General features: G+C 67.5%; 51 protein-coding genes and 2 pseudogenes (2 of these 53 only partly in view). 36 read left to right on the forward strand and 17 right to left on the reverse strand.

Annotation, left to right across the window (positions count from 1 at the left end; genetic code table 11):
- A protein-coding gene (locus AR540_RS13425; protein WP_059229658.1) for a glycine betaine ABC transporter substrate-binding protein crosses the window boundary here: on the forward strand, positions 1 to 894 show its 3' portion. Its footprint begins 36 nt before the window's first position; 894 of the gene's 930 nt are visible here — the last part of the coding sequence; its start codon lies off the left edge, out of view; the stop codon is at positions 892 to 894.
- A 253-nt stretch (positions 895 to 1,147) separates the two neighbouring features.
- Here the strand turns inward: AR540_RS13425 and AR540_RS26585 are convergent, their stop codons facing one another.
- The 3 genes and pseudogenes from AR540_RS26585 to AR540_RS13435 all read right to left on the reverse strand — a co-directional run bounded on the left by AR540_RS26585 (position 1,148) and on the right by AR540_RS13435 (position 4,160).
- Positions 1,148 to 2,020 carry a methyl-accepting chemotaxis protein gene (locus AR540_RS26585; RefSeq protein WP_442963794.1) on the reverse strand — a complete coding sequence of 291 codons (873 nt, stop codon included), beginning with the start codon at positions 2,018 to 2,020 and terminating at the stop codon, positions 1,148 to 1,150.
- Positions 2,003 to 3,082: pseudogene (locus AR540_RS26590) on the reverse strand (methyl-accepting chemotaxis protein); the annotation flags it as partial. The gene AR540_RS26585 and the pseudogene AR540_RS26590, both read right to left, overlap by 18 nt.
- A 154-nt stretch (positions 3,083 to 3,236) precedes the next feature.
- Complete coding sequence (locus AR540_RS13435) at positions 3,237 to 4,160, reverse strand: LysR family transcriptional regulator (RefSeq protein WP_059229660.1); 924 nt, start codon at positions 4,158 to 4,160, stop codon at positions 3,237 to 3,239.
- 367 nt (positions 4,161 to 4,527) lie between these two features.
- Here AR540_RS13435 and AR540_RS13440 point away from each other — a divergent pair, with 367 nt between their 5' ends.
- The 18 genes from AR540_RS13440 to madM all read left to right on the forward strand — a co-directional run bounded on the left by AR540_RS13440 (position 4,528) and on the right by madM (position 23,451).
- Positions 4,528 to 5,691, forward strand: a complete 1,164-nt coding sequence (locus AR540_RS13440; RefSeq protein ID WP_059229661.1) for an isovaleryl-CoA dehydrogenase — start codon at positions 4,528 to 4,530, stop codon at positions 5,689 to 5,691.
- 10 nt (positions 5,692 to 5,701) lie between these two features.
- Positions 5,702 to 7,309 (forward strand): carboxyl transferase domain-containing protein, encoded by a 1,608-nt coding sequence (locus tag AR540_RS13445; protein ID WP_059229662.1) that lies wholly within the window; start codon positions 5,702 to 5,704, stop codon positions 7,307 to 7,309.
- A gap of 3 nt (positions 7,310 to 7,312) precedes the next feature.
- Positions 7,313 to 8,113 (forward strand): enoyl-CoA hydratase-related protein, encoded by an 801-nt coding sequence (locus AR540_RS13450; RefSeq protein ID WP_059229663.1) that lies wholly within the window; start codon positions 7,313 to 7,315, stop codon positions 8,111 to 8,113.
- Positions 8,110 to 10,044, forward strand: a complete 1,935-nt coding sequence (locus AR540_RS13455; protein ID WP_059229664.1) for an acetyl/propionyl/methylcrotonyl-CoA carboxylase subunit alpha — start codon at positions 8,110 to 8,112, stop codon at positions 10,042 to 10,044. The genes AR540_RS13450 and AR540_RS13455 overlap by 4 nt, the downstream gene beginning before the upstream one ends.
- On the forward strand, positions 10,041 to 11,006 hold the full coding sequence (locus AR540_RS13460) for a hydroxymethylglutaryl-CoA lyase (protein ID WP_236712060.1): 966 nt from the start codon (positions 10,041 to 10,043) through the stop codon (positions 11,004 to 11,006). The genes AR540_RS13455 and AR540_RS13460 overlap by 4 nt, the downstream gene beginning before the upstream one ends.
- A gap of 28 nt (positions 11,007 to 11,034) precedes the next feature.
- Complete coding sequence (locus AR540_RS13465; protein ID WP_059229665.1) at positions 11,035 to 12,069, forward strand: LacI family DNA-binding transcriptional regulator; 1,035 nt, start codon at positions 11,035 to 11,037, stop codon at positions 12,067 to 12,069.
- A 147-nt stretch (positions 12,070 to 12,216) separates the two neighbouring features.
- Complete coding sequence (locus tag AR540_RS13470; protein WP_059229666.1) at positions 12,217 to 13,572, forward strand: MFS transporter; 1,356 nt, start codon at positions 12,217 to 12,219, stop codon at positions 13,570 to 13,572.
- 18 nt (positions 13,573 to 13,590) lie between these two features.
- The gene (gene gudD / locus AR540_RS13475) at positions 13,591 to 14,949 is read left to right on the forward strand and encodes a glucarate dehydratase (RefSeq protein WP_059229667.1); all 1,359 of its coding nucleotides are present in this window, start codon (positions 13,591 to 13,593) and stop codon (positions 14,947 to 14,949) included.
- A 217-nt stretch (positions 14,950 to 15,166) separates the two neighbouring features.
- Positions 15,167 to 15,877, forward strand: a complete 711-nt coding sequence (locus AR540_RS13480) for a YfdX family protein (RefSeq protein WP_059229668.1) — start codon at positions 15,167 to 15,169, stop codon at positions 15,875 to 15,877.
- A 129-nt stretch (positions 15,878 to 16,006) separates the two neighbouring features.
- Entirely contained in the window at positions 16,007 to 17,683 is a 1,677-nt protein-coding gene (mdcA, locus tag AR540_RS13485; protein WP_059229669.1) for a malonate decarboxylase subunit alpha, read from the forward strand.
- Positions 17,683 to 18,540, forward strand: coding sequence for a triphosphoribosyl-dephospho-CoA synthase (locus AR540_RS13490; RefSeq protein WP_059229670.1), 858 nt, complete (start codon positions 17,683 to 17,685; stop codon positions 18,538 to 18,540). The genes mdcA and AR540_RS13490 overlap by 1 nt, the downstream gene beginning before the upstream one ends.
- Entirely contained in the window at positions 18,540 to 18,854 is a 315-nt protein-coding gene (locus AR540_RS13495) for a malonate decarboxylase subunit delta (protein ID WP_059229671.1), read from the forward strand. The genes AR540_RS13490 and AR540_RS13495 overlap by 1 nt, the downstream gene beginning before the upstream one ends.
- Positions 18,847 to 19,713 (forward strand): biotin-independent malonate decarboxylase subunit beta, encoded by an 867-nt coding sequence (locus tag AR540_RS13500; protein WP_059229672.1) that lies wholly within the window; start codon positions 18,847 to 18,849, stop codon positions 19,711 to 19,713. Before AR540_RS13495 ends, AR540_RS13500 begins: the two co-directional genes overlap by 8 nt.
- Positions 19,710 to 20,525, forward strand: a complete 816-nt coding sequence (gene mdcE, locus AR540_RS13505; RefSeq protein ID WP_059229673.1) for a biotin-independent malonate decarboxylase subunit gamma — start codon at positions 19,710 to 19,712, stop codon at positions 20,523 to 20,525. The genes AR540_RS13500 and mdcE overlap by 4 nt, the downstream gene beginning before the upstream one ends.
- A gap of 11 nt (positions 20,526 to 20,536) precedes the next feature.
- Positions 20,537 to 21,226 (forward strand): malonate decarboxylase holo-ACP synthase, encoded by a 690-nt coding sequence (locus AR540_RS13510; RefSeq protein ID WP_082707008.1) that lies wholly within the window; start codon positions 20,537 to 20,539, stop codon positions 21,224 to 21,226.
- Entirely contained in the window at positions 21,223 to 22,158 is a 936-nt protein-coding gene (gene mdcH / locus AR540_RS13515) for a malonate decarboxylase subunit epsilon (RefSeq protein WP_059229674.1), read from the forward strand. Before AR540_RS13510 ends, mdcH begins: the two co-directional genes overlap by 4 nt.
- A 112-nt stretch (positions 22,159 to 22,270) precedes the next feature.
- Positions 22,271 to 22,675: a malonate transporter subunit MadL gene (gene madL / locus AR540_RS13520; RefSeq protein ID WP_059229675.1), complete on the forward strand. Its 405-nt coding sequence runs from the start codon at positions 22,271 to 22,273 to the stop codon at positions 22,673 to 22,675.
- An 8-nt stretch (positions 22,676 to 22,683) separates the two neighbouring features.
- Positions 22,684 to 23,451 (forward strand): malonate transporter subunit MadM, encoded by a 768-nt coding sequence (gene madM, locus AR540_RS13525; protein WP_059229764.1) that lies wholly within the window; start codon positions 22,684 to 22,686, stop codon positions 23,449 to 23,451.
- 9 nt (positions 23,452 to 23,460) lie between these two features.
- On the opposite strand, the gene AR540_RS13530 is transcribed toward madM, so the two are convergent.
- Complete coding sequence (locus AR540_RS13530) at positions 23,461 to 24,369, reverse strand: LysR family transcriptional regulator (RefSeq protein ID WP_059229676.1); 909 nt, start codon at positions 24,367 to 24,369, stop codon at positions 23,461 to 23,463.
- 486 nt (positions 24,370 to 24,855) lie between these two features.
- Between AR540_RS13530 and AR540_RS13535 the strand changes: the two genes are divergently transcribed.
- From AR540_RS13535 to AR540_RS13550, 4 genes are read left to right on the forward strand one after another with little or no spacing between them, the layout of a single operon-like run.
- Positions 24,856 to 26,346, forward strand: coding sequence for a sugar ABC transporter ATP-binding protein (locus AR540_RS13535; RefSeq protein ID WP_059229677.1), 1,491 nt, complete (start codon positions 24,856 to 24,858; stop codon positions 26,344 to 26,346).
- Positions 26,343 to 27,344, forward strand: coding sequence for an ABC transporter permease (locus AR540_RS13540; protein ID WP_059229678.1), 1,002 nt, complete (start codon positions 26,343 to 26,345; stop codon positions 27,342 to 27,344). The genes AR540_RS13535 and AR540_RS13540 overlap by 4 nt, the downstream gene beginning before the upstream one ends.
- A 47-nt stretch (positions 27,345 to 27,391) precedes the next feature.
- Positions 27,392 to 28,351, forward strand: coding sequence for a substrate-binding domain-containing protein (locus AR540_RS13545; protein ID WP_236712061.1), 960 nt, complete (start codon positions 27,392 to 27,394; stop codon positions 28,349 to 28,351).
- Between the two features lie 48 nt (positions 28,352 to 28,399).
- Positions 28,400 to 29,293, forward strand: a complete 894-nt coding sequence (locus AR540_RS13550; protein WP_059229680.1) for an amidohydrolase family protein — start codon at positions 28,400 to 28,402, stop codon at positions 29,291 to 29,293.
- A gap of 1,237 nt (positions 29,294 to 30,530) precedes the next feature.
- On the opposite strand, the gene AR540_RS13555 is transcribed toward AR540_RS13550, so the two are convergent.
- The 4 genes from AR540_RS13555 to AR540_RS13570 form a co-directional block, all read right to left on the reverse strand.
- The gene (locus AR540_RS13555) at positions 30,531 to 31,529 is read right to left on the reverse strand and encodes a transketolase family protein (RefSeq protein ID WP_059229681.1); all 999 of its coding nucleotides are present in this window, start codon (positions 31,527 to 31,529) and stop codon (positions 30,531 to 30,533) included.
- Positions 31,529 to 32,377, reverse strand: a complete 849-nt coding sequence (locus tag AR540_RS13560) for a transketolase (protein ID WP_059229682.1) — start codon at positions 32,375 to 32,377, stop codon at positions 31,529 to 31,531. Before AR540_RS13560 ends, AR540_RS13555 begins: the two co-directional genes overlap by 1 nt.
- Before the next feature lie 14 nt (positions 32,378 to 32,391).
- Positions 32,392 to 33,690: an MFS transporter gene (locus AR540_RS13565; RefSeq protein ID WP_059229683.1), complete on the reverse strand. Its 1,299-nt coding sequence runs from the start codon at positions 33,688 to 33,690 to the stop codon at positions 32,392 to 32,394.
- 77 nt (positions 33,691 to 33,767) lie between these two features.
- Positions 33,768 to 34,517 (reverse strand): SDR family NAD(P)-dependent oxidoreductase, encoded by a 750-nt coding sequence (locus AR540_RS13570; protein ID WP_059229765.1) that lies wholly within the window; start codon positions 34,515 to 34,517, stop codon positions 33,768 to 33,770.
- 194 nt (positions 34,518 to 34,711) lie between these two features.
- Here AR540_RS13570 and AR540_RS13575 point away from each other — a divergent pair, with 194 nt between their 5' ends.
- Complete coding sequence (locus AR540_RS13575) at positions 34,712 to 35,623, forward strand: LysR substrate-binding domain-containing protein (protein WP_059229684.1); 912 nt, start codon at positions 34,712 to 34,714, stop codon at positions 35,621 to 35,623.
- Positions 35,624 to 35,711: 88 nt separating this feature from the next.
- On the opposite strand, the gene AR540_RS13580 is transcribed toward AR540_RS13575, so the two are convergent.
- The gene (locus AR540_RS13580) at positions 35,712 to 36,716 is read right to left on the reverse strand and encodes a GlxA family transcriptional regulator (RefSeq protein WP_059229685.1); all 1,005 of its coding nucleotides are present in this window, start codon (positions 36,714 to 36,716) and stop codon (positions 35,712 to 35,714) included.
- Positions 36,717 to 36,836: 120 nt separating this feature from the next.
- Here AR540_RS13580 and AR540_RS13585 point away from each other — a divergent pair, with 120 nt between their 5' ends.
- The 3 genes from AR540_RS13585 to AR540_RS13595 are packed head-to-tail and all read left to right on the forward strand — an operon-like array spanning position 36,837 to position 38,692.
- Positions 36,837 to 37,703 carry an alpha/beta fold hydrolase gene (locus AR540_RS13585; RefSeq protein WP_059229686.1) on the forward strand — a complete coding sequence of 289 codons (867 nt, stop codon included), beginning with the start codon at positions 36,837 to 36,839 and terminating at the stop codon, positions 37,701 to 37,703.
- Positions 37,704 to 37,713: 10 nt separating this feature from the next.
- A complete protein-coding gene (locus AR540_RS13590) occupies positions 37,714 to 38,340 on the forward strand; it encodes an FMN-dependent NADH-azoreductase (protein ID WP_059229687.1) in 627 nt (208 codons plus the stop codon).
- A 28-nt stretch (positions 38,341 to 38,368) separates the two neighbouring features.
- The gene (locus AR540_RS13595) at positions 38,369 to 38,692 is read left to right on the forward strand and encodes a YciI family protein (protein ID WP_059229688.1); all 324 of its coding nucleotides are present in this window, start codon (positions 38,369 to 38,371) and stop codon (positions 38,690 to 38,692) included.
- A gap of 120 nt (positions 38,693 to 38,812) precedes the next feature.
- Here AR540_RS13595 and AR540_RS13600 read toward each other — a convergent pair whose 3' ends face one another.
- Positions 38,813 to 39,694, reverse strand: coding sequence for a LysR family transcriptional regulator (locus AR540_RS13600; RefSeq protein WP_059229689.1), 882 nt, complete (start codon positions 39,692 to 39,694; stop codon positions 38,813 to 38,815).
- Positions 39,695 to 39,822: 128 nt separating this feature from the next.
- Between AR540_RS13600 and AR540_RS13605 the strand changes: the two genes are divergently transcribed.
- Genes AR540_RS13605 through AR540_RS13615 form a run of 3 tightly spaced genes read left to right on the forward strand, consistent with a single transcriptional unit; the run spans position 39,823 to position 42,797 of the window.
- The gene (locus AR540_RS13605) at positions 39,823 to 41,133 is read left to right on the forward strand and encodes a CitMHS family transporter (protein ID WP_059229690.1); all 1,311 of its coding nucleotides are present in this window, start codon (positions 39,823 to 39,825) and stop codon (positions 41,131 to 41,133) included.
- Entirely contained in the window at positions 41,134 to 42,486 is a 1,353-nt protein-coding gene (locus tag AR540_RS13610) for an acyclic terpene utilization AtuA family protein (protein WP_059229691.1), read from the forward strand.
- Positions 42,483 to 42,797, forward strand: a complete 315-nt coding sequence (locus AR540_RS13615; protein ID WP_059229692.1) for an AtuA-related protein — start codon at positions 42,483 to 42,485, stop codon at positions 42,795 to 42,797. Before AR540_RS13610 ends, AR540_RS13615 begins: the two co-directional genes overlap by 4 nt.
- A 4-nt stretch (positions 42,798 to 42,801) precedes the next feature.
- Here the strand turns inward: AR540_RS13615 and AR540_RS13620 are convergent, their stop codons facing one another.
- Positions 42,802 to 43,080, reverse strand: a complete 279-nt coding sequence (locus tag AR540_RS13620) for a hypothetical protein (RefSeq protein WP_059229693.1) — start codon at positions 43,078 to 43,080, stop codon at positions 42,802 to 42,804.
- A 210-nt stretch (positions 43,081 to 43,290) separates the two neighbouring features.
- On the opposite strand from AR540_RS13620, the gene AR540_RS13625 reads away from it, so the two are divergent.
- A complete protein-coding gene (locus AR540_RS13625; protein ID WP_059229694.1) occupies positions 43,291 to 43,758 on the forward strand; it encodes a substrate-binding domain-containing protein in 468 nt (155 codons plus the stop codon).
- A 215-nt stretch (positions 43,759 to 43,973) separates the two neighbouring features.
- On the opposite strand, the gene AR540_RS13630 is transcribed toward AR540_RS13625, so the two are convergent.
- Entirely contained in the window at positions 43,974 to 45,869 is a 1,896-nt protein-coding gene (locus tag AR540_RS13630; protein WP_059229695.1) for a sigma-54-dependent Fis family transcriptional regulator, read from the reverse strand.
- Between the two features lie 365 nt (positions 45,870 to 46,234).
- Here AR540_RS13630 and AR540_RS13635 point away from each other — a divergent pair, with 365 nt between their 5' ends.
- From AR540_RS13635 to AR540_RS26595, 5 genes and pseudogenes are all read left to right on the forward strand, one after another.
- Positions 46,235 to 47,284: an ATP-NAD kinase family protein gene (locus AR540_RS13635; RefSeq protein WP_059229696.1), complete on the forward strand. Its 1,050-nt coding sequence runs from the start codon at positions 46,235 to 46,237 to the stop codon at positions 47,282 to 47,284.
- 1 nt (position 47,285) lies between these two features.
- Entirely contained in the window at positions 47,286 to 48,263 is a 978-nt protein-coding gene (locus tag AR540_RS13640) for a thiamine pyrophosphate-dependent dehydrogenase E1 component subunit alpha (protein WP_059229697.1), read from the forward strand.
- 25 nt (positions 48,264 to 48,288) lie between these two features.
- Positions 48,289 to 49,308, forward strand: a complete 1,020-nt coding sequence (locus AR540_RS13645) for an alpha-ketoacid dehydrogenase subunit beta (protein ID WP_059229698.1) — start codon at positions 48,289 to 48,291, stop codon at positions 49,306 to 49,308.
- Positions 49,305 to 50,426, forward strand: coding sequence for an acetoin dehydrogenase dihydrolipoyllysine-residue acetyltransferase subunit (locus AR540_RS13650; RefSeq protein ID WP_059229699.1), 1,122 nt, complete (start codon positions 49,305 to 49,307; stop codon positions 50,424 to 50,426). The genes AR540_RS13645 and AR540_RS13650 overlap by 4 nt, the downstream gene beginning before the upstream one ends.
- 12 nt (positions 50,427 to 50,438) lie before the next feature.
- A pseudogene (locus AR540_RS26595) lies at positions 50,439 to 51,365 on the forward strand (zinc-binding dehydrogenase); the annotation flags it as partial.
- Positions 51,366 to 51,551: 186 nt separating this feature from the next.
- Here the strand turns inward: AR540_RS26595 and AR540_RS26600 are convergent.
- From AR540_RS26600 to AR540_RS13675, 5 genes are all read right to left on the reverse strand, one after another.
- Positions 51,552 to 52,130 (reverse strand): glutathione S-transferase N-terminal domain-containing protein, encoded by a 579-nt coding sequence (locus AR540_RS26600; protein WP_082707009.1) that lies wholly within the window; start codon positions 52,128 to 52,130, stop codon positions 51,552 to 51,554.
- A gap of 63 nt (positions 52,131 to 52,193) precedes the next feature.
- A complete protein-coding gene (locus tag AR540_RS13660; RefSeq protein ID WP_059229766.1) occupies positions 52,194 to 53,156 on the reverse strand; it encodes a methyltransferase in 963 nt (320 codons plus the stop codon).
- Positions 53,157 to 53,226: 70 nt separating this feature from the next.
- Complete coding sequence (locus AR540_RS13665) at positions 53,227 to 54,699, reverse strand: iron-containing redox enzyme family protein (protein ID WP_059229767.1); 1,473 nt, start codon at positions 54,697 to 54,699, stop codon at positions 53,227 to 53,229.
- Between the two features lie 194 nt (positions 54,700 to 54,893).
- Positions 54,894 to 55,202, reverse strand: coding sequence for a hypothetical protein (locus AR540_RS13670; RefSeq protein WP_059229700.1), 309 nt, complete (start codon positions 55,200 to 55,202; stop codon positions 54,894 to 54,896).
- A gap of 150 nt (positions 55,203 to 55,352) precedes the next feature.
- On the reverse strand, positions 55,353 to 56,579 hold the 3' portion of the coding sequence (locus AR540_RS13675; protein ID WP_059229701.1) for a methyl-accepting chemotaxis protein. 393 nt of this gene lie beyond the right edge of the window; 1,227 of the gene's 1,620 nt are visible here — the last part of the coding sequence; the start codon falls outside the window, past its right edge; it ends in the stop codon at positions 55,353 to 55,355.

Here is a 56,579-nt window from a genome sequence, read left to right on the forward strand (position 1 = left end):
CTGGCAGTGTCGGCCTACACGGCGGCAGCGGAGGACGCCAGCTGTCAGACCATCAGTTTCGCGGAGATCGGCTGGACGGATACCACGGTCATCACCAGCGTCGCGCGCTTCCTGCTGGAACGGCTCGATTACCAGAGCCGCGTCGATCGCCTGAGCGTACCCGATACCTTCAAGCAACTCGCCGACGGTGAACTGGACGTGCTCATGGGCAATTGGATGCCCAGCCAGAAGGCGGAGCTGGACCAGTACCGTCCTTCCGTCGACATCATCCGGGCCAACCTCGAAGGTGCCCGCTACACCCTGGCGGTACCTCGCTACACCTATGAGGCCGGGGTCAAGACCGTGCAGGACCTCGCCGCGCGGCAGGAGGAATTCGGCAACGTCATCCTCGGCGTGAAGAGCAGTTCGGGGTCGGCCAGGATCGCCCGGATGGTCGCCGACAACGCCTATGGACTGGGGCACTTCACCCTGGAGGAAAAGAGCGAGGCGGTGATGCTCGCCACGGTGAAGAACCAGATGCTGCTGAAGAAGCCGGTGGTCTTTCTCGCCTGGGAACCCCATCCGATGAACACGGCACTCGACTTCGAGTATCTCGGCGGCGCCGATCGCTACTTCGGTGCCAACTTCGGCAGTTCCAGGGTGTACACCGTGGCCAACGCCTCCTTGCGCCGGCGCTGCCCCAACGTCGGTCGGCTGCTGGAAAACCTCTCCTTCACCGTCGCCATGGAGAACGAGCTGATGGACCAGGTGCTTAACCAGAACGTCAATCCCCGGCGCGCCGCTCGTGACTGGCTCAAGGACCATCCCGAGGTGGTGGGAGGCTGGATGCAGGGGGTGACCACCCGCGCCGGCGCGCCTGGTCTGCCGGTGATCGAGAGCGACCTGAAGCGCTAGTGGGGTGTTTCAGAAGTTCGCGCAAGAATTGGCGAGTGATTTTTGGGCGGTTCGGCGTTCCGACTGGCTAGGCGCCGCGATGAGTCATGGCGGAGCCATGGCGAGGAGTGGCAACGCCGCCAGGACGGTCCGCCGCTGCGGCCGAAAAAGCGCCGCCGACATTGTGTAGATAACTTCTGAAACACCCCACTAGCGGCCCCGGTAGCATGGCTGGCGTCGGCGCCAGTCATCCGGCCACAGCCAAGGCGCCGCCCTAGAGCCGGAAGCGCCTGATCCGGGCGCTCAGCTCCCCGCCCAATTGCCCCAGCTCGGCGCTCGCCGCGGTCAGCTCCTGACTCGAATCGACGCTGGCCTGCGCCAATTCCTCGACGACATGGACGCTGCGCTCCACCTCGCCCGCGACCCGGCTCTGCTCTTCCGCCGCCGCGGCGATCTGCAGGTTCATCGCCTGCATGGTCGTGACCTGCTCGCCGATGAGCCGCAGTGCCCCGCCGGCATGCTGGATCAGGCTCACCGCCTGGCCGGTCTGCGCGCGGCTCGCGTCGACCCGGGCCGCCGCCTGGCCGGCCCGACCCAGCAGGTCGCCGACGATGCGCTCGATTTCGGTCACCGACTGCTGGGCGGTCCGGGCCAGGTTACGCACCTCATCGGCTACCACCGCGAAGCCGCGCCCGGCCTCGCCCGCGCGCGCCGCCTCGATGGCGGCGTTCAGCGCCAGCAGATTGGTCTGCTCGGCCACCGCCTTGATCACTCCGGTTACCGTGCCGATACGCTTGCTCTCGCTGAGCAGGGCGTCCATCGCCGTGCCGGCTTCCAGCATCTCCTCGGCGAGCCTGTCCACGGCCGCGATGGCCTGGCGCACCTGGGCGTCGCCTTCGCTGGCCGTCCGTTCCGCCTGTCGCGACGTCCGCGAGGCCGTCTCCGCGTGGGTGGCCACCTCCTGGGCGCTGGCCGTCAGCTCGACGATGGCGGTAGCCACCAGGCGGGTTTCCTGCCCCTGCCGCTCGACCCCCTCGCGGGTACGCTCGGCGCTACCGGTGAAGCCCTGGGCGGCATCCTGCAGTTGCGCGGTCCCCTCCTGGACCTGGCCGACCAGTTCGCGCAGACCGGCGGTCATCTCGCTCATGCTGGCTTGCAATTGGCCGAGTTCGTCCCGCCGCACCACGCTGACGGTGGCTGACAGGTCGCCGCCGGCGATGCGCCGTGCCTGCCACAGCGACGCCTGCAAGGGCTGGATCAGCTGGCGGGTGATGGTCCAGCCGGCGAGCAGACCGGCCAGCAGTGCCAAGAGGCTGATGCCGGCGAGTCGGCGATAGGCATTCTGGCTGTCGCCCTCGCGCTGGGCGATGGTCTGGGTCGCCAATTGGCGCCCGGTCTCGAGGAGGTGGTCTTCCAGCAGGCGCAGCGTCTCGGCGGCCTTTGCCGCCGCGCGGTGGGCCGCCTGGAAGTCGCCGATGGATTGCTGGTAATGCAGCAGCGCCTCTTCAGCCTGGCGCAGGCTGGGCGCGTCGCGCGAAGATGCCGTGGCCAGGCGACGCTGCAGCTCGGCGATGGTGGCGGCCATGTCGCCGGTCGCCTTGGCTTCCTGAGCGGCATCGCCACTGAGCAGGTAGCTCTGCAGGCTGTATCTCACCTCCCGAAGTTTGCGATCCAGCAGGCCGATGGCGCGGAACTGGCCCAGGCGCTGGCCAGGATAGAGTTCCGCCGCATCGCTGCTGGCGAGGTTGCGCTCGATCTCGCCCACCGCCTGCAAGACCTGGTCGGCGCGGGTGCCGAGCAGCGCCGCCGCCTGGGCCTGGCGTTCGTGGGCGGTCACCTGCTCGGCGAAGGTCTGCCCATAGCGGCCGGTCAATTCGCTTTGCTCGTCGAGCAGCTTCTCGCTGGCCGCATCGAGCCCCAGGCGCTGCAGGGCTGCCTGCTGCTCGCGCAGCGTCGCCACCCGCGCCTTGACCTGCCCGGCAGTCGCCTCGCTCGCTTGGCGCGCGTCATCCAGGCGGGCGATGCGCAGGTCCTTGGCAGCCGCGGTAAGTTCACCGATGGCCGCCAGGCGATCACCACTGCGCGCTAGCATGCCTATGGCACTCCACCCTGTCGCGGCGATGGCCAGGGTCAGCAGCAGGACACTGCCGAAGCCCAGGAGCAGCTTGTAGGTCGTCTTCAGATCCTTGAACCAGGTGCCCATATGCATCTCCGTATCGAAGCGAAGCAACTCGGGAAGCCCAGGAATCGCGGCCACTCAGCGGAAGATGGTATACCAGAAGACAACATTGACGCACCACTTCGTCCCCCGCTTCGCCACGTCTATCCGCTTTCGCCGTGAAGGCATGGCCCGCGGACCCTACCTAACGCTCGCGTGCCTCGCCGCTGGCGGAGCGGAGGAACTGCCGAAACGCCTGGGCCCCGGGGCTCAGGCGCTCTTCGGGACTCCAGATCAGGCCCAGCTCCATGGGCGGGATGGCGTCGGCCACCGGACGGGCTTCCAGCTTGCGGCCTTCCAGGGACCAGCCGCGATAGAGCATGTCGGAGAGGATGGTCACACCGAAGCCATGGGCGACCAGGCCGCGCAGGGATTCCATGGACGAGGTCTTGAACACCACGTTGGGTTCCAGGCCGGCCGTGCGCCAGTAGCGCAGGGTCGAGGTCTCGCCTTCGTCCACCGTGGCGAGGATGTAGGGATAGGGGGCGATGTCGGCCAGGGTGACGCGCTCCGGCGCCAGCAGCGGATGGGCGCTGGGCAGCCAGAGCTGGCGCGGCGAGCGCATCAGCAGGTGGCGCTCGAAGGGCTGGGTGGCGTCGACGTTGGAGATGACGGTGAGGCCCAGCTCCAGGGTGCCATCGGTGATGCCGGCTTCGATGCTGGGCCGGTCCATGTCGCGCAGGTCGATGTCGATCTGCGGATAGCTGCGCTTGAAGCGTGCCAGCAGGGTCGGCAGGTAGTAGCCGAGCACCGCATAGGAGGCGCCGACGCGCGCCTGGCCGACCAGGGCATGGCTCTGGAACAGCGGCTGGCTGACGGCGTCCTGCAGGGTGTCGAGGATGTGCCGGGCATGGTGATAGAACTGATGCCCCTCGGCCGTGAGCTTGACACCGTGGGGCAGGCGCTCGAACAGCCGCACGGCGAGCATCGCCTCCAGCTGGCTGACCGCCGTGGTGACGGCCGACTGGCTGACGTTGACCGCGTTGGCGGCCAGGGAAAACTGGCTGTTCTCGGCGGCGGCGACGAAATAGCGCAGCTGCCGCATGGAGATGTCCTGGTGCAGTGCCATCTGATTTTCCAATACCTGGATTCTATTTTTATCGTTTCACGATAGCGCATTTCCTCTCCTAGACTCAGAGGCACAGGCGCGCCGCCTTCCTCTTGCGGTCGCCATGACAAGAACAATGAACAGGAGGACGGACCATGCGCGCCCTGGCGCCCGCGTTCCGCACCCGCGCGCCGCGCGCACCTTCGCCTCGCCGTCGGCTGCCCTACCCGACGCCCATTCGGCTGCCGCTTACGAGCCGGGCCCGCTCCCGGGCAGCGGCGCTATTCCACCCTCTTCCTTTCCGCTCCGCGCCGAACCCGGCTGCCGCCCTGCGCCTGCCTGATCGGCTGACCGCTCTCACCCGACAATCCCGACAACAGGTGACCCCATGAGCTATCCGAGTCTCAACTTCGCCCTGGGCGAGACCCTCGATCTGCTGCGCGATCAGGTGCGCACCCTGGTCGCCCGCGAGGTAGCGCCTCGCGCGGGCGAGATCGATGCCAGCAACAGCTTTCCCATGGATTTGTGGCGCACCTTTGGTGATCTCGGGTTGCTCGGCATCACCGTGGGCGAGGAATACGGCGGCTCCGGACTCGGCTATCTGGCCCATGCGGTGGCCATGGAAGAGATCAGCCGTGGCTCCGCCTCGGTCGCCCTGTCCTATGGCGCCCACTCCAATCTCTGTGTCAACCAGATCCACCGCAACGGCAGCGCCGAGCAGAAGGCGCGCTACCTGCCCCGGCTGGTGAGCGGCGAGCACATTGGCGCCCTGGCCATGAGCGAACCCAATGCCGGCTCGGACGTGGTCTCCATGAAGCTGCGCGCCGACCGCCGCGGCGATCGCTTCGTGCTCAACGGCAGCAAGACCTGGATCACCAACGGGCCCGATGCCCATACCTATGTCATCTATGCCAAGACCGAGCCGGAAAAGGCTGCCCATGGCATCACCGCCTTCATCGTCGAGCGGGACTGGACCGGTTTCAGCCGCGGCAGCAAGTTCGACAAGCTGGGCATGCGCGGCTCCAACACTTGCGAGCTGTTCTTCGACGACGTGGAGGTGCCGGAGGAAAACGTGCTGGGCCAGGTCAACGGCGGGGTCAGGGTGCTGATGAGCGGCCTGGACTACGAGCGCGTGGTCCTCGCCGGCGGCCCGGTGGGCATCATGCAGGCCTGCCTGGACGTGGTCCTGCCCTACGTCCATGACCGCAAGCAATTCGGCCAGAGCATCGGCGAATTCCAGCTGATCCAGGGCAAGGTGGCCGACCTCTACACCGGCCTCGCCGCCAGCCGCGCCTATCTCTATGCGGTGGCCCAGGCCTGCGACCGCGGCGAGACCACCCGCAAGGACGCTGCCGGGGTGATCCTCTATACCGCCGAGAAGGCTACCCAGATGGCCCTGGAAGCCATCCAGATCTTGGGCGGCAACGGCTATATCAACGAATACCCCACCGGCCGCCTGCTGCGCGACGCCAAGCTCTACGAGATCGGCGCCGGCACCAGCGAGATTCGCCGCATGCTGATCGGCCGCGAGCTGTTCAACGAAACCCGGTGAGGACGCCTTAATGACCGTGCTGACCTCCACGCTGAACCGGCGCACCCCGGACTACCAGCGCAATGCCGCCGCCATGGCCGCGCAACTGGCCCGGCTCGAAGGGCTGCTGGCGCGCATCCGCGAAGGCGGCGGTGCCAAGGCCCAGGCGCGCCATACCGCGCGCGGCAAGCTGCTGCCCCGCCAGCGCATCGATCTCCTGCTGGATCCGGGCTCGCCCTTCCTGGAGATCGGCGCCCTGGCCGCCCTCGACGTCTACGAGGAAGAGGTACCGGCCGCCGGGGTGGTGGCCGGCATCGGCCGCATCGAGGGCGTCGAGTGCATGATCATCGCCAACGACGCCACTGTGAAAGGCGGCTCCTACTATCCGCTCACGGTGAAGAAGCACCTGCGCGCCCAGGCCATCGCCCTGCAGAATCGCCTGCCCTGCCTCTACCTGGTGGACTCCGGCGGCGCCAACCTGCCGCGCCAGGAAGACGTCTTCCCCGACCGCGAGCACTTCGGGCGGATCTTCTTCAACCAGGCGACCATGAGCGCCCAGGGCATCCCGCAGATCGCCGTGGTCATGGGTTCCTGCACCGCCGGCGGCGCCTATGTGCCGGCCATGAGCGACGAGACCATCATGGTGCGCCGGCAGGCCACCATATTTCTCGCCGGCCCGCCGCTGGTGAAGGCCGCCACCGGCGAGGTGGTCAGCGCCGAGGAACTGGGCGGCGCCGATGTCCACTGCCGTACCTCGGGCGTGGCCGACCACTACGCCGAGAACGACGCCCACGCCCTGGCCCTGGCCCGGCGCTGCATCGCCAACCTCAACTGGCGCAAGCTGGGCGAGCTGCAGCTGAAGACGCCCAGCGCACCGCTGTACCCGGCCGAGGAGCTGCACGGCCTGGTCCCGGCCGACCCCAAGCAGCCACTGGAGGTGCGCGAGGTGATCGCGCGGCTAGTGGACGGCAGCGTCTTCGATGAATTCAAGGCGCAGTTCGGCACCACCCTGGTCTGCGGCTTCGCCCAACTGCACGGCCATCCGCTGGCCATCCTCGGCAACAACGGCATCCTCTTCGCCGAATCGGCGCAGAAAGGCGCGCACTTCATCGAGCTGGCCTGCCAGAGACGCATCCCGCTGCTGTTCCTGCAGAACATCACCGGCTTCATGGTCGGCAAGAAGTACGAGGAAGGCGGCATCGCCAAGCACGGCGCCAAGCTGGTCACCGCGGTGGCCTGCGCCCGGGTGCCCAAGTTCACCGTGATCATCGGCGGCAGCTTTGGCGCCGGCAACTACGGCATGTGCGGTCGCGCCTACGACCCGCGCTTCCTGTGGATGTGGCCCAACGCGCGCATCGGCGTGATGGGCGCCGAACAGGCGGCCGGGGTGCTGGTGCAGGTCAAGCGCGAACAGGCCGAACGCGCCGGCGAAGCCTTCGACGATCAGGAGGCGGCACGCATCCAGTTGCCCATCGTCGAGCAATACGAGCGCCAGGCCCATGCCCATTACTCCAGCGCGCGGTTGTGGGACGACGGGGTGATCGACCCGGCCCAGACCCGCGAGGTTCTCGCCCTGGCCCTGTCGGCCAGCCTCAACGCCCCTCTCGAGCCGACGACCTTCGGCGTCTTCCGGATGTAGGCCATGACTGACTTCCACACCCTGGAACTGATCCGCGATCCGCGCGGCTTCGCCACCCTCTGGCTCGACCGCGCGGATCGCCACAATGCCCTGGATGCGCAGCTGATCGCCGAGTTGGGCACCGTCCTGGCCGAGATCGCCAGCGATCAGGAACTGCGCTTTCTGCTCCTGCGGGGGCGCGGTCGGCACTTCTGCGCCGGCGCCGACCTCGCCTGGATGCAGGCCTCCGCCCGCCTGGACGCCGCCGCCAACCGCGCCAACACCGAGCGTCTGGCCGAGGTGATGTATCGCCTGCAGGCCCTGCCGCTGCCGACGCTGGCAGTGGTCCAGGGCGCGGCCTTCGGCGGTGCAGTGGGGCTGGTCAGCTGCTGCGACCTGGCGCTGGCCGCCAGTGACGCCACCTTCTGTCTGTCGGAGGTGCGCATCGGCCTGGTGCCGGCGGTCATCGCGCCCTTCGTGATTCGCGCCCTGGGCGAGCGCGCGGCGCGGCGCTACATGCTCGGTGCCGAGCGTTTTTCCGGCGAACGCGCCGCGGAACTGGGCCTGGTGGCCGAGACCGCCGCGGCCGCCGACCTGGAGGCCCTGGTCGAGGTCTGGATCGCCCGGCTGCTGGACAACGGCCCCCAGGCGTTGCGCGCCTGCAAGCGGCTGCTGGACGGCGCTGGCGCGGGCACACCCAGCGCCGAGGTGCGCTCCTTCACCGAGGGCCTGATCGCCGCCGTCCGCGTCACCCCCGAAGCCCAGGAAGGCCTTGCCGCCTTCCTGGAAAAGCGCCGCCCCGCCTGGCAGGAGACCTCGCCATGAGCTTCGACCGTCTGCTCGTGGCCAACCGGGGCGAAATCGCCTGCCGGGTGATGCGCACCGCCAAGGCCCTCGGCCTGGGAACCGTCGCCGTGCACAGCGCCATCGATGCCGGCGCCCGCCACGTGCGTCAGGCCGATCAGGCAGTGGACCTGGGCGGGACCAAGCCGGCCGACAGCTATCTGCTGGGCGAGCGGATCATCGCCGCCGCCCTGGCCACCGGCGCCCAGGCGATCCATCCGGGCTACGGCTTCCTGTCCGAGAACGCTGCCTTCGCCGAGGCGGTGGCCGCGGCGGGACTGGTCTTCGTCGGCCCTCCGGCCGCGGCAATCCGCGCCATGGGCAGCAAGTCCGCGGCCAAGGCGCTGATGACCGACGCCGGGGTGCCCCTGGTGCCGGGGTATCACGGCGAGGACCAGTCCCTGGCCAGCTTTCGCGACGCCGCGGCGCGCATCGGCTATCCGGTCCTGCTCAAGGCCACCGCCGGTGGCGGCGGCAAGGGCATGAAGATCGTCGAGCGCGAAGCGGACCTCGCCGAAGGTCTCGCCTCGGCCCAGCGCGAAGCGCGCTCGGCCTTCGGCGATGCGCGGATGCTGGTGGAGAAATACGTGCTGCAACCGCGCCACGTGGAGATCCAGGTCTTCGCCGACGGCCACGGCCACTGCCTCTATCTCAACGAACGCGACTGCTCCATCCAGCGCCGCCACCAGAAGGTGATCGAGGAAGCCCCCGCGCCGGGTCTTACGCCCGCGTTGCGCCGGGCCATGGGCGAGGCGGCGGTGCAGGCGGCCCAGGCCATCGGCTACGTCGGCGCCGGCACCGTGGAATTTTTGCTCGATGCCCGCGGCGACTTCTTCTTCATGGAGATGAACACCCGGCTGCAGGTGGAGCACCCGGTCACCGAGGCCATCACCGGCCTGGACCTGGTGGCCTGGCAGCTGCGCGTGGCCGCTGGCGAACCCCTGCCCCTCACCCAGGCTCAGGTGCCGCTGCACGGCCATGCCATCGAGGTGCGGCTCTATGCCGAGGACACCGACCAGGGCTTCCTGCCGGCCTCGGGCACCCTGCAGCTCTATCGCGAGCCGGCGGCCGGTCCGGGGCGGCGGGTGGATAGCGGCGTGGAGGAAGGCGACGAGGTGTCGCCCTTCTACGATCCCATGCTGGCCAAGCTGATCGCCTGGGGCGACAACCGCGAACAGGCGCGCAAGCGCTTGCTGGCCATGTTCGACGACACCGCGGTGGGCGGCTTCGCCACCAACCTCGCCTTCCTGCAGCGCCTGCTCGCCCATCCGGCCTTTGCCGCGGCGGAGCTGGACACCGGTTTCATCGAGCGTCATCAGGCGGCCTTGCTGCCCGCACCTGGGGAGCTGCCGGAGGCCTTCTGGAGCCTGGCGGGCCAGGCCTGGCTGGCAACGCTGCCGGCTCCTGCCGATTCCACGTCACCCTGGGCGTCTCGCCAGGGCTGGCGCCTGGGCGGACCGCCGCGCATGGCGCTGCGACTGGCCTGTCGCGGCGAGGTGCGCAACCTGACCCTGGTCGACCCGGTGGCCGTCGAGTTGAGCGGTGATCGGCTCCACTGGCAGGCGGACGGCCTCCGCCAGAGCGCCCGCCTCCATCGCCGTGGGCAGACGCTGTTTATCGAATGGCAAGGTCGTCTCGAAGCCGTCACCTGGACCGATCCGCTGGCCGAGGTCAAGCGCCAGACCGATGCGGGCGGGCTCACCGCGCCGATGAACGCCAGCGTGGTCGCCGTACCGGTGGCCGTCGGCGATGCCGTGGAGGCCGGTACCCCGCTGGTGATACTGGAGGCGATGAAGATGGAGCACAGCATCCGCGCCCCCCGTGCCGGGATCGTCGCCGCGCTGTTCTGCAGCCCTGGCGAGCTGGTGGCCGAGGGCGCGCCGCTGGTGGAGCTGGAGGAGTCGCCGTCATGAGCGATACCTTGCCGACCCGGGTACGGCTGGTCGAGGTCGGACCTCGCGATGGCCTGCAGAACGAGCCCCAGGCGCTGGGTGTCGCCGAGCGCATCCAGCTGTGCAAGACGCTGATCGCCGGCGGCGTGCAGCATCTGGAGGTGGGCAGCTTCGTCTCGCCCCGCTGGGTGCCGCAGATGGCCGGGACCGCAGAGGTGCTGGCGGGACTCGGGCGGCCGCCGGGTGTGGTCCGTTCGGTACTGGTACCCAACCTGAAAGGTTTCGAAGCCGCCCTGGCGGCGGGGGTGGACGAAATCGCCGTGTTCGCCGCTGCCTCGGAGGGCTTCTCCCAGCGCAACATCAACTGCTCCATCGCCGAGAGCCTGGCGCGCTTCGTACCCGTGGTCGAAGGCGCGCAGGCGGCGGGCATCCGGGTGCGCGGCTATGTGTCCTGTGTGCTGGGCTGCCCCTACGACGGCGCGATCGCCCCGGACCAGGTGGCCAGCGTGACCCGCGAGCTGCTGGAGCTGGGCTGCGCCGAGGTCTCCCTCGGCGACACGATTGGCGTCGGCACCCCGGGCCGCACGCGGGCGCTCTGGCAGCGGCTGGGGCGGGAGGTGCCCCTCGGCCGACTGGCCGGGCATTTCCACGACACCTATGGCCAGGCCCTGGCCAACGTCTATGCCAGCCTGCTCGAAGGGGTGAGCGTGTTCGACAGCTCGGTCGCCGGCCTCGGCGGCTGTCCCTATGCCCGGGGCGCCAGCGGCAATGTCGCCAGCGAGGACTTGGTCTATCTGCTGGACGGCCTGGGCATAGCGACCGGCCTCGACCTGGCCAGGCTAGTCGAGGTGGGCCAGCAGGTCTCCGCGCAGCTGGGGCGTCCCAACCAGTCGCGGGTCGGTCGCGCGCCAGGGCCAATCCGACGGCCGATTAGCGCAGGCTCTTCAGGCGCCCATGGCAACCGCCCGAGCTTGCTCCCATAATGGTGCCTTTCTCCTCCAAGGACCTGTCTTGGCCAGGAAGTCCCGACGCGAACTCGCCCAGCAGGGTGGCACCACCGAGCTGCCCCTCACCGTGCGCGAAGTCGCCCTCGCCGCCGGGGTGTCGCCCATCACCGTGTCCCGCGCCCTGCACCGCCCGGCGCTGGTGAGCGACGCCACCCGCGAGCATGTCCTGGCCGTGGTCAAGGAACTGGGCTACGTGCCCAACCTGCTGGCGGGCAGCCTCGCCTCCAGCAAGAGCCGGCTGGTGGCCATCCTGCTGCCTACCATCGCCAACTCCATCTATGCCACCGTGGTGCAGGCGATCATGGAGCGTCTCACCGAGGCCGGCTACCAGGCGCTGATCGGTCCCACCGGCTATTCGCCGGAAAAGGAAGAGGAACTGCTGGAAGCCATCCTCGGTCGCCGCCCCGACGGCATCGTCCTCACCGGCACCCTGCACACCCCGGCCAGTCGCGCACGGCTGGCGGCGCTGAACATCCCGGTGGTGGAAGCCTGGGACCTAAGCGCCGAGGCCCTGGACATGCAGGTGGGCTTTTCCCACGAGCAGGTCGGCGTCGCCCTGGCGGAGCACTTCGTCGCCCGCGGCTATCGCCGCTTCGGGGTGATCTCGGTGGACGACCCTCGCGCCATGCGCCGCAACCTGGCCCTGCAAGCCCGCCTGGGCGAGCTGGGTATCGCCGAACTGCCCATGGCAGTGCTGCCCCTGCCGGCCACCTGGGAGGTCGGCCGGATCGGCTTGGCGCGCCTGCTGGAACGCCCGGAGCCGCCGGAACTGGTGCTGTGCAGTTCCGACACCCTGGCCCTGGGCGTGGTCGCCGAGGCCACCAGCCGCAGCCTGCGCATCCCCGAGCAGCTGGCGGTGATCGGCTTCGGCGACACCACCAATGGCCGCTTCGCCACGCCGGCGCTGTCCACGGTCAGCGTCAATGCCGACGCCATGGGCCAGCGCGTCGCCCAGGCGCTGCTCGATCGCCTGGCCGGTGATCCGACCGCCGTCCATCTGGATACTGGCTTCGTACTCCTCGAGCGCCAAAGCTCCTAGCGATTTTTTGCAGGCACCCACAGATTTAGCAGTTGAATGATAGCGTTATCTGTTTAATGATAACGCTATCGTTGTCAGACGACTTACAACATAAGCCCGCTACACGATGTCAGCCCGCACACAAAAACAAACCAGTGGGAGCTCTCCATGCACGAAACCAAGCAGACCCGCGTCCGCTATCTGATCCTGTTCATGCTGTTCGTGGTGACCACGATCAACTACGCCGACCGCGCCACCATTTCCATCGCCGGCTCCGCCCTGCAAAAAGACCTCGGCATCAGTGCCGTCTCCCTCGGCTACATCTTCTCCGCCTTCGGTTGGGCCTATGTGCTCGGCCAGATCCCCGGCGGCTGGCTACTGGATCGCTTCGGTTCGAAGAAGGTCTATGCCGCGAGCATCTTCACCTGGTCGGTGTTCACCATGCTGCAAGGCTATATCGGTGAATTCGGCATCGGCACCGCGGTGTTCCTGCTGTTCGCCCTGAGATTCATGGTCGGCCTGGCCGAAGCTCCCTCCTTCCCCGGCAACGCCCGCATCGTCGCCGCCTGGTTCCCCACCAAGGAGCGCGGCACCGCCTCGGCGATCTTCAACTCGGCGCAGTACTTCGCCACCGTGCTGTTCGCGCCGCTGATGGGCTGGATCGTCTATCACTTCGGCTGGCAGCACGTCTTCGTGGTGATGGGTGCCCTGGGCATCGCCTTCTCGGTGGTCTGGATGGCGGTGATCTATGGTCCCCGCGAGCATCCTCGCGCCAATGCCGCCGAGATCGACTACATCGCCAGCAACGGCGGCCTGGTCGACCTGGATACCCCCGGCAAGAAGAGCGAAGGGCCCAAGTGGAGCTACATCGGCCAGTTGCTGACCAATCGCATGATGGCCGGCATCTACCTGGGCCAGTTCTGCATCAACGCCCTCACCTACTTCTTCCTCACCTGGTTCCCCGTGTACCTGGTGCAGGAACGCGGCATGACCATCCTCAAGGCCGGCATCATCGCCTCCCTGCCCGCCATCTGCGGCTTCATCGGCGGCGTGCTGGGCGGGGTGATCTCCGACTGGCTGCTGCGCCGCGGCAACAGCCTGAGCGTGGCGCGCAAGACGCCCATCGTGGCCGGCATGCTGCTGTCGATGAGCATGATCCTCTGCAACTACGTCGACGCCGACTGGATGGTGGTGGGCTTCATGGCCATGGCCTTCTTCGGCAAGGGCATCGGTGCCCTGGGCTGGGCGGTGGTCTCCGACACCTCGCCCAAGCAGATCGCCGGCGTCTCCGGCGGCCTGTTCAACACCATCGGCAACCTGTCCTCCATCACCACCCCGATCATCATCGGCTACATCATCGCCGCCACCGGCTCCTTCAAGATGGCCCTGGTGTTCGTAGGGGCCAACGCCCTGGTGGCCGCCATCAGTTACCTGTTCGTCGTCGGCGAGATCAAGCGGGTCGAGTTGCGGGGCGTGCCCACGCCACCCGCCGAAGCCCCGCTCGCCGCTGAAACCTCTCGCTGATCACCAAGGAGCCCGACCATGACGCAATTCGACGCCACTCCCGCCCTGCACACCGGCACCCCGGTGGTCACCTCGCTGGAAGTCGTGCCCGTCGCCGGCCAGGACAGCATGCTGCTCAACCTGAGCGGCGCCCACGGCCCCTACTTCACCCGCAACGTGCTGATCCTCAAGGACAACGCCGGCCGCACCGGGGTCGGCGAGGTACCTGGCGGCGAGAGCATCCGCCAGACGCTGGAAGACGCCCGCCAATTCCTCATCGGCCAGCCACTGGGCCAGTACCAGCGCATCCTCGGCCAGGTGCGCCAGGCCTTCGCCGGCCGCGATGCCGGCGGCCGGGGCCTGCAGACCTTCGACCTGCGCATCACCATCCATGCCGTCACCGCCCTGGAAGCCGCCCTGCTCGACCTGCTCGGCCAGCACCTGGAGGTGCCGGTGGCGGCCCTGCTCGGCGAAGGCCAGCAGCGCGATGCCGTGGAGATGCTCGGCTACCTGTTCTATGTCGGCGACCGCACCAAGACCACCCTGGACTACCGCAGCGAAGCCGAGAGCGACGACGCCTGGTTCCGCGTGCGTAACGAAGAGGCCCTGACACCCGAGACGGTGGTGCGCCTGGCCGAGGCCGCCTATGACCGCTACGGTTTCAAGGACTTCAAGCTCAAGGGCGGCGTGCTCAGCGGCGATGCCGAGATCGAGGCGGTCACCGCCCTGGCCGAGCGCTTCCCCGAGGCGCGCGTGACCCTGGACCCCAATGGCGCCTGGTCGCTCAAGGAAGCCATCCGCCTGTGCCGCGACCAGCACCAGGTGCTGGCCTATGCCGAGGACCCCTGTGGCGCCGAGAACGGTTATTCCGGACGCGAGGTGATGGCCGAATTCCGCCGCGCCACCGGCCTGCCCACCGCCACCAACATGATCGCTACCGACTGGCGCCAGATGGGCCATGCCATCCAGCTGCAATCGGTGGACATCCCCCTGGCCGATCCCCACTTCTGGACCATGCAGGGCTCGGTGCGCGTCGCCCAGATGTGCAACGACTGGGGCCTGACCTGGGGTTCGCACTCCAACAACCACTTCGACATCTCCCTGGCCATGTTCACCCACGTCGCCGCCGCGGCGCCGGGCAAGATCACCGCCATCGACACCCACTGGATCTGGCAGGATGGTCAACGCCTCACCCGCCAGCCCCTGGAGATCAAGGGCGGCCTGGTCGCGGTGCCGCAGCAGGGTGGCCTGGGTGTGGAGCTGGATCTGGACGCCCTCGCCCGTGCCCACGAGCTGTACCAGACCAAGGGCCTCGGCGCGCGGGACGACGCCATGGCCATGCAATTCCTCTCGCCCAACTGGACCTTCGATAACAAGCGCCCCTGCCTGGTGCGCTGAGTCGAATCCGTCCTGCGGCAGGCGATCGCTCGGCATGACGCGGGGCGCTCGCCCCGACCGCGCCTCCCTGCCTCCACCAATTACATATTTAGTTACATCTACCGATAGCCAGCTAAGCGTTCGTTAAGCTCGCGGGATCGACACTGACCTCACGGTATCCCGCAGCCCTGCCCGATACCCCTGCGGTTCCAGTCACTTTCGTATCCGGGAGAAGCACATGAACCTCAATCGTCGTATCGCCAAAAGCCTCCTCGTCCTGGCCATCGCCTCGGTCTTTTCCACCGCCGCGCTGGCCGACACCCGACCCGACGTCGCCACCCAGCAGGTCGCCACCCTGCCGGCGATTTCCCAGCAGGGCCAATCGGCCTTCAAGGACGTGATCGCCGCGCGCCAGGATCTCTTCGAAGGTCACGTCGATCAGGCCAAGCAGCAGCTGGGTGCCGCCGAGAGCGCGCTGCAAACGGCCCAGACCGACAAGACCGCCTATCTCAAGTCGGCCAAGGACCTGCGGGATCAGGACGGCCAGCTCGTGCAGGTCTCCGCGCAGGACGCCAAGGCCACGGCCTGGCTGCCGATCTGGAGCGGTATGGCGCTGCGTGACGACTATGTCGCCACCCCGGCCAAGAATCAGGCCGTGGCCCAGGCCAGCGAGAAGATCCAGCAGGGCGACACCCAGGGCGCCGGCGAGATCCTCAAGGTGGCCGGGGTCGACGTCGACTACTCCACCGCCGTGCTGCCGGCGCAGGAAACCCTGGACCTGGTGCACAGAGCCAGCCAGGAACTGGCCCACGATCAGTTCTGGCAGGCCAACCTGACGCTCAAGCAGGTGCAGAACAACTTGAGATTCGACAACGCCAACGTCGACGTGACCCCCACCAGCTGGTTCTCCAGGACCACCACGGTCTTCACTCCGGTCGACAAGACCTGAGTCGGTCGCAGGCGCCTGAGATCAACGGAATCGTTAACCTCAGCGTAACGATTCCGTAATCAGGTTGATTGAATGCCCGGCAGTCGAGGTCTAGGGTGACTCCACGACAGGTGATACGTGGAGACCCTAATGACAACGACATCCTCCCCACCGGCTCGGATCGCCAGGCGCCGCAGCGACAAGCAGCAGCGCCTGGACCGGGTGGCCGCGCTGGCCGATGGCAAGGTGCTGCCCACCGCGTCCATCGTCGCGGCCCTGGAACAGCTGCTGGCCCCCGGCGACCGGGTGGTGCTGGAAGGCAACAACCAGAAGCAGGCCGACTTCCTCTCCCGCAGCCTGGCCCAGGTCGATCCGGCCAAGCTGCACGACCTGCACATGATCATGCCCAGCGTCGGTCGCGCCGAGCACCTGGACCTCTTCGAACGCGGCATTGCCCGCAAGCTGGACTTCTCCTTCGCCGGCACTCAGAGCCTGAGGATCAGCCAGCTGCTGGAGGATGGCCTGCTGGAAGTCGGCGCCATCCACACCTACATCGAACTCTATGCCCGGCTGCTGGTGGACCTGATTCCCAAGGTGGTGCTCAGCGCCGGCTTCATGGCCGATCGCGCCGGCAACATCTACACCGGCCCCAGCACCGAGGACAGCCCGGCGCTGATCGAGCCGGCGGCCTTCAGCGACGGCATCGTCATCGTCCAGGTCAATCAGCTGGTGGACGACGTGTCCGAATTGCCGCGAGTCGACATCCCGGCGGACTGGGTGGATTTCGTAGTGGTGGCCGATCGGCCCTTCTACATCGAACCGCTGTTCACCCGCGATCCGCGCCACATCAAGCCGGTACATGTATTGATGGCGATGATGGCGATCCGCGGCATCTATGAACGCCACCAGGTACAGTCGCTCAACCACGGCATCGGCTTCAACACCGCGGCCATCGAGCTGATCCTGCCCACCTACGGCGAGCGCCTGGGCCTCAAGGGCAAGATCTGCCGGCACTGGACGCTCAATCCCCACCCCACGCTGATCCCGGCCATCGAGAGCGGCTGGGTGGAAAGCGTGCACTGCTTTGGCACCGAGCTGGGTATGGAAGGCTATATCGCCCAGCGCCCGGACGTCTTCTTCACCGGTCGCGACGGTTCGCTGCGCTCCAACCGCCTGCTCTGCCAACTGGCCGGCCAGTACGCCGTGGACCTCTTCATTGGCGCTACCCTGCAGGTGGATGGTGACGGCCATTCCTCCACCGTGACCCGGGGGCGCCTGGCCGGCTTCGGTGGCGCGCCCAACATGGGCCATGACCCACGCGGTCGCCGCCATCCCACCCCGGCCTGGCTGGACATGCGTCAGCAGACCGGCGACGGCGCCCCAGCGCTGCTGGCGCGTGGCAAGAAGCTGGTGGTGCAGATGGTCGAGACCTTCCAGGAAGGCGGCAAGCCCACCTTCGTCGACACCCTGGATGCGGTGGAAGTGGCGCGCAAGAGCGGCATGCCGCTGGCGCCCATCATGGTCTATGGCGACGACGTCACCCACCTGCTTACCGAGGAAGGCATCGCCTATCTCTACCGCGCCCGCTCCCTGGAAGAGCGCCGGGCGATGATCGCCGCGGTGGCCGGGGTCACCACCATCGGCCTGCGCAGCGATCCGGCCGAGGCCCGGCGGCTGCGCCAGGAAGGCCTGGTGGCCCTGCCCGAGGACCTCGGCATCCGCCGCACCGATGCCAGTCGCGAGTTGCTCGCCGCCAAGAGCATCGGCGAGCTGGTGGAATGGTCGGGCGGCCTCTATCAACCCCCGGCGAAGTTCAGGAGCTGGTGATGCGCGCCCTCGCCCGTCTTGCCCCATCCCCCGCCGAGCGCCTGGCCGAACTGGCCGTATCCGCCCTGGTGGACGAAGCCGAACTCTCGCCCAAGCCGGCCCTGGTGGATCGCCGCGGCCAGGGTGCCCACCGTGACCTCAGCCTCGGCCTGATGCTGACCTCGGCCCAGGCCCTGCAGCCCTGTTTCCAGGCCATGGCAGAAGCCGCCGAGCGGGGGCTGCCCGCCGCCGAACTGCGCCGCCTGATTGGCCAACTGGGGCGTGACGGCGAAGCCGCCATGCTGCAGGTCACCCACGGGGTCAACACTCACCGCGGCGCCATCTGGGCGCTGGGGCTGCTGGTGACGGCGACCGTGCATGAGCGTCCGACTTCCGCCCAGGCGCTGTGCCGGGCGGCCGGGCGCCTGGCCAGCCTGCCCGATCCGGACGCGACCCAGGCGGCGCCCAGCCATGGCCAGCGCGTCGCCCAGCGCTATGGCGTCGGCGGCGCCCGGGCCGAGGCCGCTGCGGGCTTTCCCGCCATCCACCAGCGCGGTCTGCCGCAGTTGCGCGCCAGCCGCCAGGCCGGTGCAGGCGAACAGAACGCTCGCCTGGATGCGCTGCTAGCCATCATGACCGCGCTGGACGATACCTGCGTGCTGCACCGGGGCGGCCCTGCGGCCCTCACCACCATGCAGCAGGGCGCCCACGCCGTGCTGCAGGCCGGGGGCAGCGCCAGTTTCGCCGGGCGGCGCCAGCTGCTGACCCTGGACCGCCAGTTGCTGGCCGCCAATGCCTCCCCTGGCGGCGCCGCCGATCTGCTGGCCGCCACCCTTCTCGTCGATCGCCTGGAGCCCCGGCTCCCCGGAGACCTTTGATGGAACACTTCACCTGCCGCTATCCGGCCAGCCAGCGCCGCCAGGGCCGCGCCCTGGTGGGCTGCGTCGGCTCGGGGGACCTGGAGGTCCTCCTCGAACCCGCCAGCGCCGACTTCACCCTCAAGGTGACCACCTCGGTCAACGGCAGCGAACCGCGCTGGCGCGCCCTCTTCGACCGGCTGTTCGCCACCCGTGAGGACCTGCCGGCCCTGACCCTCGACATCCATGACTTCGGCGCCACCCCTGGCGTGGTGCGCCTGCGCCTGGAGCAGGGCCTGGAAACCCTCGACCTGGAGGACAGCAGCCATGGCTGACGCGACCCTTCCCGATGTCCAGGAGCTGCTGCACAGCCGCAGCTTCGTCGAACTCGGCGCCCGCGAGCGGGCCCGTGTGGTGCTCGATGCCGGCAGCTTTCGCGAACTGGTCGGTCCCTTCGAACGGCTGATGTCGCCGTGGCTGCCCAAGCAGGGCATCGTCTGCCAGGCCGATGACGGCGTGGTGGTGGCCAAGGGGCTCATCGACGGCCAGCCCGCGGTGGTCTGCGCCATTGAGGGCGCCTTCCAGGGCGGCAGCATGGGCGAAGTGGGCGGCGCCAAGATCGCCGGGGCCCTGGAGCTGGCGCTGGAAGACAATCTCGCCGGTACCCCGACCCGCGCCGTACTGCTGCTGGAAACCGGCGGTGTGCGCCTGCAGGAAGCCAATCTGGGCCTGGCCGCCATCGCCGAGATCCAGGCGGCCATCGTCGCCTTGCGCGCGCACCAGCCGGTCATCGGCGTCATCGCCGGCAGCGTCGGTTGCTTTGGTGGCATGTCCATCGCCGCGGGCCTGTGCAGTCAGCTGATCGTCACCTGCGAGGCCCGCCTGGGGCTCAATGGGCCCCAGGTGATCGAGCAGGAAGCCGGCATCGAGGAATACGATTCCCGCGACCGCCCCTTCATCTGGAGCCTGACCGGCGGCGAGCAGCGGGTCGCCTCGGGCCTGGCCGACGTCTTCGTCGTCGACGACAGCACCGCCGTGGCCACCGCCATTCGGCAGGGCTTCACCCGAGGCATTGCCGCCCCTTTGCGCAGCCAGCAGGCCGACCACTACCTGACGCATCTTGCCGATCTCGACACCCGCCCCCAGGCGGATGCCGCCGCGGTCCGTCAACTCTATGCCGGAGACCAGCCATGAGCACCCAGCCTTCGCAACGCGGCCTGACCTGGTTCCAGGCGCTGGCCGGCCAGGGCGAGACCGTCAGCGGCTTGCCCGCCTCCCTGCGCGTCGCCGACCTCGAACTGGCCGGACGCCCCGCGCGCTGGCTGGCGGTGGTAGCGGATGCCGAGAATCCCTTTCCCCGCGCCCGCCAGGGCGAAGTGGGCCTGCTGGAGGGCTGGGGCCTGGCCCGGGCCATCCGGCAGGCCATCGAAGAGGATGGTGACGCTGCAATGAAACGCACCCTGATCGCCCTGGTGGACGTGCCCAGCCAGGCCTACGGTCGCCGCGAGGAAGCCTTTGGCATCCACCAGGCCCTGGCTGGGGCCGCGGGCGCCTATGCCGAGGCGCGCCTGGCCGGGCACCCGGTGCTGGGCCTGCTGGTGGGCAAGGCTATGTCTGGCGGCTTTCTCGCCCATGGCTACCAGGCCAATCGCCTGCTGGCCCTGCGCGATCCCCAGGTGCAGGTGCATGCCATGGGCAAGGCCTCGGCCGCGCGGGTCACCCTGCGCAGCGTCGAGGAGCTGGAACGCCTGGCGGCGGACATCCCGCCCATGGCCTACGACCTGGACAGCTATGCCTCCCTGGGCCTGCTCTGGCGCCAGTTGGAGGTGACCCAGCCCGACCAACCCTCGACCGAAGATCTGCAGCAGGTGCGCCAGGCCCTGGCCGATGCCCAGGCCGATGTGCTCGCCAGCGGTACCACCGATCTCAAACTACGGCTGGACGGCGCCAATCGCGCGGCCTCTCGCGCAGTACGCGAACGCCTGCGGGCGGGATGGAACGCGTGATGAGCGGGCGCATGGCGGGATCTTTGGGCTTCGCTGCGCTCAACCCAACCGACGATGCTCAGGTAGGTTGGGTTGAGCGCAGCGAAGCCCAACACCGCCCTCACGACCTCCTCTGGGGCTTCACCCCGGACGCCCTGCCCGCGCAAGCCCCCAGTTGGGCCCAACAGGTCGCCCAGGCAGGCCTGCCCGTGGTGATCCGCCGCGTGGAACCCGAGGCAGACCGCATCCCGGTCGGCCTGCGCGGCACCACCCGCGCCGAGCGGATGGCAGCCTGGCTGGAGCCTGCTGCCGTACTGCAGCGGCGGTGTCCCGAGGCGCTGCGGATCACGAACGGTTGCCGGGATCTACCCGCCCTCGACACCCTGGCCCGCCTGCAGACCCGGCTGGATGACCTGGGCCTGCCCTGGGGCCCCACCGGCGCCGCGGGTTACGAGCTGGCCTCTGGCTGGCCGGCGCTGCATGCGGGCAGCGATCTGGATCTGCTGATCCGCTGCGCGGCCCCGCTGCCACGCGAGCAGGCGCGGGCCTTGCTGGCGTTCCTGCACGCGCAGGCGCTATGCCGCCTGGATATCCTGCTGGAAACCCCGCTCGGCGGCGTGGCCCTGGCCGATTGGGCCGCGAAGGCACCAAGGGTGCTGCTCAAGACCGTTGCCGGTCCCCAGCTGGTGAGCGATCCCTGGCCGGAGGCGCGCGCCGCATGAGTACCCTCTTCCAGTTTCCCGGCCAGGGCGCCCAGCGGCCCGGCCTGCTGCACGCCCTGCCAGAAGACGCCGAGGTCAAGCGGACGTTGGCGGAAGCCGCCGCGGTGCTGGACCTCGATCCCTTGAGCCTGGACTCGGCCCAGGCCCTGGAACATACCCGCGCCGTGCAGCTCTGCCTGCTGATCGCCGGCGTCGCCACCGCGCGCCTGCTGCTGAGTCGCGGCCCGGCGCCGCAACTGGTGGCCGGTCTGTCCATCGGTGCCTATGCCGCGGCGGTGGTGGCCGAGGCCCTGGACTTTGCCGATGCGCTGCGCCTGGTGGCCCGTCGCGGCGAATTGATGCAGGCGGCCTACCCGTCCGGCTACGGCATGCTGGCGATCCTGGGCCTGGGGCGTGGCGCGGTGGAGAGCCTGGTCGCTGACCACCATCGCCCTGCCGCGCCGCTGTACCTGGCCAATGCCAATGCCGAGCAGCAATACGTGGTTGCGGGCAGCGATGCCGGCCTGGCCGCGCTGGCCGAAGCCGCGCGCGCCCAAGGTGCCGCAGCGGCCAAGCGCCTGGCCATGAGCGTGCCGTCCCACTGCCCGCTGCTCGCCGAAGCCGCCCAGACTCTTGACCAGGCCTTTACCGAGGTCGAGCTACGCGCGCCCCGGCTGGCCTATCTGAGCGGTACCTCGGCACGACGGCTGGTGCGTGCCGAGCAGTTGCGCGACGACCTGGCCTTCAACATGGCGCGGCCCATCGAATGGCACGCCACCCTGGAAGCCGCCCGCGAGCGTGGCGTGCGCCTGGCCATCGAACTGGCACCGGGTAGCGTCCTCAGCCAACTGGCCAGGCGCGTCCTGCCTCCCGCTGGCGTACTGGCCTGGCAGGATACCCACCCCGAGACCCTGGACGCGCTGCGGCGCGAGGAGGCGGCGCGACTGGACTGAGCATCCCCGTATGGCGGCTGCCCTCACCCCAACCCTCTCCCAGAGGGAGAGGGGGTAAAAACGAGCGCGGTGCCAGGCTTCACCCCCCCAAGCACAACCGAGGACAACAACAATGATCATCTACGGTGTCGCTTTACTTTCCCTCTGCACCCTGGCCGGCATCTTCGTCGGCGAAGTCCTGGGCCGGCTCATCGGCGTGCCCGCCAATGTCGGCGGTGTCGGCATCGCCATGTTGCTACTGATCTTCTTCAGCAGCTGGATCAGCAACCGAGGCACCGGACTCAAGCCCAAGACCGAACAGGGCGTGGAATTCTGGAGCGCTATCTACATCCCCATCGTGGTCGCCATGGCGGCGCAGCAGAACGTGGTGGGTGCCCTGCACAGCGGCCCCATGGCCATCCTCGCCGGCCTGACGGCGGTGGGTATCGCCTTCGCGCTGGTGCCGGTGCTCGACCGCCTGGGCCGCAAGAAGCCGGCCACCGCCACCCCCGCTCCCCTTAGCCAGACCGCCCGGTGACCGCCATGCTGATCGAAGCCTTGAGCAAGACCACCCAGTCCTACGGTTTGATCGCCTCCTTCGCCGTCATCGGCGTCATCATGTGGGTCTCATACTGGCTCTCCGACAAACTCACCCGCGGCCGCCTGCACGGTTCGGCCATCGCCATCTTTCTCGGCCTGCTGCTCGCCTATGTCGGCGGGGTCATCAGTGGCGGCCAGAAGGGTCTGGTCGACCTGCCGCTGCTGGGCGGCCTGGGCCTGCTCGGCGGCGCCATGCTGCGCGACTTCGCCATCGCCGCCACGGCCTTTGGCGTCAACATGCGCGAATTGCGCGAAGCGGGCATCGCCGGGGTCATCGCCCTGCTGATGGGGGTGCTCTCTTCCTTCATCGCTGGCGTCGCCATCGCCCTGGCCTTTGGCTACACCGACGCCGTGAGCCTCACCACCATAGGTGCGGGCGCCGTGACCTACATCGTCGGTCCGGTGACCGGCGCGGCCATCGGCGCCAGCTCCGACGTCATGGCGCTGTCCATCGCCGCCGGCCTGGTGAAGTCCATCGTGGTGATGATCGCCACGCCCTTCCTGGCACCCTACATCGGCCTGAACAATCCGCGCACCGCGGTGATCTTCGGCGGCCTGATGGGCACCTCCAGCGGCGTGGCCGGAGGCCTCGCCGCCACCGATCCGCGCCTGGTGCCCTATGGTTGCCTGACGGCGGCCTTCTACACCGCCTTGGGCTGCCTGCTCGGCCCTTCGCTGCTGTTCCTGGCAACCCGCGCCGTCGTGGGCGGTTGAGACGCGGCGTCAGCCGCGCGCGTACATCCGGCATTCGGCGACGAAGGCCAGCAGATTGGGATCGCGCTCGCGGCTGCGCAGGAACACCGCGCCGATGCGCTGCTGCAGCCGGTAGCGCGGTGCCAGGGGCAGCAGCTTGAGGCGACTCTGGTAAACCGCCTCGACCCGCCCGGGCAGCAGCGCGTAGCCCACCCCGGAGCTGACCATGCTCATCAGCGAGAAGATATCGTTGACCTGCATGATCACCTCCGGCTCGAAGCCGGCCTGGGCGAACACCTGGCGGCCATCGCGAAAGGTGGCGAAGCCCTGGGTCAGGGTCACGAAGGGCACCCCCGCGAGGTCGCGCAGGTCAACTTCGGCCTGGTCGGCGAAAGGCGAATCGCTGGGCGCGGCGAGAAAGATGTCGTCGCTGAACAGCTCGACGCTCTCGCAGTCGGCATCCACCACGGCGTCGTCCAGGGCCACCAGCATGGCATCCAGCTTGAAGTCGTGCAGTTGCTCGGCGAGGTCGGCGTTGGAACCCAGCACCAGGTCGATGTTGAGTTCGCTGCGCCTGAGCTTGAGGCCCATGATCAGCTGGGGCACGGTTTTCACCGTCAGCGAATAGAGCGCGCCCAGGCGAAAGCGATCGGCCGAAAAGCCGGCCGCCTGCCGCGTGAGTCGTACCGTCTCCGCCAGGTCCTGCAGCAGTCGCTCGGCGCGTGCCTCCAGCACGAAGGCGCCATCCAGCGGCGTCAGGGTGCGCCCCTCGTGCTTGAACAGCGGGCAGCGCAGGGCGTTCTCCAGGGAGTGAATCGCGCGATGCACGCTGACATGGCTGGTGCCCAGCTCGGCGGCGGCCCGCGCCAGGTTGCGGCTGCGCATGAAGGCCAGGAAGATCTCCAGCTTGCGCAAGGTGAGGTCATCGGTATCGGACATGGCGGCCAGCGGGCGATGGAAGACAGCAGACCACCTTGCCCGGATGGGTGGATGACGTCGAGAGCTGCGTCTCGAAACCCGAACCCTACTTCTCCAGCCTAGGGCGGCACGCTGGTAATCGGTTCCCGATGGGCAGCGATGCCACCAGAGTTTCCTCGATCGCCGGGGCCGCGAGAACGACACCCATCAGGTTGGACAAGACACGCAATCGACTGCGCTGAATTTTTTTCAGTATCGAATGAACCTGGCTAGCTTGCTGCCCATGGTCACCCCTATCACTCTAGCCTCCACCAGCGTTCCAGACTGAAAAAAATAAGAAAAGTCGGAGATCGTCGTCATGCCCCGTGCCTTCGCTGCAGCTTTCGTAAGCCCATCCCTCCGGATTCACTGCGCGCTCTACCATTCCCACACCGGCAGCCCCTTGCCCTGATGGTTACTCCTCACCTCAGCAATTGACTTTCGCTGCAATCCGAGGAGAACGCCATCATGACACCGTTTGATTTCCCCAATGCTCCCCTTCTCAGCGCCCGTGGCCTGGTCAAATGTTATGGCGCCACTGCCGTGCTGCAGGGAGTCGACTTCGAAGTCGCACCCGGAGAAATCCACGCCTTGCTCGGTGGTAATGGCGCTGGCAAGTCCACACTGATCCGCATCCTTTCGGGCCATGCTGATCGCGACGGCGGAGAGCTGGTCTATGGGCGGCGATCAGGCCAGACGACGGCTAGAGCGGCGCCCTGCAATGTCGCCGTGGTCCATCAGGAGTTGGCGCTGCTGCCACAGCTGAGTGTCATGGAAAATATAGTCCTGCCGTTGCGGCGCAAGGGAGGACGGCTGTTTGATCGGCGGCAGGCGGCAGCTGTAGCGCGGGCAGCGCTGTCGCAGCTGGACGAGTCACTGGCCCGTCACGCCTTGGGCCGACCGGTGAATGAATTGTCGCTGCACCAGGGGCAGTTGGTCGAGTTGGCCAGAGCACTGGCATCCGGCGCCGATATCCTGTTCCTCGACGAACCTACCACCAACCTCTCCGCCAGCGAGACCGAGCGTCTGTTCGCGGTGCTGCGGCGGCTGGTGCGCGAACATGGAGTATCCATCGTATTCGTCTCCCACCGGATGAAGGAGATCCGCCAGCTCGCCGACGTCTGCACCATTTTGCGTGACGGACGCACTGTGGCTAATCGCGAAGCCTTGGACGACTTGAGCGATGCCGCCATTGTCGAGCGCATGGGCCAGCTACGTGCGGTGGCGGTGGCCTCCCGCACCGAGCGACCCGTGCAGACCGGGACACCCTTGGTGCTGGAGCATGGCGACCTGCGGCTCAGCGTCACACCGGGCAGCATCCTCGGTCTGGCTGGCTCGCCGGCAGGCCCCGCTGCACTCATCGCCATGCTGATCGGTGCCAGCCGTGGCGGAGATTGGCGTCAACGGCTGCCGGGCTGGCCAGCGCGTTTCACTTCACCTGCGCAGGCGGTGCGTTTGGGCGCCGGCTTCGTCTCCGGTGATCGCGCCGCCAAGGGCATCCTCGCCACCCTACCGATCATCGACAACGTCATGGCCTCGCGTCGCGTTGTTCAGCGCCAACTCTGGGCGGGACGCCACGAGCGCCGCGATTGTCCCGAGCTGCTGCGCACCCTGCAGGTCAAGGCCGGTGCACTGCACGACCTGCCGGCCACCCTCAGTGGCGGCAACCAGCAGAAGCTGCTGCTGGCTCGTTGGCTGGCGTTACCGACTCGCCTGCTGGTGCTGGAAGAGCCCACCCGAGGAGTCGACATCGGCACCAAGCGAGACATCTACCGCCTGATCCGGGAACTCGCCGAGCGCGGCACCATGATCATCTGGTGGTCCTCCGAGAACGCCGAGCTAGTGGAGCTTTGCGACCGGGTACTGGCCTTCGACACCGGAGGTCGCTGCGTCGGCCTGCTGGAGCACGAGGACCTCAACGAAGATCGGCTTACCGCGTTGACAGGAGTGGCAGCATGAACACCGAAGTCCAGGGGGACGTCCCCGCCACCTTCGTGCCTCAGCGAGAGAATCCTCTGGCGCTCTATCGCACCGAACTCGCCATCGCCACGGCCATGGTGGTCATCGTGCTCGGCGTCGGCTGGCTGGTTCCACAGGCGCTGAGCTGGGGCAATGCCGCCAACGTCGCCCAGGCGGCGGCGCCCCTGATCCTGATGTCCCTGGGGGTGTTGCTGGTGGTGATCACCGGTGGCATAGATCTGTCCGTGGGCTCGGTGTTCTCCCTTACCGGCATGGTCACCGCCCTGGCGATGGCCCAGGGACTGGACAGCGTCACCGCCAGTGCCTGCGGCCTTGGCGTGGGCTTGGCGATCGGTGCCCTCAACGGCGCTCTCGTCACTCTGGCCGGACTGGCCCCCTTCGTGGTGACCCTCAGTACCTACGCCGTGGCGGGCAGCCTTGCGTTCATCGTCACCAACGGTCGCTCCATGCCAATCAACGATACCGATTACTGGCTGCTCAACGGCGGCAGCCTGATTCCAGGCCTGCCCAACTTTCTGACCTTCTGCCTGGTACTGCTAATCGTCATAGAGCTATTCCTGCGCAAGGTTGTGGCTGGCCGCTGGCTCTACGCGGTAGGCAGTAGCGCCTCCGCGGCACGGCTGCTGGGCATCCCGGTCAAGCGCACGCAGTTCCTAGCCTACGTGGCGTCTTCCCTGCTGGCTTCCTGCGCCGGTCTGCTAACGGTTTCCTACATTCTCAACGCCGAATCCACCGCAGGTGCCAGCCTGATGCTCCAGGCCATCGCTGCGGTGGTGATCGGCGGCGCCAGCCTGGCCGGCGGCACCGGTTCAGCGGTGGGAGCCGTGCTCGGTGCCTTGATGATCACGGTGATCCAGAATGGGGTGAACCTGATCGGTATCAACAGCTTCTGGCAGGGTTCGGTGACCGGTACGGCGATTCTAATCGCGGTACTGATCGACCGCTTCAGCAAATCCCGCAACGCCTCTCGTCGATAGGAAGAACAACAATGAACTCGACCTCCCCTCGCTCCCGCTCAAGTCGATTGCCCCTTGCACTCGTCTGCGCCGCCATCCTGCTTGGCGGACCAGCCCGGGCAGCGGACAAGCCGACCGTGGCCTATCTCGCGCCGTCCCTGGACATTTCCTACTGGCAGTGGGTGGGCTACGGGGTCAAGCAGCAGGCGACCAGGCTCGGCATGGACTATGTGGAGTACACCTCGGAGAACTCGCCGGCCAAGCAGATGGACAACATCCGCACCGCCTTGACCCGCGGCGTCGACGCTGTGGTCATAGGCCCAGTTAGTTCGACCAGTACCCCGCCACTGCTGGCCTATCTCAAGTCACGAAACATACCGGTGGCCTTCGCCGGCATCGGCCCCCAAGCAGGCCAGCAGGATTACACCAGCGCCGTCACGGCAAACAACTACGACACGGGCAAGGCTCAAGGTCGCTTCGTCTGCCAATTGGCCAAGGAGCGCGGCAGCAACCAGGTGGGGATGCTGTCGCTGCCACAGGACAGAGAGAATGCCCAGAAGTACCTCAAGGGCGCGCGCGAAGCCTTTGCCAGCGATGGCTGCGACCTGGTGCAGGTCCTCGAAACCCGTGGCCTGACGGTGAACGAGGCTGTCACCCAGGCCAAGGACATGCTCACTGCCCATCCCGATATACGTGCCATCTACGGCATGTACGACGAGGCCGGCACCGGTGCCGCCAAGGTGCTGGCGACCCAGGGGCTGACCGGCAAGGTCGCCGTGGTGACGGCGGACGGCAGCCCTACCACCATCAAGTTGCTGCGCGAGGGCGCTCTACAGGGGATCTTCCTGCAGGAGGCGGTCGGCCAGGGTATCGACGGTACGGAGCAGGTCCACCGGGCACTTCAGGGACAGCCCACCACTCGCGACCTGGCGCTGGTGATGCCGCTGGTGACAAGCGAGACGCTGAAGGATCCGCAGGCGCTCAAGACGCTGGAACGCGTTTATCCACCGTCTGCCGGAGCCTATTGAGATCATCTCGCCGCTCATTATCGACGTCCGCTTCGACGAGGATTCGCCATGCAAGACCTGCCCATCATCGATGCCCATCACCATCTCTACGACTTGAAGCGTAATTACTATCCCTGGTTGCAGGACGGGGTAAAGCCGATCGTCTTCGGCGATTACACTGCGATCTGCCAGAGCTACCTGGTAGAGGATTTCCTGGCCGACGCCAGGCGGCAGAACCTGGTGAAATCAGTGCATCTGGACGTGGGCTACGATCCGCGCGACCCTGTAGGCGAGACCCGATGGCTGCAAGAAATGGCGGACAGCCACGGGTTCCCCCATGGCATCGTCGGCTACGCCGACTTGTCGCGGGGGGATGTCGCCGACATCCTCGACGCCCATCGCGAGCACCGTAATTTCCGAGGGATTCGCCAGTCACTGAACTATCACCCCGACCCGACCAAGACCTATCTCGACCGATCCGGCGTCTCCAACGAAACGGCCTGGCGCCGCGGCTTCGCGGAATTGGCCGGACGCAGCCTGTCATTCGACCTACAGATCTATTACCCGCAGATGGAAGACAGCTACCAGTTGGCCAAGGCCTTTCCCGATACCCAGATCATCCTCGACCATACCGGGATGCAGGTCGATGGACCCGCACACTTCCAGGCGTGGCGCTCGGCGATGAGCCGCCTGGCCCAGGCGCCCAACGTGGCCTGCAAGATTTCTGGACTGGGCATGGGTGACTGGCAGTGGACGTCTGAGAGCATTCGCCCTTACGTACTGGCCGCGATCGAGATCTTCGGCGTGGAGCGCTGCATGTTCGCCAGCAACTTCCCGGTGGACAAGCTCTTCAGCAGCTATGACGCCCTCATCGAGGCGTTCAAAGCCATTACCGCGGACTTCAGCTACGCCGAACGCCTTCGCCTGTTCCACGATAATGCCCAAGGCTTCTATCGACTTTGAGCCGTCAACTGGCAGGAGGCTATCCGCTAACCTCTCCATGCAGCCCCGCCAACCAGGAATCGAAGGCTGGACAGTTGGGCCTGGGACATACCGTTCAATCGTAGTTGGCCCCTCCGCGCCAACCAAGAGGTATATACCGCTTGCCGCCGGTCGCGATAACCGGCAGCCGAGTGTTTGGCGAAGGGCCACGGCCCAACTGTGCAGCCTGTGTCGCAGCGGGTAGGTAACTCGGCAAGGTTGCCGGTGGAAGTCGCCCCGCTGACCTCCGGGGCCAACCGCCTCAGCCCGTTCGCCAAGGTCTCCCGAGCCACGGACATAGGCCGAGGCGGCGGGCACCGCCCTGAACATCGTGGCAATCGAGACACCTCTGCCGGGGTCCTTCGAACAGTCCAGCTTCACAGGGCGTGCGACCCTGAGCTCAAAGAGGGGCCACCCAGGAACGGCCGCAGAGGCCTTGCCTGAGTCCGGCCGACCGCTACGCCATCCCGGGTCGATGCAACCGAGGCAGCTTTCGCAGGCCCCGGAGGGAGGCCAGTGACTCGTGGCGCCGGACGGGCGGGTCGGCGGTCAGGACCGCTGCCGAGTTGCCACTGGCAGCGGATAGAGATTCAGCCCAGTCGCAGGAAGGCGTCAGTAGCCACAGTCAACGGCAGCGCCTAGGCAGACCGCCGGATACCTGAGCTGACTTTGATGATCGAGACGGGCGCTCATGGAGACGGTATCTGTGCCACTTACAAGGAAAGCGGTGCCCGATGGCGGCGCCTGGGCGTTGAGAGCCCCGCACCCGCACGATGCCGTAGCGTAGCCGTCAAGGCACTGGACAGACTATCTTTCAGCGCCAAGCTAGACGGTTGCTCCAGCGAGTGGAATTGGTCGACAACCTCAAGGCCTTTGCTCATCTGCCAGCGTCAGACGCAGGCGTTACCCGCCGAGCAAGAGCCCCAGATTCATTCCGGGCTATCGTTGCATATGCTGATTACTGCCATTAGCAGTGGAATCGGCGTCTACTGGCGAAATCGGACGAGGTCTTCAGAGTTGCCGATCATCCCGCCACGCAAACCGCCTGGGCTCCATACCCCTCGAGCCGACGGCGTGCCGATCTGGGCGTTGATCCGCCACCGGAGCAGCGACGTCATCGGGTACGCCTGGAGTGGGACGGGTATAAGAAAGCACTTCCCTACTCGGAGAAAGCTGCTCGGGCTGCGCGGCCGCCATAGGTGACCGCGCAGTCAGGTCCTTACAACCAACCCTTGATCTGCTGGCAGACCGCCGTGGTGGAGATGCCGTAGCGATCATGGAGGGTCGGCAGCGCCCCGGCGTCGAGGAAGGCGTCGGGCAGCGCGATCTGGCGGAAGGTGGGGGTCACGCCGTTGCGCAGCAGAGTGGTCGCCACCGCCTCCCCCAGGCCACCGATCAGCGAGTGGTTCTCCGCCGCCACCACCAGGCGTCCCGGCTTGCGGGCTTCCGCCAGGAGGGTCGCTTCGTCCAGCGGCTTGATGGTGGGCACGTGCAGCACCGAGACGTCCACCCCATCCGCGGCTAGGGCCTCGGCGGCCTCCAGGGCGCGCATGGTCATCAGGCCGGTGGAGACCACCAGCACGTCACGACCGGGGCGCACCACCTGGGCCTTGCCGAGCTGGAAGCGGTAGTCGTAGCGATCCAGCACCAGGGGCACGTTGCCGCGCAGGAGGCGCATGTAGACCGGCCCCTGGTGGGCGGCGATGGCCGGCACCGCCTGCTCGATCTCCAGGGCGTCGCAGGGGTCGATGACCATGAGGTTGGGCATGGCGCGAAAGATCGCCAGGTCGTCGGTGGCCTGGTGGCTGGGGCCGTAGCCGGTGGTCAGTCCCGGCAGGCCGCAGACGATCTTGACGTTGAGGTTCTCCTCGGCGATAGCCATGCAGATGAAGTCGTAGGCGCGCCGCGAGGCGAACACCGCATAGGTGGTGGCGAAGGGTACGCAGCCTTCGCGGGCCATGCCGGCGGCGGCGCCCATCAGCAGTTGCTCGGCCATGCCCATCTGGTAGAAGCGCTCGGGGTGCGCCTTGGCGAAGACGTGCAGGTCGGTGTACTTGGCGAGATCAGCGGTGAGGCCGACGATGTCCTGGCGCTGTTCGGCCAGGGCCGCCAGGGCGTGGCCGAACGGGGCCGGCCGGGTCGGCTGGCCCTCGGCGGCGATGCTGGCGATCATCGCCGAGGTGGTCAGGCGTGGTTTGGTCGCGGTGCTGGTAGTCATCAGAAGTCCCTCCCGGCATCCAGGGCGTCGAGGGCCAGGGCCCATTCGTGCGCCTCGACGCGGATGAAGTGAGTCTTATCGCGGGTTTCCAGGAAGGGCACGCCCTTGCCCATGCGGGTATCGCAGAGAATGATCCGGGGCTGCCGGCCAGGGTGCTGGCGGGCGCGGTCGAAGGCCGCGACCAGCGCCTCCCGGTCGTTGCCGTCGACGCGCTGGACGAACCAGCCGAAGGCCTGCCAGCGTTCGGCCAGGGGCTCGAAGGCCAGGATCTCGCGACAATGGCCGTCGGCCTGCTGGTTGTTCACGTCCACCAGGGCGATGAGATTGTCCAGCTGCCAGTGGGAGGCCGACATGGCCGCCTCCCAGGTGGCGCCTTCGTTGAGTTCGCCATCGGACAACAGGTTGTAGACGAAGGCGCCGGACTGCTTGCGCTTGAGGCCGAGACAGGCACCCACGGCGATGCCCAGGCCCTGGCCGAGGGAGCCGCCGGTGATCTCCATGCCCGGGGTGTAGGCGGCCATGCCCGACATGGGCAGACGGCTGTCGTCGCAGCCATAGGTCTCCAGCTCTTCCTGCGGCACGATCCCGGCCTCGATCAGCGCGGCGTAGAGGGCGATGGCGTAGTGACCGATGGACAGGTAGAAGCGATCGCGCCCTTCCCACTCGGGGTCCTGTGGCTGGTAGCTCAGGGCGTGGAAGTAGGCGACGGCCAGGACGTCGGCGACGCCCAGGGCCTGGCCGACATAACCCTGGCCCTGGATCTGGCCCATGCGCAGGGCATGGCGGCGGATGTTATGGGCGCGCTCGGCCAGCGAGAGCGGTACGAGCTGTGGCGAAGAAGCGGTCATGATCTGTACCTCGATTAGCGATTGACCAGGGCGGCGGGAATACGCAGGACCAGCGTGGCGCCGATCACCAGCACCCCGGTGATGAGGAACATGCCGATGGCGCTGGAGCCGGTGCTGGTGGTGATCCAGCCGATCAGGTAGGGCGAGCAGAAGCCGGCCAGGTTGGCGAAGCTGTTCACCGCGGCGATGCCGGCGGCGGCGGTGACCCCGCCCAGCAGCGTGGTGGGCAGCATCCAGAACAGCGAGGACGCGGAGAGGATGCCGGCCGCGGCCAGGCACAGGCTGAGGATCGACAGGGTGACGTTGTGGCCGAAGACCGCGGCGAGGCTGAGGCCGCAGGCGCCCAGCAGCATGGGAATCACCAGGTGCCAGCGGCGCTCGCGGTGCCGGTCGCCGCTGCGCCCGGCCAGCAGCATGGCGACGATGGCGCACATGTAGGGCAGGCTGGTGAGCAGGCCGATGTGCAGCGGATCGGCGACCCCCGAATTGCGCACCAGGGTCGGCAGCCAGAAGGTGATGGCGTACTGGCCCATGACCACGCAGAAGTAGATGGCGGCCAGCAGCCACAGCCGGCGATCACGGATGAAGTCGCGCACGCTGGCGTGCTCGGTCTTGTGCTGGTTGTCCTCGGCCAGTTCCTTCTGGATCAGCGCCTTTTCCTCGTCGTCCAGCCAGGTCGCCTGGTGCACGCCGTCCTTGAGGTAGCCGAGCACCATCAGCCCCACCAGCACCGTGGGGATGGCTTCGATGACGAACATCCACTGCCAGCCGGCCCAGCCGTGGACGCCGGCGAACTGATTCATGATCCAGCCCGACAGCGGCCCGCCGATCATGCCCGACAGGGGAATGGCGACGAACCAGAGCACCGTCATGCGGGCGCGGCGGTAGGTGGGAAACCAGTAGGTGAGATAGAGCAGCAGACCGGGCGCCAGGCCGGCCTCGGCCACGCCGAGCAGGAAGCGCAGCAGATAGAACTGCCAGGCCGTCTCGACGAAGGCGAACAGCCCCGACAGGATGCCCCAGGTGATCATGATGCGGGCGATCCAGCGGCGGGCGCCGACCTTGTGCAGGATGATGTTGCTGGGTACCTCGCAGAGAAAATAGCCGATGAAGAACATGCCGGCGCCTAGGCCGTAGACGGCTTCGCTCAGGGCCAGGTCGTTCATCATCTGCAGCTTGGCGAAGCCGACGTTGACCCGGTCCAGATAGGCGCAGAAGTAGCACAGCATCAGGAAGGGCATGAGCCGCCAGGCGGTCTTGCGATAGGCATTGGCGCGCGCCGAGGTGGCCGCTGCCAGGGTGAGCGTAGTCATGGTCTGATCTCTTGTTGTTATGGGCGCCGCAGCCGCGGGCGCCCTTGTCGATGCAGAGCGTTGAGAACGAGGGGCGATCAGTGGATCAGCATGCCGCCGTTGACGTCCAGGGTGACGCCGGTCAGGTAGCCGGAGAGATCGCTGGCCAGGAACAGCGCGGCATTGGCCACGTCCTTGGGCTCGCCGAGGCGACCCAGCGGGATGCCGTCGATGATCGACTGGCGGCGCTCGTCGTGCATCAGTCCGCCGGTGATATCGGTCTGTATCAGGCCTGGGGTCAGGGCATTCACGCGGATGCCGTCCGGCCCGAATTCCCGCGCCATGGCTTTGGTCAGGCCCAGCACCCCGGCCTTGGCGGCGCTGTAGTGCGGACCGCCGAAGATGCCCCCGCCACGCTGGGCGGACACCGAGGACAGGCAGACGATGCTGCCACCGCCCTGCGCGCGCATGGCCGGGATCACCGCCTGGGACATCAGCAGGGTGCCGCGCAGGTTGACGTCGAGGATGCGGTCGTAGTCGGCGCGGCCGATCTCCAGCGTCTTTACCGGCTGGGTGATGCCGGCATTGTTGACCAGCACATCGAGGCGACCGTACTGGGCGAGCGCCTGGTCGACCGCGGCCCTGACCTGGGCCTCGTCGGCCACATTGGCCGCCAGGCCCAGGTGGCCTTCGCCGAGGCTGGCAGCGGCATCGCGGGCGGCACTGGCGTCGAGATCGAGGATGATGACCCGCGCGCCCTGGGCGGCGAAGGCCTGGGCGGTGGCGCGGCCGATACCGCGGGCCGAGGCGGCCCCGGTGACGAGGGCGATCTTGTCTTGCAGCAGCAGGGAGTGCAGGGGCATGACGCTATCCTTCTTGTTGTTGTGGAGGGCTGTCGCTGAGGGCCAGAGTGCCCCTGCCCCAGGCACCCAGCAACGCAGCCGGCGTCAGACCGTACTGAATAAAATTCATGCCTGCGGCTTGGCAACCTGGCCAGGTCTATCGACAATCAGTCTTGAACTGGCCACAGGAGCCGCGCCCCATGGATTCCGGCAAGACGCTTTCTCTGCCACCGCTGAAAGCCCTTCAAGCCTTCGAACAGACCGCGCGCTTCGCCAACGTCGCCCGCGCCGCCGAGCAACTGGCGCTGACGCCCTCGGCGGTCAGCCATCAGTTGGCCAAGCTGGAGGCCCTGGTGGGGCGTGCCCTCTTCGTCCGTGGTGCGCGCGGCATGACCCTGACGCCCGCCGGGGAGCAATACCTGGAAGAGGTCAGCGAGGTACTGCATCGGCTGGCCATGGCCACCGATCGGGCGGCGAGCGATGCCGGCCTGGAATGCCTGCGCCTGCACTCGGCGCCGAGCTTCGGCCTGCTCTGGCTGATGCCGCGGCTGGAGCTATTCCGCCAGAGTCATCCCGACCTGCAGATCAATCTCTCCTGCTCCTACGAATCCCTGCACTTCAGCCGCGACAAGGTCGACCTCGACATCCGCCACGGCCTGCCCAGCTGGCCGAACCTGGAGATCCGCACCCTGCAGCGCGAACGCCTGGCGGTACTGGCCGCGCCGCAATTGCTGGAGAAACGCCCGGTTCACTCGCCGGCGGATCTACTGCACAGTGAACTGATCCTGTCCGAGGCCACCCTGATGAAGTGGCCCAACTGGTTCGCCCAGCAGGGCCTGGCGCTGCCGGAACGGCCCTATACCCTGAGTTTCGATCGCTCCTACATGACCCTGGAAGCCGCCCGCCATGGCCTGGGCTTCGCCCTGGAGAGCACGGTGCTGGCGGCGGACTATCTGGCCCGCGGCGATCTGGTTCGGGTCCTGCCTCAGGATGACGATCTGCCGGTGGCCGCGCACCACCTGGTGTTTCCCCGGGCGCACTCGCGCTACGCCCGGGTGCGCCGCTTTCTCGACTGGCTGCAACAGGAGCTGGGGCAGCCCTTCGAGTACTAGCCCCCTCGCGCGCGCCAGCCCCGCAGTCATCCACCGGCAAAGCCTTGGACCTAAAATGGGAAAGAATCTTTCTATGCGTTGCGCCCCGTTACCCGGCGCGGCCCTTCGCCCAACGGCGATAGTCGGCGGGATTCATTCCGGTAACCTGGGCAAAGGCGCGGCGGAAAGAAGTGTCTTCGTTATAACCACAGTTGAGAGCCACTTGCTTGATACTGGCTCCTGGGGCCTGTAACAGCACACAGGCCGTTTCTATCCTGACCCGGGTGATCAACTCCTTGGGTGACTCGTTCGTCAACTGCTTGAGCCGTCTATGCAAGGTACGCTCGCTGACGTGCAAGGCCCTGGCCAGTTCGAGGGCGGTCAGTCCAGCAAGACTGTGTCGAATGAGCTGCTCTGCTTCGAGCAGGAATGGATCACTACCATTTATGAAGCCCCGGGGCGCATAGATGGACTGGGGCAAGGGAAGGCTGTCCGCCACTGAGATATCCGCGGCCAATCTAGCTATCTCCGCACCAGCGAAATTCCTGATCAGGTGCAACGCCAAGTCGATCCAGGATAGTGGCCCTCCTGTCGTTATGACTCGGTCCTGCGACTCCATGGCGGATCCCCAAACCGGAAGAGCTTTGGGAAATCGCCGTTTGAATACGTGATGGAGCCACCAGGTGGTGGTGCATCGGCGCCGGTCTAGAAGGCCGGCCTCCCCGAGCACGAACGTACCCGCGCAGGCCCCGCCAACCCAAGCTCCCTGCTGGTGACAGGCGCCAATCCATCGCGAGGCCTGCGTGACCGACTCGGTCAATGGAGGCGCTCGATCGGCAGCCAACGCAATGCCAGTAACCAGTACCGCGTCGCACATCCCGGCGTCGAGGAATGAAGCATCGACCGAGATCAATCGACCCTGGGGATCATGCAGCGGCTTGCCATCCGCACTGACAATGACGGTTTCAAAATCCGCCCGATGAGCGCTCTCGATCCCCTCCGGTAACTCCGTGGGCGGCGACCGCAGCGCCTGATTGGTCATCCAGAACAGATCTGACAAGCCGGCGATGGCGGACAAGAGGCTGCCTTCGAGGGCAACGATAGCGATACGCACGGTTGCGGTCCTGTTGCCAAGGAGATGGCGAATTTTGCATGAACTATGGCCGTTTTGGCATCTCACGCTATTTCCGGCCCCTACCTAGACTAGCCCCACACTCTGTCTGGGTAGCCACACATGAAACCGTCATTCGCCCCCTCGCGCCATGTCAGAACACCACGCGCTGCCTGGGCCTGGCTGATACGGATAGGCGCGTTACTTGGCGCCTCTACCGGATTAGCCGGGCTGCCCGCCATGGCTGCTGCACCAGCCCATAGGATTGCGAACATCGTCCTGGTGCATGGCGCCTTCGTCGATGGGTCGAGCTGGTCTCCCGTGCTGGAGCAACTGACAGCGATGGGCTATCACGTCACCGCCGTCCAGAATCCGCTTAGCTCATTGAAGGATGACGTCTCGGCCACTGAACGCGTGCTGCGACGACAAAATGGGGATGTACTGCTAGTGGGTCACTCCTGGGCGGGAACGGTGATCAGCCAGGCGGGTAACGCTCCCAACGTCAAAGGCCTCGTCTATGTATCCGCGCTGGCGCCCGATAGCGGCGAATCGACCGCGGATCTCCTGAGCAAGCTCGGTGCGTCTGCAATGCACCTCGTTCCCGACCAGGATGGTCTGCTCTGGCTGGACAGTTCGACCCTTTTTCATTCCGTGATGGCGGCCGACCTGCCGGCCACTGCAGCCCGCTCGTTGGCTGCTCGGCAGCAACCCATAGCGGCGAGCAGCTTTGGTACCCCTATCGAGCACGCAGCCTGGCGGGATAAGCCGAGTTGGTACCTGCAAACGCTCGACGACCAGGCGCTAGCGCCGTCCGTACAGCGGGCCATCGCCCAACGTCTGGGGGCCACCCTTTATTCGGTCCATTCCAGCCATCTATCGCTGCTATCTCAACCCACCGCGGTTGTTCGCCTGATCGATGAAGCCGCCAGGGAAGCGACAGATATGAAAAATCGCCGCCCCGCGCGAACCATGCCAACGCCCCACTCCTGAGGATATCAACATGAAACTGCTCCACATTGACTCCAGCATCATGGGCAATGCCTCTGTTAGCCGTGAACTCAGCGCGGCCGTAGTGGCTGCCATCAAGGCTGATCGACCTGATATTCAAGTGACGTACCGCGATCTGATCGCGGAAGAGGTAAGTCATCTGAGCGGCCCTATTGCCGCAGGTTTTCGCCAACCGCAGCAGGCCGATCTCGCGCCGGATATCCTGGCAGAACAGCAACTATCCGAAACGTTGGTGACGGAGTTTCTGGCGAGCGACATCCTCGTCATCGGTGCTCCCATGTACAACTTCAGCGTACCCACGCAGCTTAAATCCTGGCTGGATCGGATAGCGCAGGTCAACCGGACCTTCAAATACACCGACAAAGGTCCGATTGGACTCACTCAGGACAAGCACATCATCGTGGTCTCTGCACGCGGAGGCTTCTACGCCGACGGCACTTTCCAGGACATGGATTTCCAGGAGCGTTACCTTCGCGCATTTTTCGCCTTTCTAGGCGTTGCAGACGTCGAGTTTGTCCGTGCTGAAGGGGTATCGAAAGGAGACCAGGTACGTCGTGCCGGGATCGAGTCCGCTCTCTCTTCAATCCGAAACATCGTGACGAATCCGCCTGCCAAGTGAACGTAGCTTCCCCCGTGAGGAGTCAACAATGCTCTACGCCATCACCTTGACCTATATCGAATCTTCGGATGCCATCAATGCCGTTCTGGATACACATAAGAATTGGCTGGCTCATCACCTGAGCACCGAGCGGATACTCTGCGCCGGCCCTCTCGCGCACGGAGGTGGAGGTTTCATCCTCGCTCACGCAGCCACACTGTCTGAGATCGAGGAGATGCTTGCGGATGACCCCTTTGTCGCTGAGGGGCTGGTCAGGACCGACATCCTCGCGATCCAACCCGCTCTGCGTGCCACCAATTTTCCAGGTGACTGGGCAGAGGGCGCGAAGCCGATAGCACCCGGCCAGGGGTAGATCCGTACCCTGCTCTGCGGAAGATCACAAAGCAGCTCAGGGGGCGGTGTCCCGGCTCGGTCATGCTATGCGCCGCTTTCTCGACGGGCTGCGACAGGAGCTGGGCCGGCCTTTCGAGTATTAGCCTGCCTGCAGCCGCTCCCGGAGCAAGGCGACGAAGGCCTGAGCCGCCGGGGTCAGGCTGCGGCCGCTGGGTGTCAGGATGCCCAGCGGTCGGGCCAGGCTCTCGCCGCGGACCGGCAGGGCCACCACCGGGGCCTCGCCACCCGCCGATTCCGGCAGCAGGGCCAGGCCCTGGCCGGCCGCCACCAGGGCCAGCAGGGTGCTCATGTAGTTGGCCTCCAGCGCCGCCACCAGGCGCAGGCCGGCAGCGGCGAAGGCGAAGTCCAGGCATTCGCGCACGCTGCTGTCGCGGCCGGTGAGCAGCAGGGGCACGGCGTCGAGTTCGCCCAGGGTGATCTCGCTGCGGCCCGCCCAGGAGTGGTCGCGGGGGACGAACAGCTGTAGGTGATCGACATACAGCGGCTGGAAGTCCAGGCCCACGGCCCGTGGCCGGACGCCGATGCCCAGATCCACCTGACCTTCGCGCACCAGCGCCTCGACCCGCCCGGCCACCACGTCCTGCAGGCGGATCTCGATGGCCGGATGCCGGGCCTGGAAGGTCTTCAGCAATTCGGGAAAGGGGCCCATGAAGAAGGACGGCAAGGCCGCCAGGGTAATCCGTCCCCGGCGCAGGCCGGCCAGGTCCCGGGCGTGCGTCTGGACATCGCCCAGGTCCACCAGGATGCGCTCCAGGGGTCCGCGCAGTTCTTCCCCGGCGGTGGTCAGCTGGACCCGCCGCGGGGTGCGTTCGAGCAGTTGCACCTCCAGCCAGGCTTCGAGTTGCTGGATCTGTACGGTGAGCGCCGGAGGGGACAGGTGCAACTCCTCGGCCGCGCGGGCGAAGGAGCCCTGGCGGGCCACGGCGAGAAAGGCCTGCACGTGCTGGAGCAGATTCTTCATTTCGTTTTTCTGAACGCCGCTTCGGAAGATTCCAATTTACAGGACGTCGGGCGTCTTCGAATACTGGACCTACAACAACAAAACCTCCCGTGCGCCCGCCTGCCGCGCCACGGTCCAAGGAGTCCGCCATGCTCGCCCTGCTCGGTGTCGTCACCATTCTCGCGTTGCTCGTCGCGGTCATGAGCAAACGTGTCTCGCCCCTGGTCGCCCTCATCGTCATCCCCATCGCCGCCGCGCTGATCGGTGGCTTCGGCCTGGGCACCAGCGCCTTCATCATCGCCGGCATCAAGGGCGTCGCCCCGGTGATCGGCATGTTCGTCTTCGCCATCCTGTTCTTCGGCATCATGACCGACGCCGGGATGCTCGACCCCATCATCGACCGCATCCTGCGCACCGTCGGCACCCGGCCGACGCGCATCGTCTGCGGCAGCGCCCTGCTCGCCCTGCTGGTGCACCTGGACGGCTCCGGCGCGGTGACCTTCCTGGTGACCATCCCCGCCATGCTGCCGCTCTATACCCGCCTGGGGCTGGATCGGCGCATCCTCGCCTGCGTGGCCGCCATGGCCGCCGGGGTCAACTTCCTGCCCTGGACCGGCCCGGTGCTGCGCTCCTCCGCCGCCCTGCACGTACCGGTGGCCGACCTCTTCCAACCACTGATCCCGGTGCAACTGGTGGGCCTGGCCTTCGTCTTCGCCAGCGCCTGGTGGCTCGGTCGGCGCGAGGAGAAGCGCCTGACCCTGGCCGGCCAGGCACCCTGGCTGGCCGGCGGTGGCACCGGTGCCGCGCCGGAGCGGGTGCTCAGCGAGGCCGAGCGCGCCCTGCGTCGCCCCGGGCGGTTCTGGATCAACCTGCTGCTGACCCTGGTGGTGATGGGGGTAATGATCGCCGGCTGGGTCGATCCGGTGGTGATGTTCATGCTCGGTACCGTCGCCGCGCTGTGCCTGAACTATCCCTCGGTGGACGCCCAGAAGGCACGCATCGACGCCCACGCCAAGACCGCCCTGACCATGGCCAGCATCCTGTTCGCCGCGGGCGTCTTCACCGGCATCATGCAGGGCAGCGGCATGCTCAAGGCCATGGCCCAGGTGGCGGTGGCAGGCATCCCGGCCGGGCATGGCCAGTTGATCCCGGCGGTGGTGGGCTTTTTGTCCATGCCGCTGAGCCTGCTGTTCGACCCGGATTCCTTCTACTTCGGCGTCATGCCGGTGATCGCCGAGGTCGGCCGCAACCTGGGGGTCGACCCGGTGCAGGTGGCCCAGGCCTCGCTGCTCGGGGTGCATACCACCGGTTTCCCGGTCAGCCCCCTGACCCCGGCGACCTTCCTGCTGGTGGGCCTGTGCAAGCTGGACCTGGCCGATCACCAGCGCTTCACCATCCCCTTCCTGTTCGCGGCCTCGGTGCTGATGACCCTGACCGCCCTGCTCCTGGGAGTCTTCTAGATGAGCCGTCTGCTTCGCATCGGCTGCGGCGCCGGCTATTCCGGCGATCGCATCGAACCCGCCGTGGAGCTGGCCGAGCATGGCCGCCTCGACTACCTGGTCTTCGAATGCCTGGCCGAACGCACCATCGCCCTGGCGCAACAGGCGCGACTGGCCGATCCCGAGGCCGGTTTCGATCCGCTGCTGGAAGCCCGGATGCGTCGCATCCTGCCGCTGCTACGCCAGGCCGGGCGAGCGCGCCTGCGGGTGATCACCAACATGGGCGCCGCCCATCCCTCCGCCGCGGCGCGCAAGGTCGCGGCCCTGGCGCGGGAGCTGGGCGTCACCGGGCTGAAGATCGCTGCCGTGGCCGGCGACGACGTGCTGGCCCAGTTGCCGGCCGACGCCCTGCTGGACAGCGGCCAGACCCTGGCCGAACTGGGTGACCGGGTGATCTCGGCCAACGCCTACCTGGGCGTGGAAGGCATCGTCCAGGCCCTGGCGGCGGACGCCGACGTCATCGTCACCGGCCGGGTGGCCGATCCTTCGCTGTTCCTCGCGCCGCTGGTGCATGAATTCGGCTGGGCGGCGGATGATTGGGAACGTCGCGGGCGCGGCACCCTGGTCGGCCATCTGCTGGAATGCGCCGGTCAGGTCACCGGCGGCTACTTCGCCGACCCCGGCTACAAGGACGTACCCGACCTCGCCCGCCTGGGCTTTCCCCTGGCCGAGGTGGATGCCGAGGGCCACGCGACCCTCACCAAGGTCGCGGGCTCCGGCGGCTGCGTGACCCCGGCGACCTGCACCGAACAACTGCTCTATGAGGTACACGACCCGGCGGCCTATCTGACGCCGGACGTGACCGCGGACTTTTCCGGCGTCGCCCTGCAGCAGTCGGCGCCCGACCGGGTCGCGGTCAGCGGTGCGCGAGGCAAGGCGCGCCCCGAGCAGCTCAAGGTCTCGGTGGGTTATCGCGACGGCTGGCATGGCGAAGGCCAGCTTTCCTATGCCGGGCCGGGTGCCCTGGCCCGCGCCCGCCTGGCCGCTCAAGTGGTGCGCGAACGTCTGCAACTCTGCGGCGTACCGGTCGAGGAGCTGCGCTGCGAACTGATCGGCTGCGACGCCCTGCACGGCGCGACCCTGGCCGCGCGCGCCAGCGGCGAACCCTGGGAGGTCCGCTTGCGAGTGGTCGGGCGCTGCGCCAGCCGGGCTGCGGCGGTGCAGATCGGCAACGAGGTGGAAACCCTCTATACCAATGGCCCGGCCGGCGGTGGTGGCGCCACCAAGGCGGTCCGCGAGGTGATCGCCGTGGCGTCGCTGCTGTGGCCGCGGGCGGCCGTCACCCCTACCCTGGAGCTGGAGACGCTGCCATGAAACTGCGCGAGATCGCCCACGTCCGTACCGGCGACAAGGGGGACATTTCGAACATGGCGGTGATCGCCTATCGCCGTGAAGATTTCGACCGCCTGCGCCAGGCGCTCACCGCGGAACGGGTCGCCGCCTGGTTCCCCGACAACCGACCCGCCGACGCTGCGCCCGTGCGCCGCTACGAACTGCCCGCCCTGGGTGCGCTGAACTTCGTGCTGCCGGGCGCCCTGCGCGGCGGCGTCACCCGTTCGCTGGCGCTGGATGCTCACGGCAAAGGCCTGGGCGCGGCGCTGCTGGACATGGAGCTGGAAGACTGAGCGTTCAGCCGGGAAAGCTGATGCACTCGTCGGACAGGTCGTTGATGAACACGCTGTCCTTGTCGAGCGGGACGTGCGCACCCTTGCGCCGCAATTCGTTGATAGCGTGCAACAGGACCAGATTGATCCGCTCGACCCGCAGCTCATCCGAGCGCATAAAGCGCGATACCCGCGCGTTATGCTCGGGATCGATGAGGATGATCAGCAGACCGTCCGCCTGACGCTCCAGCCGATGGCGCAGGGGCGGATCCAGCTGGGCCAGGCGCTCATGCAATTTGTCCATGCCATGCCCCTCTGAGACAGAACACCTCGATTTCAGGCTAGCCGGCTCGCTCGAGAACGCAAGACCGCTCCCGGGCGTTGCGCTCGCGTACGGACCATGACGGACTCCTGGTCGGGCGCGAGAGGGCGGTACGGGGTACTGTCACGAAGCTGCCATCAGCCTCCGGCACGCTGGATCTCTTGACCGCTCACGCCGTGGCAGAGGCCGCCGATGGATTCCCGCCCAGTCGTCCACCTGTTCAGCGCCCTCGCTCCCTCGACCAAAACCCTGGGTCCGAGCGCCGAAGCCGTTCGCGCTCTAGCGGCCCGGGGACGTGGCCAGCGCATCGCGCGCACCACCCGGCAGCTCTTGGCGCTCGGTCACCGCCGCATCATGCTGGTGTCGGGGCCGGAACGAGATGCCCTACTGACGAATGCCGACCTGTACGGGCACTGCCAGGTGATGCTGGCGGAGGGACTGCCGCTGTTACCGCGCCTGGAGCTCGAGGCAGCAATCGAGCCGGTGTGGCCGGAGCTGGCGACCCTGCTGGACGAGGTGGCGCCAACCGCGCTGCTGTGCAGCCGCGACACCCTCGTCGCTGGCCTCGAAGCCGCCGTGCGACGCCATGCAGGGCTCGCCGGACTGGTCATCGTGGGGCCCGGAAGCGGTGCGGCAGGATTGGTAACCTCGCGACATTGATACCGGAGCCGGCTCAGCCATCCGTTAGAGCCTGTTCAAAGTCTGGCGAGCTAGCGACAAGCGAGGCCCAGGCCGCCCCGCGAAAACGGCTGAGGAAGCGGACCGGGCTCGCGAACGAGTTTACAAAGGGTAGATGAGCAGTGCGCCGGAGCCGCCCAGGCCGGGCTGGCGAGCCAGGCCGTTTTCAACGCCGTTTGGTCGACGCCCGGCAGACGTTAAGCAGGCTCTTGGTCCCCGGGCTGTCGATGCGGCATGACGATGCCATGCAGCTTGAGGCGCCGATAGAGGGTAGCCCGGGAGATACCGAGCGCCCGGGCGGTCGGAATGGCCTTCCACCGGTGCCGCACCAGGGCCGCCAGGATCAGCCGTCGCTCGGGGCTGTCGACCGCGGGTAGCGGCTCGATGGCCGGCGCGCCGCCGGGCCGCAGACTGGCCGGCAGGTGGTCGAGGCTGATGAGGGCGCCGTCGCACAGGGCACAGGCATAGCGCAGCACGTTGCGCAACTCGCGCACGTTGCCCGGCCAGTCGTGAGCCAGGATGGCCTCCTGCACCTGGGGCGCCAGGTCCGGCGCGGGGCGGTCACCGCACTCCTCCGCCAACAACCGCCGCGCCAGCGCCAGGCGGTCGGCACGCTCGCGCAATGGTGGCAGCTGGAAGACGGCGCCATTGAGGCGATAGAGCAGGTCTTCGCGAAACAACCCGGCGGCGACTCTTTCCGCCAGATCCCGGTGGGTGGCGCAGACCAGCCGTACGTCCACCCGCCGCGGCTGGGCACTACCCACCGGCAGCACCTCACCCTCGGCCAGCACCCGCAGCAGGCGGGTCTGCAACACCAGGGGCATGTCACCGATCTCATCGAGGAACAGGGTGCCGCCATCGGCCACCACGATCAGGCCCACGTGACCCTGGCGCTGGGCACCGGTAAAGGCGCCGGGAGCATGACCGAACAACTCGCTCTCGATCAGGCTTTCCGGCAGCGCCGCGCAATTGAGGGCGACGAAGGGTTTTGCTGAACGATCACCCCCCTGGTGCAGGGCGCGGGCGAAGACCTCCTTGCCGGTGCCGGTCTCGCCGGTGACCAGGATCGGCAGGCCGTGGCGATGGAGACGCTGGGCAGTCGCCAGGGCCAGGGTGACCCTTGGCTCCTGCTCGGGCTCGATGTCGACCTGGGCCCGGACCAGGGGGATGACCGTCCCCACCCGCCGCCGCGGTGCCCGTACCCGGGCGTGGAGGTGCGCCTCGCCCAGGCGCAGGGGTTCAGGATCGTCTTCCCGCAGTCGCGTCACCGCATCGCGACCGAACAATTCCTCGAGCCGTTGCGGCAGGTAGCCGAGTTGTTCGAGGCAAAGTTGCCGCGCCGGGCGATTGAAGCCGGTCAGGCGACCGCTGGCGTCCCAGGCCAGCAGCCATTCCGGTTGGGTCTCCAGGTAGCTGGCCTGGGCATGGCCGCAGAGCACCCAGTCACCCTGGGCGCTGTGCATGAAATAGGCGTTCTCGATGCGCTGGGCACTGTCGCGGGTGAATTGCTGGATCAGCAGCTGGCTGCGGCGGTCGTCCGGCGAGCGCGGCGCCGAGACGTCCAGCACCCCGAGCAATTCGCCATTCGGCGCGAACACCGGCGCGGCGGTACAGGTGAGGCCGGTGAAGGCGGCGCGGAAGTGGTCGGCCTTGTGCACCGTGACCGGCGCCCGGTCGGTCAGCACCGCGGCCACCCCGCAGGTGCCCTCCTCCTGCTCGGACCAGCAGGTGCCCAGGTAGAGCCCGGCGCGGCGGCATTCTTCGCCGAGGCGATCACTCACCCGGTAGTCCAGGGTCTGGCCCTGGGCATCGGCCAGCAGCACGCAATAATCAGCCGCCGCGATCCGCGCATGCAGGGCGCCCAGCTCGCCATCGGCGACGCGCAGGAAGTCTTCCGCCGCCTGCTGATGCTGGCGCAGTTCGTAGCGCGAGAGGATGCGCGGGCCCTGCAGGCAGCCCGGATCGAGGTGGTGCTGCTCGAAGGAGCGGCGCCAGGATTCGAGGATGCGGCCGGGCGGGCCGGGGTTGCGCAGCGGAGCGCGCAGGGCCTGGTCGATGGCACGGGCGTGGTGGTGCGCCTGGGCAGACAGCATGGGGTGTCTCTCCCTGAATTCCGGTCATGGCATGGAAGGCCGGTCATTGTTCTGCCCCTCATTTAGCGCCCCCTGGCCCCGGCCTTCAAGTCCGCCGCGCCATGAGACGAATCGTCTCAGCGTCTCGCGCCCCTACTCCGCTCCTGAGACGTACCGGCTCGGCAGGCACGCCGAGCGCCACTACCCATTGTCCCGGCAACCCGCGCCGTGCCTGGGATACAGAGCGATAGGAGCGACCTGGCACCGGCCTTGCTCGGGGCTTTGCGACGCTCCCATGACAACGACAAGAGGGCCAGCCCCATGAGCGCAACCTGGCAGATCGAACCGCTCCCGGCGACCGGTGGCCCCACCTCGTGGCTACAACCATGCCGGTGACCGTCGGCATCCTGCCCAACCCCGCCTCGGGGCGTGACCTGCGCCGCCTGACCGGCAACGCCGCCCTCACCTCCAGCACCGACAAGGCCGGAATGGTGATGCGCCTGCTGGCCGCCTTTGGCGCCACCGGCGTGGAGCGGGTGCTGCTGCCGCCGGACATGACCGGCATCGCCGCCGCCGTGCTCAAGGCCAGCGGCAGTCGCCAGGCCCGCGAACAGCGCTGGCCGGAGCTGACGTTTCTCGATCTGCCGCTGACCCAGACGGTGGACGACAGCCGTCGCGCGGCGCGGGCGCTGCTGGCCCAGGGCGCGGCGGTGATCGCCGTGCTCGGCGGTGACGGCACCCACAAGGCAGTGGCCGCCGAGGTGGGCGACCTGCCGCTGCTGACCCTGTCCACCGGCACCAACAATGCCTTTCCCGAATTGCGCGAGGCCACCAGTGCCGGGCTGGCTGGCGGCCTGGTAGCCAGCGGCAAGATCGACCCGGCGCTGGCGCTGCGGCGCAACAAGCGGCTGCGGGTGGAAGTGCCGGAGCGCGACATCCGCGACTGGGCGCTGGTGGACGTGGCGGTCTGTCGCCAGGCCTATCTCGGCGCCCGGGCAGTGACCCGGGTGGAGGACCTGGCCGAGGTCTTCACCACCTTCGCCGAACCCTGGGCCATCGGCCTCTCGGCACTGTGTGGCCTCTGGCACCCGGTAGGTCGCGACGCCGCCCATGGCGGCTGGGTCCGTCTGGACCCGAGCGCCCTGGCACAACTGACCGTCCCCCTCGCCCCCGGCGTGCTGGCCCAGGCCGGGATCGCCGCCAGCGGCCTGCTGCTGCCGGGCGAGCCACGCACCCTGTCGCTGGCGGCCGGCACCCTGGCGCTGGACGGCGAGCGGGAAATCGAATTCGGCCCCGAGGCGCGTCCGCAGGTGACGCTGGATCTCGACGGCCCCCTGAGCATCGACGTGGAGCGGGTGCTGGAGCTGGCAGCACAGCAGCGCCTGCTGGTCCGCCGCCTGCCTGCGTCGACCCTCGGCAATCCTGGAGAACAATAAGATGAGCGAGACCGTAAGCGTCGATCAACTGAGCCATGCCTACCGGGTGATGCGCACCATCCGCGCCTTCGAGGAGCGGCTGCACGTGGAATTCGCCACCGGCGAGATCCCCGGCTTCGTCCACCTCTATGCCGGCGAGGAGGCCTCGGCCGCCGGCGTCATGGCCCACCTGGGCCACGAGGACAGCATCGCCTCCACCCACCGCGGCCATGGCCACTGCATCGCCAAGGGCGTGGATGTCTACGGCATGATGGCCGAGATCTACGGCAAGAAGACCGGGGTCTGCCAGGGCAAGGGCGGCTCCATGCACATCGCCGACCTGGAAAAGGGCATGCTCGGTGCCAACGGCATCGTCGGCGCCGGGGCGCCCCTGGCCGCCGGCGCCGCCCTGGCGGCCAAGCTCAAGGGTAGCGACGCCGTGGCCGTGGCCTTCTTCGGTGACGGCGGCTCCAACGAGGGCGCGGTGTTCGAGGCCATGAACCTGGCGTCGGTGTGGAATCTGCCGTGCATCTTCGTCGCCGAGAACAACGGCTACGCCGAGGCCACCGCCTCGAACTGGTCGGTGGCCTGCGACCACATCGCCGATCGCGCCGCGGGCTTCGGCATGCCCGGGGTGACGGTGGACGGCTTCGACTTCTTCGCCGTCCATGAAGCCGCCGCGGCCGCCGTGGCCCGCGCCCGGGCCGGCGAAGGACCCTCGCTGATCGAGGTGAAGTTCACCCGCTACTTCGGCCACTTCGAAGGCGATGCCCAGACCTATCGCGACCCGAACGAGGTCAAGCAGGCCCGTGAGCAACGCGACTGCCTGCTGCAATTCCGCGAGCGGGTGACGCGCTCCGGCCAACTCCAGCCCGCCCTGCTCGACAGCATCGACCAGGAGGTGGAACAGCTCATCGAAGACGCCGTGCGCAAGGCCAAAGCCGATCCCAAGCCCGGCCCGGAAGACCTGCTCACCGACGTCTACGTCACCTACGCCTGATCGGAAAACAACGAGGAGCGCCACCATGGCCAGAAAGATCAGCTACCAGCAAGCCATCAACGAAGCCCTGGAGCAGGAGATGCGCCGCGATCCCACCGTCTTCCTCATGGGCGAAGACAACGCCGGCGGTGCCGGCGCGCCTGGCGAGCAGGACGCCTGGGGCGGCGTGCTGGGGGTCACCAAGGGCCTCTACCACAAGTTTCCCGGGCGGGTGCTGGACACGCCGCTGTCGGAGCTCGGCTACGTCGGCGCGGCGGTGGGCGCCGCCGCCCGCGGCACCCGCCCGGTGTGCGAACTGATGTTCGTCGACTTCGCCGGCTGCTGTCTGGACCAGATCCTCAACCAGGCGGCCAAATTCCGCTACATGTTCGGCGGCAAGGCGGTCACCCCGCTGGTGCTGCGGACCATGGTCGGCGCGGGTCTCCGCGCCGCCGCCCAGCATTCGCAGATGCTGACGTCCTGGTGGACCCATATACCCGGCCTCAAGGTGGTCTGCCCGGCCACCCCCTATGATGCCAAGGGCCTGCTGATCCAGGCCATCCGCGACAATGACCCGGTGATCTTCTGCGAGCACAAGCTGCTCTACGGGATGCAGGGCGAGGTGCCCGAGGAGTCCTACGCCATCCCCTTCGGCGAGGCCAGCTTCCTGCGTGAGGGCGACGACGTCAGCCTCATCACCTACGGCCGCATGGTGCACCTGGCCATGGAGGCCGCCAGCAACCTGGCGCGCCAGGGCGTCTCCTGCGAGGTGCTGGACCTGCGCACCACCAGCCCGCTGGATCGCGACAGCATCCTGGAAAGCGTGGAAAAGACCGGGCGCGCGGTGGTCATCGACGAGGCCAATCCGCGCTGCTCGGTGGCCACCGACATCGCCGCCCTGCTCGCCGAGCACGCCTTCGACGACCTGCGCGCCCCGGTACAGCTGGTCACGGCGCCGCACACCCCGGTGCCCTTCTCCGATGCCCTGGAAGACCTCTATATCCCCGACGCGGCCAAGATCGAGCGCGCCGTGCTGAAGATCACCCAAGGGAGGCAGGCCGCATGAGCCAGATCCATACCCTGACCATGCCAAAGTGGGGCCTGTCCATGAGCGAAGGTCGGGTCAACGCCTGGCTCAAGACCGAAGGCGACAGCATCACCAAGGGCGACGAGGTGCTCGATGTCGAGACCGACAAGATCAGCAGCAGCGTCGAGGCGCCCTTCTCCGGCATCCTGCGCCGCTGCCTGGCGCGCGAGGACGAGACGCTTGCGGTAGGCGCCCTGCTGGCCATCGTGGTGGAAGGCGAGGCCAGCGACGAAGAGATCGAGGCGGTGATCGCGCGCTTCCAGGAGGAGTTCGTGCCCGGTGGCGAAGACGCCGCCGATGCCGGTCCCCAGGCCCAGCGCATCGAACTCGACGGCCGGCCGCTGCGCTATCTGGAGCGCGGTGAAGGCGGCCTGCCGCTGGTGCTGATCCACGGCTTTTCCGGTGATCTGGACAACTGGCTGTTCAACCACGAGGCGCTGGCCACCGGGCGCCGGGTGATCGCCCTGGACCTGCCGGGTCACGGTCAGTCCGGCAAGACGCTCGCCACGGCAGATCTCGCCGAGCTGGGCGCCGCCGTGCTGGCTCTGCTCGACCATCTGGACATCCCCCGCGCCGTGCTGGTCGGCCACTCCATGGGTGGCGCCGTGGCCCTGCAACTGGCGCAGACGGCGCCGCAGCGGGTCGCCGGCCTGGTCCTGATCGGCAGCGCCGGGCTGGGCCAGGAGATCAACGGCGACTACCTGCAAGGCTTCGTCGCCGCCACCAGCCGCAACCAGCTCAAGGGACCGGTCAGCCTGCTGTTCAGTGATCCCGGCCTGGTCACCCGGCCACTGCTGGAGGACCTGCTCAAGTACAAGCGGCTGGAAGGGGTGGACCAGGCCCTGAAGCGACTGGCCGGCACGCTCTTCCCCGATGGCCAGCAGGCCCAGGTGCTGCGCCCGGTACTCAAGGGCGATCTGCCCGCCCTGGTGATCTGGGGCAAGGCCGACGCCATCATTCCGGTCCAGCATGCCGAAGGCCTGCCGGAAACCGTTCAGGTCGAGATCCTGGAAGGCCAGGGCCATATGGTGCAGATGGAGGCCGCGGAGCGGGTCAATGCCCTGATCCAGGCCTTCCTGCCCCGCTGCGAACGCTAGAGGAGCCTCACGATGAAAGCAGCCCGTTTCCACGCCGCCCGCGATATCCGGGTGGAAGACGTCCCAGCCCCCGGCGAGCCGGGCCCCACCCAGGTCCTGGTGAAAAACCAGTTCTGCGGCATCTGCGGTACCGACCTGCACGAGTACCTTGGCGGTCCCATCTTCATTCCCACCGCGCCGCACAGCTACACCGGCGGTAAGGTGCCGCAGATCCTCGGCCACGAGTATTCCGGCGTGGTGAAGGCCGTGGGCAGCCAGGTGACGTCGGTGAAACCCGGTGACCGGGTCTCCATCCAGCCCATGGTGTCGCCACGCGACGACTACTATGGCCGCCGCGGCCAGTACCAGCTCAGCGAACAGCTGGCGATCATCGGCCTGCCCCATCCCTGGGGCGGCATGGCCGAGTACTCCCTGGTGGAGGATTACAACGCCATCCCCATGCCGGACGATCTCAGTATCGAGCACGCGGCGCTGATCGAACCCACGGCGGTGACCGTCTACGCCACCCACCGGGGCGGCGTAAAGCCCGGCGACAGCGTGCTGGTGGCCGGCGCCGGACCCATCGGCCAGCTGCAGGTCATGGCCGCTCGCGCGGCGGGTGCCACACGGATCTTCCTGGTGGACCTCAACGACAACCGCCTGGAGATGGCCCACCGCCTGGTGGAGGGGCTCGTCACTTTGAATCCCGGCAGCACCGATGTGCTGCGCGAGGTGCGTGCCCGCACCGCCGGGGGTGTTGGGGTGGATGTGGCCTTCGAATGCGTGGGCGCCGAGGCGCCACTGGGGCTGTGCCTGGAGGCGGTCCGCCGCCAGGGCGTGGTGGTCCAGGTGGGGATGCAGGGCAAACCGCCGGCGCTGGATGGCTTCACCCTGACCTACAAGGACGTCGACCTGCGCGGCTCCTGGTGCTACTCGACGCTGATGTGGCCCCAGGTGGCGGCCCTGATCGCCAGCGGCCAACTGCCGGCGGAAAAGATCGTGACCCGCCACATCGCGCTGGACGACGTGGTGGAACAGGGCTTCGAAGCCTTGCTCGACAAGGCCGGGACCCAGTTGAAGATCCTGTCGAACTCTAGCCCCTCCCCACGTGGCCGGCGGGGGGCCGCCGCGTGGGACTGTTCCGCCCTATTGGAAACTCGTCGCGGCGAGGCTGGAACGCGCCAGGAGCCGCCGGTGGAAGCGCACCAATCGCGGATGCGCGGACCAATCGACTTCCGGCAGGCGAAAGCCCAGGTAGTCCAGGCCGACGGCCACCAGGAAGTGGCTGAAATCCACCTCCTCTGCGTCCAACGTGGACGTCTCGTTCAACCGCGCCAGCAGCCGGTCCAGGGCGGCCAGTCGGCGGGCGCCCAGCACCGAGTCATCCTGGGCCGCACCGCCATGCTTGCGAGCGATCACCGTACCGAAGGCGGCGTCGATCAGCCCCTGGCCCAGACCGGCCAGCTGCAGGCGCTCGGTCGCGAGCGGATTGCCGCCGCCCAGCTGGTGCAGATAAATACAGATCAACAGGGTCTCGCTGAGGGCGATGCCCTCGTCGGTGATGAGTACCGGGACCTTGTTGCCGGGATGGGCGGCGAGCAAGGCCGGATCTTCGTTCCAGGGATCGCTCCACACCAGCGTCAGTCGCTCGCCGAAGCCGGCTTCGAGGGCGGTGACCCGCGCGGTGCGGGCATAGGGTGAGGTCTGGTTCAGCAGCAGTTGCATGGCGGACTCCGGAACACGGGCGGGTGATAGCAGCGCCCGCCAGTGTAGCCGCTGGCGTACGCCTCAGTGCGGCCGGGTCACCGTAAGGACGACGGCGGCGATGCGATCGGTATGGGCATAGATGCCCGCTTCCAGCTCTTCACCGAAGACATCCGGGTCCAGTTCGCGATAGCGCCAGGCCACGTCCTGGCCGGCCAGGCGGGTGCGGACTTCTTCCAGGAAGGGATCGCGACCCTCGACCATGGCGACGCCGGTATAGAGCAGCAGGGTGCCGCCCGGTGCCAGGCGCTGCAGCGCCGTGTCGAGGATGGCCAGCGACAGGCCGGCGCCCAGGGGACCGCCGCCATGGCGATAGGCGCGCTCGCCGGGATCGACCAGATAGGGCGGATTGGACAGGATGAAATCGAAGTCGCCCGCCACATCGTTCAGCAGGTTGCTGTAGCACGCGCTGACATTGTCGGCCCCGGCCAGCTCGGCGTTGACCCGGGCCAGCGCCAGGGCGCGCTCGTTGATGTCCACCGCCAGCACCTCGGCATCGGGCCGCGCCAAGGCCACCAGGATGGCCCCCGGCCCGGCGCCACTGCCGATGTCCACCGCCCGGCGGATGGTTCCGGTCTCGAAGCGCAGCTGGGTTTCCAGGGCATTGGCGTAGCGACAGGTGTCGGGACCGAAGAACACGGCATCGGCTTCCTCGGTGGGATAGGCGGAATGCACGAACAGCTGATCGCCCAGGCTCGATACCCGCACCCGGCTGCGCCAGCCGCCCGGCACGGAGGTCAGCAGCTCGGCTGCCACCAGGGTGTCGACCAGAGAGCCGGGCAGCAGCTCGGGGGAAAACGGCCGGCTCCAGCCGAAGATGCCCTGCAGATCCCGCGCCCAGGCGTTGCCTGGCCGGGCATTGACCCGCGCGTGGGAGGCCGGGGTGGGCGTGATGAAGTGATAGTCCGCTGCGCGCAGCGTTTCGATCAGCAGTTTCAGGGCAGCGGCCGCAGCAGGGCTGGTCGCGGTGCGTTCGGGATGTTCCATGGCCGTCACGGGTGGTTCCTTCAATGACAGTCGAAATGAAAAAGGACCCGCGCGGGTCCTTGAATAGAGGTCAGCCCAACAGGGAGACGAACAGCCGCGTCGCCAGCAGGCCGGCACGGCTGTGATGGCGCGCGGGCGACAGTTGCTCGACCAGCAGCGCCATGGCGGCGGCGCGACTGGGCTGGCTCGCCAGCCGCTGCTCCAGTGCGGCTTCCTCGCTGTCGAAATCGCTGGACTGGGCCCTGCTCGCATTGGCCGCCCCGCCCTGTTCCGCTTCCAGGGCCGGGCACAGGCGTTCCTGTTGACGCTGACGGGCGCGAAAGCTGATCTCGCGGCGCGGCACTACCGCGACGCGCTCGGCAGCGGCCTGGTACTTGGCGCCGCTATGGACGAAATCACCGGCGATCCAGTCGTGGATGAGTTGCTGTTCGTAGACGGTGAAGACGCCGAACATCTCCGCCCGTTCGCCCTGGATCAGCCGCCAGAAGCGGCTGTTGGCCGGGTCCTCGTGGCGCCTGATCCAGCCCTGCTCCTGCATGACCTGGAGGAAATCGGGGATCTGCGCGGGATCGCCGAGCCAATCACTGACGCTGCGGCCGCCGATGCGGCAATAATCGGAATGCACGTAGCGGCCGACGTTGCTCTTTTCCGCCAGGACCTCGATCACCTCTCGCTCCAGGTCGAAACTGCCGATCACCGAGGTGGTACTGGCGCCCAGGTCGTTGAGCAGATAGCCCTGCACCACGCGGCGATAGAAGGCGGCGCGGCCCTCGGTGGGCAAGGCATCGTGCACGGCCTGCAAGGCCTTGCGGGCATGGCCGGTGCCGGCGTTGTCGACGGTCACGTGCAGGGTGAAGTAATAGGGATCGATGCCCAGCTCGTTGAGTTCGTAGGCCGTGATGAGCAGATGCAGCGGCAGTTGCTCGTAACCCAGGTTGAAGCCCAGCACCTCGGGTAGATAACGATCGGCGTGGTAGGCCAGCGCCAGCTGGATGGCCCCCTGCACATAATGATCGTCGCTCAGCTGCGACAGGTCCTCGCAGCCGTGGCGGGCCAGCAGCTTGCGATAGAGCACCACGTGGTTCTTGTCCGGCAGGCCATCGCCCAGCTCTTCCAGGTAGATCTGGATGGGCGCGCGATACCGCAGGTCGTCCCAATGGGCGAGCGTGCCGTAGAGCCAGGCACCGTCCACCAGCTTGGTGGGCGCCACCCCGCGCAGGAAATACAGCGCCTGGGCCTTGCTGGCGAAGTAGCGGCGCGGCGCCCCGGCCTTGCGCGCGGCGAGATAGTCACGGTACTGGGCGCCGACCCGGGCGTTGTTCGCCAACACCCAGGCCTCCAGGCCCTCGGGGTCTTCCGGCAGGTCGGCGGCGAGGGTGCTCACGGTCTTTAGCTGGTCGGCGAGGTAGTGCCCTGCCCGCTCCCGCGCGGCCGCGCTGGGCCGAGGTACCAGCAACTCGACGTAGAGGGACTTGGCAGGTTCGCAGGTGACGGGCGTGGGCGCCTGGTGCTGGCCGGTAACGGCTCTTGTGGTGGTCTGCATCATAAGGGGCACATCTGGCAGCTGATGATCACAGTGTTCGGCCCAGCGGGCAGGGCTTGGTTCCACCGACGGCCAGCGCCCACCGGAACCGTCTCGCTTGCAGGCGTCAACGCCGAGGCCGTCCCGCAGGTGCCACTCGTCGGCAGGCGACACGGGTGATTTCCACCAGGCGGCCATCGCAGGTCGATGGCGTCCTAGAGGCGCTCGGTGAGCTGGGCGCGGATGAGGATCTCGCGCTGCCGGAAGGCCTTTTCCAGGCGCTGGCGGTAGTCATCCCACCACGCCCTGTCCAGGGTGTCGGCCAGCACCTCGTAGACCAGCAGCTGATCGTCCTCGACGACCTCTGCCTCGCTCTGCCACAGGCCTTCCACCGGTGCCCGGCTGAAGGCCGTCAGGCCGCCGAAACGCTCCACCAGCTCCTGGCGGATCTCCTGGAACAGCGCACCGGGCAGGCGCCGGCCGTCGTTGTCGGTGAGGGGTAGCAGCAGTTGGACGAGATACAAGGCGGTCTCTCCTTACACGATGCCATGCAGACTCCGCCGGTTCCGGGCCAGGTTCCCCGGCGGCGACCAACCGAGCACCCGCGCCACGCCGGAAGGCCCTGCCCGCGACCAGCGCGAACAGGGTCTTGCGCCTGGCAGGAGCGCGGTCGATCAGACCGAGAAACGCGCCACCAGGCGATTCATGTCCACCGCCAGGCGCGACACCTCGTGAGCCGCCGAGGCGGTCTGGTGGGCACCGGCGGAGGTCTGGATCGACAGGTCGCGAATGCTCACCAGGTTGAGATCCACCGAACGCGCGACCTGCGCCTGTTCCTCCGAAGCCGTGGCGATGAGGAAGTTGCGCTCGTTGATCTCGGTGATCGAGCGAGCGATCTCCCCCAGCGCCGTACCGGCTTCGCTGGCGATCTTCAGGGTGGCGTTCGCTTCGTCGCGGCTGCGCTGCATGGCCTGCACGGCACCTTCCGAGCCGCTCTGGATGCCGCCGATCATCTGCTCGATTTCCCGGGTGGATTCCTGGGTGCGATGGGCCAGGGCCCGCACCTCGTCCGCCACTACGGCGAAGCCGCGACCCTGCTCCCCCGCGCGAGCCGCTTCGATGGCCGCGTTCAGCGCCAGCAGGTTGGTCTGCTCGGCGATCCCACGGATGACATCGACCACGGTGGCGATGCCCTGGGCCTGCTGCGCCAGCTCGACGATCTGTTCGCTGGTGCGCGAGACGGTAGTGGTCAAGCCCTGGATGGCATCCACCGTTTCCGTGACGCGGGCCGCGCCTACCCCGGTCGAGCGTTCCGATTGCTGCGCGGCGGACGACGCCGAGGCGGCGTTGCGGGCTACCTCCTCCACCGCGGCGGTCATCTGGTTGACCGCGGTCGCCGCCTGTTCCACCTCGCCGTTCTGGCGCTGCAGGCCGCGGCTGGCTTCCTCTGTGACGGCATTCATTTCCTCGGCGGCCGAAGCCAGTTGGGTGGAGGCCTCGCCAATGTGGCTCACGGTCTCGCGCAAGGTGTGCTGCATCTGCACCGTGGCCTTCATCAGCTCGGCCATCTCGTCGCGCCCGGTGGCCTCGGCGGCGACCCGCAGGTCGCCCGCGGCGATGCGCTGGTTGATCCCCAGTACCTGGCGCAGGGGCTGCAGGATACTGCGGGTATAGAGCACGGCGACCACCACGGTCAGGACCACGGCCAGGGCCGAGATCACGCCCAGCAGCCAGAAGCTTCTGCTGTAGGTCTGGGCCGCCAGTTGGCCGGCCTGCTTGGCGCCCAGCTCGTTGTACGCGCCCAGGGCCACGATTTTCTCTTGCAGGTCGTTGGTGAGCGGGCGGATCTGGGTGTTGATGTAGGTGATCCCTTCGCTGGCCGGACGGGTCTGGGCGATGGC

Source organism: Pseudomonas sp. EpS/L25, from assembly GCF_001512295.1.
GTDB lineage: Bacteria > Pseudomonadota > Gammaproteobacteria > Pseudomonadales > Pseudomonadaceae > Chryseomonas.

Coding starts and splice junctions, on each gene's coding strand:
- AR540_RS26585 (WP_442963794.1), bottom strand. CDS start 2,020: ATGAGCGAGATGACCGCCGGTCTGCGCGAACTGGTCGGCCAGGTCCAG.
- AR540_RS13435 (WP_059229660.1), bottom strand. CDS start 4,160: ATGGCACTGCACCAGGACATCTCCATGCGGCAGCTGCGCTATTTCGTC.
- AR540_RS13440 (WP_059229661.1), top strand. CDS start 4,528: ATGAGCTATCCGAGTCTCAACTTCGCCCTGGGCGAGACCCTCGATCTG.
- AR540_RS13445 (WP_059229662.1), top strand. CDS start 5,702: ATGACCGTGCTGACCTCCACGCTGAACCGGCGCACCCCGGACTACCAG.
- AR540_RS13450 (WP_059229663.1), top strand. CDS start 7,313: ATGACTGACTTCCACACCCTGGAACTGATCCGCGATCCGCGCGGCTTC.
- AR540_RS13455 (WP_059229664.1), top strand. CDS start 8,110: ATGAGCTTCGACCGTCTGCTCGTGGCCAACCGGGGCGAAATCGCCTGC.
- AR540_RS13460 (WP_236712060.1), top strand. CDS start 10,041: ATGAGCGATACCTTGCCGACCCGGGTACGGCTGGTCGAGGTCGGACCT.
- AR540_RS13470 (WP_059229666.1), top strand. CDS start 12,217: ATGCACGAAACCAAGCAGACCCGCGTCCGCTATCTGATCCTGTTCATG.
- gudD (WP_059229667.1), top strand. CDS start 13,591: ATGACGCAATTCGACGCCACTCCCGCCCTGCACACCGGCACCCCGGTG.
- AR540_RS13480 (WP_059229668.1), top strand. CDS start 15,167: ATGAACCTCAATCGTCGTATCGCCAAAAGCCTCCTCGTCCTGGCCATC.
- mdcA (WP_059229669.1), top strand. CDS start 16,007: ATGACAACGACATCCTCCCCACCGGCTCGGATCGCCAGGCGCCGCAGC.
- AR540_RS13490 (WP_059229670.1), top strand. CDS start 17,683: ATGCGCGCCCTCGCCCGTCTTGCCCCATCCCCCGCCGAGCGCCTGGCC.
- AR540_RS13495 (WP_059229671.1), top strand. CDS start 18,540: ATGGAACACTTCACCTGCCGCTATCCGGCCAGCCAGCGCCGCCAGGGC.
- AR540_RS13500 (WP_059229672.1), top strand. CDS start 18,847: ATGGCTGACGCGACCCTTCCCGATGTCCAGGAGCTGCTGCACAGCCGC.
- mdcE (WP_059229673.1), top strand. CDS start 19,710: ATGAGCACCCAGCCTTCGCAACGCGGCCTGACCTGGTTCCAGGCGCTG.
- AR540_RS13510 (WP_082707008.1), top strand. CDS start 20,537: ATGGCGGGATCTTTGGGCTTCGCTGCGCTCAACCCAACCGACGATGCT.
- mdcH (WP_059229674.1), top strand. CDS start 21,223: ATGAGTACCCTCTTCCAGTTTCCCGGCCAGGGCGCCCAGCGGCCCGGC.
- madL (WP_059229675.1), top strand. CDS start 22,271: ATGATCATCTACGGTGTCGCTTTACTTTCCCTCTGCACCCTGGCCGGC.
- AR540_RS13530 (WP_059229676.1), bottom strand. CDS start 24,369: ATGTCCGATACCGATGACCTCACCTTGCGCAAGCTGGAGATCTTCCTG.
- AR540_RS13535 (WP_059229677.1), top strand. CDS start 24,856: ATGACACCGTTTGATTTCCCCAATGCTCCCCTTCTCAGCGCCCGTGGC.
- AR540_RS13540 (WP_059229678.1), top strand. CDS start 26,343: ATGAACACCGAAGTCCAGGGGGACGTCCCCGCCACCTTCGTGCCTCAG.
- AR540_RS13550 (WP_059229680.1), top strand. CDS start 28,400: ATGCAAGACCTGCCCATCATCGATGCCCATCACCATCTCTACGACTTG.
- AR540_RS13555 (WP_059229681.1), bottom strand. CDS start 31,529: ATGACTACCAGCACCGCGACCAAACCACGCCTGACCACCTCGGCGATG.
- AR540_RS13560 (WP_059229682.1), bottom strand. CDS start 32,377: ATGACCGCTTCTTCGCCACAGCTCGTACCGCTCTCGCTGGCCGAGCGC.
- AR540_RS13565 (WP_059229683.1), bottom strand. CDS start 33,690: ATGACTACGCTCACCCTGGCAGCGGCCACCTCGGCGCGCGCCAATGCC.
- AR540_RS13575 (WP_059229684.1), top strand. CDS start 34,712: ATGGATTCCGGCAAGACGCTTTCTCTGCCACCGCTGAAAGCCCTTCAA.
- AR540_RS13585 (WP_059229686.1), top strand. CDS start 36,837: ATGAAACCGTCATTCGCCCCCTCGCGCCATGTCAGAACACCACGCGCT.
- AR540_RS13590 (WP_059229687.1), top strand. CDS start 37,714: ATGAAACTGCTCCACATTGACTCCAGCATCATGGGCAATGCCTCTGTT.
- AR540_RS13595 (WP_059229688.1), top strand. CDS start 38,369: ATGCTCTACGCCATCACCTTGACCTATATCGAATCTTCGGATGCCATC.
- AR540_RS13600 (WP_059229689.1), bottom strand. CDS start 39,694: ATGAAGAATCTGCTCCAGCACGTGCAGGCCTTTCTCGCCGTGGCCCGC.
- AR540_RS13605 (WP_059229690.1), top strand. CDS start 39,823: ATGCTCGCCCTGCTCGGTGTCGTCACCATTCTCGCGTTGCTCGTCGCG.
- AR540_RS13610 (WP_059229691.1), top strand. CDS start 41,134: ATGAGCCGTCTGCTTCGCATCGGCTGCGGCGCCGGCTATTCCGGCGAT.
- AR540_RS13615 (WP_059229692.1), top strand. CDS start 42,483: ATGAAACTGCGCGAGATCGCCCACGTCCGTACCGGCGACAAGGGGGAC.
- AR540_RS13620 (WP_059229693.1), bottom strand. CDS start 43,080: ATGGACAAATTGCATGAGCGCCTGGCCCAGCTGGATCCGCCCCTGCGC.
- AR540_RS13625 (WP_059229694.1), top strand. CDS start 43,291: ATGGATTCCCGCCCAGTCGTCCACCTGTTCAGCGCCCTCGCTCCCTCG.
- AR540_RS13630 (WP_059229695.1), bottom strand. CDS start 45,869: ATGCTGTCTGCCCAGGCGCACCACCACGCCCGTGCCATCGACCAGGCC.
- AR540_RS13635 (WP_059229696.1), top strand. CDS start 46,235: ATGCCGGTGACCGTCGGCATCCTGCCCAACCCCGCCTCGGGGCGTGAC.
- AR540_RS13640 (WP_059229697.1), top strand. CDS start 47,286: ATGAGCGAGACCGTAAGCGTCGATCAACTGAGCCATGCCTACCGGGTG.
- AR540_RS13645 (WP_059229698.1), top strand. CDS start 48,289: ATGGCCAGAAAGATCAGCTACCAGCAAGCCATCAACGAAGCCCTGGAG.
- AR540_RS13650 (WP_059229699.1), top strand. CDS start 49,305: ATGAGCCAGATCCATACCCTGACCATGCCAAAGTGGGGCCTGTCCATG.
- AR540_RS26600 (WP_082707009.1), bottom strand. CDS start 52,130: ATGCAACTGCTGCTGAACCAGACCTCACCCTATGCCCGCACCGCGCGG.
- AR540_RS13660 (WP_059229766.1), bottom strand. CDS start 53,156: ATGGAACATCCCGAACGCACCGCGACCAGCCCTGCTGCGGCCGCTGCC.
- AR540_RS13665 (WP_059229767.1), bottom strand. CDS start 54,699: ATGCAGACCACCACAAGAGCCGTTACCGGCCAGCACCAGGCGCCCACG.